Origin of the sequence: Burkholderia sp. R-40 (assembly GCF_049942845.1) — a bacterium.
Classification (GTDB): domain Bacteria; phylum Pseudomonadota; class Gammaproteobacteria; order Burkholderiales; family Burkholderiaceae; genus Burkholderia; species Burkholderia ambifaria.
This window is the reverse complement of record NZ_CP187967.1, coordinates 3,418,812-3,475,980: the sequence shown is the minus strand read 5'-3', so window position 1 is coordinate 3,475,980 and position 57,169 is coordinate 3,418,812. Positions and strand designations below refer to the sequence as shown.

Genomic DNA, 57,169 nt, shown 5'->3' with positions numbered 1-57,169 from the left:
GCAGGTCTTCGGATTCGCGACCGAGTGCTCGCACACATAGCTCATCCCGTGCTCGAACACGCGGCCGTTGCATTTCGGGCACGCGCCGACCGGTTCCTGCTCGGAGAAGTCGGGCGCCTCGCCTTCCTCGCCGCCCTGGTCCTGGCCGAAGTCGAACTCGAGCTTGTAGTTCTTCGTTTCGTCGTCGAACGAGAGCTTCAGGATCGCCGAGAACGGACGGCCCATCTTGCTGCGGAAACCGGACAGCGGACCGATGGTCTTCTGCTGCAGCAGTTCCTCGACTTCCGCGATCTCGAACTGCCGGCTGCCCGGAATCTTCGAGATCGAGAACTCGCACTTCGTGCACGCGAAGCGGCGGTAGTTTTCCTTCACCTGGCCGCCGCAGTTCGGGCACGGCGTCTGGAGCGTCGCGTAATCGCCGGGGATCGTGTCGGAATCGTATTCCTTTGCGCGCTTGACGATCTGCTGCGTCATGCGGGCGATTTCCTGCATGAACGCGTCGCGCCCGAGGTTGCCGCGCTCCATCTGCGACAGCTTGTATTCCCATTCGCCGGTGAGCTCGGGCGCGGTCAGTTCCTTCACGCCGAGCCCGCGCAGCAGCGTCATCAGCTGGAATGCCTTCGCGGTCGGGATCAACTCGCGGCCTTCACGGACGAGATACTTCTCGCCCAGCAGGCCTTCGATGATCGCCGCGCGCGTGGCCGGCGTGCCGAGGCCCTTCGCGGCCATCGCCTCGCGCAGCTCGTCGTCCTCGACGAGCTTGCCCGCGCCTTCCATCGCGGACAGCAGCGTCGCTTCCGAGTAGCGTGCGGGCGGCTTGGTCACGAGCGCGACGGCGGCGATCTCGTCCGTCTTCACCTTCTCGTCCTTCTGCACCGGCACGAGGTTCGCGTCCGCGCCTTCGGCGTCGCGGCCGTACACCTGCAGCCAGCCCGGCTCGACGAGCACCTTGCCTTCGGTCTTGAAGTGATGGCCGGCGACTTCGGTGATCCGCGTCGTGACACGGAATTCGGCCGCCGGGAAGAACACCGCGAGGAAGCGCTTCACGACCATGTCGTACAGCTTCTGCTCCGGCTCGGACAGCGACTTCGGCGCCTGCAGCGTCGGGATGATGGCGAAGTGGTCGCTGATCTTCGAATTGTCGAAGATCCGCTTGTTCGGCTTCACCCAGCCCTGGTCGAGCACCCGCTTCGCATGCGGCAGGTAGTTGTGGCTCTCCTTGAGCATCTCGAGCGTGGACTGCACCGTCGAAATGTAGTCTTCCGGCAGCGCGCGCGCGTCGGTACGCGGGTACGTCAGCACCTTGTGCTTTTCATACAGCGCCTGCGCGAGGCCGAGCGTGTTCTTCGCGGAGAAGCCGAAGCGGCTGTTCGCCTCGCGCTGCAGGCTCGTCAGGTCGAACAGCAGCGGCGACAGCTGGGTCGACGGCTTCGATTCCTCGGAGACCGTGCCGACCTGGTCGCGGCATGCGGCGACGATGGTTTCGGCGGCCGGCAGGCTCCACAGGCGCGAGTCGCGCCTTTCCGGATCGAACTCGTCCCGCTTGAATTTCGGGTCGTACCACTTGCCTTCGTAGAAGCCGTTCGCGCAGGCGAACGCGGCCTTCACTTCCCAGTAGTCGCGCGGGACGAAGCGGCGGATTTTCTCTTCACGTTCGACGACGATCGACAGCGTTGGCGTCTGAACGCGGCCAACGGTCGTCAGGAAGAAGCCGCCGCCCTTGCTGTTGAACGCCGTCATCGCACGGGTGCCGTTGATCCCGACGAGCCAGTCGGCTTCCGAGCGGCAGCGGGCGGCGTCGGCGAGCGGCTGCATGTCGGTGTCGCTGCGCAGGTGCGCGAAACCGTCGCGAATCGCCTGCGGCGTCATCGACTGCAGCCACAGGCGCTGGACCGGCTGCTTCGCCTTCGCGTGCTGCACGATCAGGCGGAAAATCAGTTCGCCCTCGCGCCCCGCGTCACATGCGTTGATCAGGCGATCGACGTCCTTGCGCTTCATCAGCTTGGTAAGGACCTTCAGGCGCGATTCGCTTTTTGCGATCGGGTTGAGGTCGAAATGCGGGGGGATGACGGGCAGATGAGCGAAGCTCCATTTGCCGCGCTTGACCTCGTACTCTTCCGGGGCGGCGATTTCCAGCAGGTGGCCGACCGCGGACGAAAGGACGAATTCGTCGCTTTCGAAGTATTCGTCATGCTTGGTAAAGCCGCCCAAAGCGCGCGCGATGTCGTTCGCGACAGAAGGCTTTTCCGCAATGATCAGAGCTTTGGACATGACAGGTGTGTGTTGGTAGACCGGGTTCGCCGGCGTGGGTCCCTTTTACGACGGCTTTATAGCACACGCGGCGACGACGGCGGCGCGGCGTGTAAAAAGCGGCTCATCATAGAGGGGGCCCGCAATGGCGGCAAGCGCCCGGCCCGGCGGCACGCGCAACGTCGCGCGAAGCCGCCTGGCCGGGGCGCGGTTTACGCCTCGACGTTCAGGATATTGCGCAATTTCGGTGCGTGCGGCGCGCCGGGTACCGCGCTCAGGTCGGACAGCATCCGTTCGACGATCGCCGCGTGCGGCAGCACCGTGCCGAAGAAGCGCGCGGTGTTCGCATCCTCGATCAGGATCGTCGGGAAATTCTCCACGTCGAGATCGTCGAGCCGGTCGGCATGGGTTTCGATGTCGATCCACGCGAAGCAGGCGTCGGGATGGGCGTCGGCGAGCTGGTCGAAGGCCGTCCGGTAGTCGCGGCAGGTGCCGCACCATTCGGCGCACAGGCAGGCGACCAGCAGCGTGTCGGGATCGGCGAGGCGCTCGGCGATCCGATCGGCATCGGTGTCGAGATTCAGCGCGGGCATGGAATTCCTTGGGTAACGTCGACGGCATGGCCGCCCCTATTCGGGGGAATGTAGCACGCCGGACCGGGGCGGGGTGGGCGCCGCGTCAAGCCGCGCGAAGCGTCCGCCGGGCACGCTGGCGACGCGGCCAGCCAGTTCGAGCGCGAGCAACGCGCTGTGCAGCACGTCGTCGGACAGGCCGCTGTGCTCGGCGAGCCACTCGTAGGTCACGGGGCCGTATCCCAGTGCGGCCAGCACGGATCGTTCGGCGGGGCTATCGGGTGGCGCGCCTTCGCTTGCGGCGGACGCGGCGGCCGCAACGGCGGAGCCGGCCTTCGCGGCAGACTCGTCCGTGCGTTGCCCTGCCGTGCCCGCTGTTTCGACGTTATCGGGGCTCAATCGCGAATGCTGCGCGATGTGAGCAGTCGCTTCGCCCAGCCCGTATTCCTCGAGCACGTCGAGCGGCGCAGCGGTGAGCTTCGCGCCTTCGCGGATCAGCGCGTGGCAGCCCTGCGCGAGCGGCGCGTGGATCGAGCCCGGCATCGCGAATACGTCGCGGCCTAGCTCGTTCGCGAGCCGCGCGGTGATCAGTGAGCCGGAGCGCGGCGCGGCTTCGACCACGAGCGCGCCCAGCGCGAGTGCGGCGATCAGCCGATTGCGCTGCGGGAAATGCGACGCTCGCGCGGGCGTGCCGAGCGGCCATTCGGACAGGATCGCGCCACGCGCGGCGATCTCGTGTGCGAGCGTGCGGTGCCGCGCCGGATAGACGAGGTCGGCGCCCGTCGCGATCACCGCGATCGTGCTGGCGCGGCCGGCGAGGCCGCCGCGATGCGCGGCGCCGTCGATGCCGAGCGCGAGGCCCGAGACGATCGCGAGCCCCGCCTCGGACAGCGCATGCGCGAAGCGCGTTGCGTCGGCGAGCCCTTGCGGCGTCGCGTGGCGGCTGCCGACGACGGCGAGCCCCCGTGCGTGCAGCAGGTCGAGCCGGCCCTTTACATATAGCAGCGGCGGCGGATCGTGCAGGTCGCGCAGCCGCGGCGGATAGACGGGATCGTTGAGCGTGACGATCGCGTTGCCCGGTGCATCGAGCCACGCGAGCGCGGCGTCGGTGCGCGCGTCGAGGTCGTGCCGCTCGCTGGCGCGCACCGCCCGCGCGGCGGCCGCGCTGCTCGCCGCGCAGATGGCCTCGTCGGATGCGCGCAGCAGCGCCGCCGGCGCGCCGAATGCGTCGAGCAGCGCGTGCAGCACGGCAGGCGGGAGGCCCGGCGCATGCGCGAGCTGCAGCCACGCGCGCAGCGCGGAAGGGGTCAGCGCTTGCGGCGACATGAGGTTCCCCTCGAATGCGACGGCCAGCGGACAGCGTGGCGCCATGATAAAATTTTCATCATCCGAAATACTCGACAGGGCCGCGCGCCACCGGCGTCCGGCCATTTGCAGGAGGCATGACCTGCGGCATTGATATGCCGCGCGTCCGCCTCATCTTCATTGCATCCCGGCAGTGGCGCCAGCCGGCCGGATGGCCGATGCGGCCCGCCGCTCCACCGAATACCGAACACCATGGCATTGCTGAACATTCTTCATTACCCCGACAAGCGGCTGCACAAGGTCGCCAAGCCCGTCGACAAGGTCGACGACCGGATCCGCAAGCTCGTCGCCGACATGGCCGAAACCATGTACGCAGCGCCGGGCATCGGCCTCGCGGCGACGCAGGTCGACGTGCACGAGCGCGTGATCGTGATCGACATCTCCGAGGAGAAGAACGAGCTGCGCGCGTTCATCAATCCCGAGATCATCTGGTCGAGCGACCAGAAGCAGATCTACGAGGAGGGTTGCCTGTCGGTACCCGGGATCTACGACGAGGTCGAGCGCCCGGACCACGTGCGCGTGCGGGCGCTCAACGAGCAGGGCGAGGCCTTCGAGCTCGACTGCGAGGGCCTGCTGGCCGTGTGCGTGCAGCACGAGATGGATCACCTGATGGGGCGCGTGTTCGTCGAATACCTGTCGCCGCTGAAGCAGACGCGCATCAAGACGAAGATGAAGAAACTCGAACGCGCGATGTGACGCGTATTCGCCAAGCCCGCTCCCGAACGCTTTCATGACCCATACGTTGCGCGTGATTTTTGCCGGCACGCCGGAATTCGCCGCGGCCGCACTCGCCGCGATCCACGAGGCCGGTTTTCCGGTGCCGCTCGTGCTCACCCAGCCCGATCGCCCTGCCGGACGCGGGATGAAACTGCAGGCGAGCGCCGTGAAGCGCTATGCCGTCGAGCACGGGATGCCCGTCGCGCAGCCGCCGTCGCTGCGCCGCGCGGGCAAGTACCCGGCGGAGGCAGCCGACGCGATCGAGCTGCTGCGCACGACCCCCCACGACGTGATGGTGGTCGCCGCATACGGCCTGCTGCTGCCGCAGGAGGTGCTCGACATTCCGCGCGCCGGCTGCATCAACATCCATGCGTCGCTGCTGCCGCGCTGGCGCGGCGCCGCGCCGATCCACCGCGCGATCGAGGCCGGTGACGCCGAGACGGGCGTCACGCTGATGCAGATGGACGTCGGCCTCGACACCGGCGCGATGATCGACGAAGCGCGCGTCGCGATCGCGCCCGACGATACGACCGCCACCCTGCACGACCGGCTGGCCGCCGACGGCGCGCGGCTGATCGTCGATGCGCTGGTGCGGCTCGAGCGCGACGGCGCATTGCCCGCCACCCCGCAGCCGGCCGACGGCGTGACCTATGCGGAAAAGATCGGCAAGCACGAGGCGGCGCTCGACTGGCGCCAGCCGGCCGACGTGCTCGCGCGCCAGGTGCGCGCGTTCGACCCGTTCCCGGGCGGCGTCGCGACGCTCGACGGCGCGGCCATCAAGCTGTGGGCGGCCGAGCCCGTGGCGGCGCGCGGCGACGCGGCGCCCGGCACGATCGTCGACGCAGCGCCGGAAGGCGTGATCGTCGCGTGCGGCAGCGGCGCGCTACGCGTCACGCAACTGCAGAAGCCGGGCGGCAAGCGGTTGCCCGCGCGTGAATTCCTGGCCGGCTCGCCGCTCGCCGCAGGCCAGCGTTTCGCGTTGCCCGACGGGGCCTGAGCGTCATTCGACCCGACCTGCCGGCCGCGCGCAATCGGCCGAATGGCCGAGTCGCACGGCGCGGCAGGCGCGCGTAGAATTTCCCTGCGCAGTTCGGTTTCGAGGTCTTCATGTTTGGCATCACCCATTTCGGCTTCTTCGTGTTCGCGGTGTTCCTGCTGAACATCACGCCCGGCCCCGACACGGCCTACATCGTCGGCCGCAGCGTCGCCCAGGGGCGCAGCGCGGGGCTGATGTCGGCGTTCGGCATTTCGGCCGGCTGCTGTGTTCACGCGCTCGCATGCGCATTCGGCCTGACCGCGTTGCTGGCGGCATCGGCCACCGCGTTCACGGTGATCAAGCTGGTCGGCGCCGCCTACCTGATCTACCTCGGCGTGCGGATGATCGTCGCGCGGCAGGCCGCCGAGCCGTCGGGCGCCGCAGCCGCGCAGGGCACGGCCGCAAAGCCGCTGCGCCAGCTCTTCATGCAGGGCTTCTGGACCAACGTGCTGAATCCGAAGGTCGTGCTGTTCTTCGTGTCGTTCTTCCCGCAGTTCGTGTCGGCCGACAGTCCGCACAAGGCTTGGGCGTTCCTGACCCTCGGCGCGGTATTCGTCGCGATGAGCACGGTGTGGACCAGCCTCGTCGCGTGGGTCGCGGGCAGCGTCACGCAGCGCGTTTCCGGCAAGCCGGGCGTGAAGAAGTGGCTCGACCGTACGGTCGGCAGCGCTTTCGTCGGCCTGGGCCTTCGTCTTGCAACATCGCAACGCTGAGATTGAATTTTTCGCGCAAGACCTTATCTAACAAATCGCTTACAATTTTCCGCCGCGCCCTTTGATGCGCGACGGGTCCCCTGACGGATAAGGAGTGGGTATGTTCAATTGGGTCAAAACGGCGATGCTGATGGCCGGGATCACGGCCCTGTTCATCGTGATCGGCGGCATGATCGGCGGCACCCGCGGCATGACGATCGCGCTGCTGTTCGCGCTCGCCATGAATTTCTTCTCGTACTGGTTCTCCGACAAGATGGTGCTGCGCATGTACAACGCGCAGGAAGTCGACGAGAACACGGCGCCGCAGTTCTACCGGATGGTGCGCGAGCTCGCCACGCGCGCGAACCTGCCGATGCCGCGCGTCTACCTGATCAACGAGGATGCGCCGAACGCGTTCGCCACGGGCCGCAACCCGGAGCACGCGGCGGTCGCCGCGACCACGGGCATCCTGCGCGTGCTGTCCGAGCGCGAGATGCGCGGCGTGATGGCGCACGAGCTCGCGCACGTGAAGCACCGCGACATCCTGATCTCGACGATCACCGCGACGATGGCAGGCGCGATTTCGGCGCTGGCCAACTTCGCGATGTTCTTCGGCGGCCGCGACGAAAACGGCCGTCCGGCCAACCCGATCGCGGGGATTGCGGTCGCGCTGCTCGCGCCGATCGCCGGCGCGCTGATCCAGATGGCGATCTCGCGGGCGCGCGAATTCGAGGCCGATCGCGGCGGCGCGCAGATCTCCGGCGATCCGCAGTCGCTCGCCACCGCGCTCGACAAGATCCATCGCTATGCGGCGGGCATCCCGTTCCAGGCGGCCGAAGCGCATCCGGCCACCGCGCAGATGATGATCATGAACCCGCTGCACGGCGGCGGCCTGCAGAACCTGTTCTCCACGCACCCGGCGACTGAGGAGCGCATCGCGCGCCTGATGGAGATGGCGCGCACCGGCCGCTTCGACTAACTCGCGTCGCATTCGCACCTCGCCCCGCACGCCTCGCGCTGCGGGGCATTTCATTTGTGCGTCCCGTAAAGGGGTCGCATGGCCTCACGCTACAATGCGCGGTTTGGAATCGCGGCGGCCGCGCACGGCCGCAGGGTTCCCGCCGCTCGCGGCGCCCGTTTGCCGATTTTGCTCCGATGACACGAACCCGTTCCTCCGCTCCGTCTTCCTCCGGCCGCCCCGCGCGCCTGTCCGCGCTGCGTCTCGCGCCCGATTCGCTGGGCTTCGCGCTCGACGCGGCCGCGCAGGCAGTCGATGCGGTGCGGCGCGGCACCGCGCTGCCGGCGGCACTGGCCGCGGTGTTCGCGCAGATGCCGGCCGACGCGCAGGCGCTGGCGCGCGGCGCGACGCAGGACGTCGCTTACCGGACGATGCGGCGCCTCGGCAGCGTGGACTGGCTGATCGGCCGGCTCGTCAGCAAGGCGCCGCCCGCGCACGTGCAGGCGGTACTCGCCGCTGCGCTCGCGCTGCTGCTCGATCCGGAGGAGACGGCCGCGTATCCGGCGTTCACGATCGTCGACCAGGCCGTGACCGTGATCGGCGCGCGGCGCGAATTCGCGTTCGCGAAGGGGCTGGTGAACGCGGTGCTGCGCCGTTTCCAGCGTGAGCGCGACGCGCTCGTCGCGGCGCTGCAGGACGATCCGGTCGCCCGCTGGAACTACCGTCCTTGGTGGATCGATGCGGTGAAGCGCGCGTGGCCGGACGCATGGCAGGCGATCCTCGCGGCCGGCGAGCGCCAGGGGCCGCTGACGCTGCGCGTGAATGCGCGCCGCGCGAGCGTCGATGCATATCTCGACACGCTGCGCGCGAACGGGATCGATGCGACCGCGATCGGCCGCCATGCGGTGCGGCTCGCATCGGCGCTGCCGGTCGATCGCATTCCGGGCTTCGCTGACGGCGTCGTGTCGGTGCAGGATGCCGGCGCGCAGCTCGCCGCCGAATGGCTCGGCGCGCGTGACGGCATGCGCGTGCTCGACGCATGCGCGGCACCGGGCGGCAAGACCGGCCATATCCTGGAGCTGGCCGGCGCTGAGGTCGTTGCGCTCGAAAGCGACGCGAGCCGCGCGGCGCGCATCGGCGAGAACCTCGCGCGCCTATCGCTCGCGGCGGACGTGCGCGTCGGCGATGCCGGCGCACCGGATGCGTGGTACGACGGCCAGCCGTTCGACCGCATCCTCGCCGACGTGCCGTGCTCGGCGTCGGGCATCGTGCGCCGTCATCCCGACATCCGCTGGCTGCGCCGCGAAGCCGACATCGCGGCACTCGTCGCGGAACAGCGCCGCATCCTGACGGCGTTGTGGCCGCTCGTGAAGCCGGGCGGCGAACTGCTTTACGTGACCTGTTCGATCTTCCCCGAGGAGGGCGAATTGCAGGCCCGCTGGTTTGAAGCGGCCTGTGAAGATGCGGTACGATTGGACGCGCCCGGCCAACTGCTGCCCGGCGGCGTGCCCGCCGGAGCGGCCGGCGCACTCGACCAGAACACCGATCACGACGGATTTTTCTACGCGCGGTTTCAGAAACGGTGACGATCAAACACCTTTTTCCACTTCGGCTTGCGGCCGTCCTGCTGGTCGCATTGGCGCTGTGCCTGACTGTCGTTCGGCCGGCGCGCGCCGCCGAGTCGATCGCCGTGCAGCGCGCATCGCTGCAGGCTGACGGAAGCGGCTGGAGCCTCGATGCCCGCTTCGAATTCGAGCTGAACCCGAACCTCGAGGATGCCGTCAACAAGGGCATCCCGCTCTACTTCACGACCGACTTCGAACTGAGCCGCGCGCGCTGGTACTGGTTCGACGAGCAGCCGGTGTCGGTGTCGCAGACGATCCGCCTGTCGTTCCAGCCGCTCACGCGCGAGTACCGCGTGTCGACGGGCGGGCTGCAACTCGGCTTCCCGTCGCTGAAGGACGCGCTCGCGGTCGTCCGCCACATCACGTCGTGGCACGTGATCGATCGCAACCAGGTGCGGGCCGGCGAAACCTACATGGCCTCGGTGCGCATGCAGCTCGACACGGCGCTGATGCCGAAGCCGTTCCAGGTCGACGCGGTGAACAACCGCGACTGGACGCTCGGCTCGGACTGGAAGCGCTTCAACTTCACGGTGACCGAACGTGCTAAATAAAGTGCGCCGCGCGGCCAGCGGGAAGAGCCTTCTCGTTCGCGTCATCGTAGCGACCGTCGCGCTCACCGCGCTGCTGCTGCTCGTGCTGCTCGCGGCCGCGAGCGCGAACACCGAGTTCTTCGATCGCTACTACTCGTGGTTGTACGCGATGAACATCATCGTCGCGCTCGTGTTCCTGCTGGTGGTGCTCGGGCTGATCGGGATGATCGTCGTGCGCCTGAGGAAGGGCAAGTTCGGCACGCGGCTGCTCGCGAAGCTCGCGGTGTTCTTCGCGCTCGTCGGCGTGGTGCCGGGCGGGATCATCTACATCGTGTCGTACCAGTTCGTGTCGCGCAGCATCGAGTCGTGGTTCGACGTGAACGTCGAAACCGCGCTGACGGCCGGCCTGAACCTCGGCCGCGGAATGCTCGACGCGTCGCTGTCCGACCTGCAGACGAAGGCGCGCCTGATGTCCGACCAGCTCGCGAGCGTCGATGCGAACACCAACGGCACGACGCTCACGCTCTTGCGCCTGCGCGACCAGTTCGGCGTGCAGGACGCGACGATCGTCGAGCCGAGCCGCGGCGGCTCGGGTGCGGCGCCCGACCTGCACATCGTTGCGCAGGCATCGGGCAATTTCGCCGTGCTGATTCCGGACGACCTGCCCACGCCGCTGATGCTGAGCCAGGCGCGCGAACATGGCGCCTACGCGGCGATCGAGGGCGAAGTCGACGGCGACCCGCGCGCGCACGGCGCGAAGGGCGCGTTGCGGCTGCGCGTCGTGCGGCCGATCCCCGACGCGACGACGTCGCTGCTGCAGCCGGCGGAGCGCTTCCTGCAGCTCACGCAGCCGGTGCCGCCCACGCTCGCGCACAACGCCGACGCGGTGCAGCGCGCGTATCGCGAGTACCAGGAAAAAGCGCTCGGCCGCACCGGGCTGCGCAAGATGTACATCGGCACGCTGACGCTCGCGCTGTTCCTTGCGACCTTCATCGCGATGATGCTCGCGCTCGCGCTCGGCCAGCAGCTCGCGCGGCCGCTGTTCCTGCTCGCGCAGGGCACGAAGGAGATCACCGAAGGCGACTACACGCCGAAGCGCGAGATCAAGTCGCGCGACGAGCTCGGCTTCCTCACGCAGTCGTTCAACGCGATGACGCGCCAGCTGTCCGAGGCGCGGCTCGCGGTCGAGAAGAACCGGATCGCGCTCGAGCATTCGAAAACATATCTCGAAAGCATCCTCGCGAACCTGACCGCCGGCGTGTTCGTGCTTGACCGCCAGTTCCGGCTGACGACGGCCAACCGCGGCGCCGAGCGGATCTTCCGGCAGCCGTTCGGCGCAATGATCGGCACGGCGCTCGACCGGATCGACGTCGTCGCGGAATTCGGCGCGATGGTGCGCAAGGCATTCGCCGATCGCGAGGCGGCTTCCGACGGCGCCAGCGGCGATCGCGGCCACTGGCAGCAGCAGTTCGCGGTCGAAGTGCCGGGCGAAGCCGATCCGCTGACCTTGCTCGTGCGCGGCACGCGCCTCGTGTCGACGGTCGAGGGAGAGGCCGACGATCCGCAGACGTCCGGCTACGTCGTCGTGTTCGACGACATCTCCGACGTGATTTCCGCGCAGCGTTCGGTCGCATGGGGCGAGGTCGCGCGGCGGCTCGCGCACGAGATCAAGAACCCGCTGACGCCGATCCAGCTGTCGGCCGAGCGGCTGCAGATGAAGCTGTCCGACAAGCTCGCGCCGCCCGATGCGGACGTGCTCAAGCGCGGCGCGACGATGATCGTCAACCAGGTGGCCGCGATGAAGCGGATGGTCGACGACTTCCGCGAATATGCGCGCACGCCGCCGGCGGTGCTCGGCAACCTGCAGTTGAACGAACTGGCGAGCGAGGTGCTCGGGCTGTATGGTGTCGGCGAAGGCAAGAGCGCGATCGTCGCCGAACTCGCGCCGTCGCTGCCGGTGATTCGCGGCGACGCGACGCAACTGCGCCAGGTGATCCACAACCTGCTGCAGAATGCGCAGGATTCGGTTGCGGAAGTCGCGCAACCGCGTGTGTTGATCGAAACCAAGACAGTAGAATATGGCGATCCCGACGCCGAGGGCAAAACGCGCGTCGCGGTACGTCTTACCGTGTCCGACAACGGGCCCGGTTTTCCGGCACGCATCCTGACCCGTGCGTTCGAGCCTTACGTGACGACGAAGGCGAAGGGCACGGGGCTCGGATTGGCCATGGTCAAGAAGATCGTCGATGAGCACGGCGCGCGGATCGATCTGCGCAATCGCATGCACGGCGAGACCGTCGAGGGTGCGCAGGTGTCGATCCTGTTCCTGCAGATGGCGAGCGATACGCCAGGCGCCGAACCCGGCGCGCAGGTCGGGACGGCCCCCGCTAAGACAAAAGCAAGTGTGCAGACAAAGGCAGCGTAAATGGCAACCATCCTGGTGGTAGATGATGAAATGGGCATCCGGGAATTGCTCTCGGAAATCCTCAGCGATGAAGGACATGTCGTCGAGGCGGCGGAGAACGCGCAGGCCGCGCGGGAATACCGTCTGAATCAGGCGCCCGATCTCGTGCTGCTCGATATCTGGATGCCCGATACCGACGGCGTCACGTTGCTCAAGGAATGGGCGGCGCAGGGCCTGTTGACGATGCCCGTGATCATGATGTCCGGGCACGCGACGATCGACACGGCCGTCGAGGCAACGAAGATCGGCGCGCTCGATTTCCTCGAGAAGCCGATCGCGCTGCAGAAGCTGCTGAAGTCGGTCGAGCATGGTCTCGTGCGCGGCGCGGCACCGGTGTCCGTCAACGCGGCGGCGAAGGCCGGCGTCGGCCAGGCTTCGGGCCCGGCGGCTGTCGCGTCCGCGGCCGCGCTGCCGACGCTCGGCGACGACATGGCCGCGGCCCTGGGCCTCGCGGGCCAGACGGCCGCGATTCCGTTCGACATCCCGTTGCGCGAAGCGCGCGATGCGTTCGAGCGCGCGTACTTCGAATATCACCTCGCGCGCGAGAACGGCAGCATGACGCGCGTCGCGGAGAAGACGGGCCTCGAGCGCACGCACCTGTATCGCAAGCTCAAGCAGCTGGGCGTCGAGCTCGGCAAGAAGCCGTCGGAAGGCGCCGCGTAAAATATTTTGCGAAAACCACTTGCGCAAAGTAACAGGGCTGGATATACTTTCTCTTCTTCGTTGGCCCGGTAGCTCAGTTGGTAGAGCAGCGGATTGAAAATCCGCGTGTCGATGGTTCGATTCCGTCCCAGGCCACCAGCAGTTCCAACCCCAAGAATCGGAAGGTTCTTGGGGTTTTTCGTTTGTGGTGGGTTTGCGCGGCATCGGTGGTGCGTCCGGCAGCATTCGCCGGAGCGTGATAAAATCCGTGCCCGCTCAATGACTTAGCGCATCGCTTCATGCGCACGGCAGGGCTGCCCGCAGGCGCCGCCGTGACGCGCGGCACCGATGCCGCGCGATGGGCGGTATAAGCGCTCCGCCGCGTTCGCGCACAACTGCGCTGCCTATACTGGTCGAGCCGGCGCAGGCCGGCACGTGTCGGGCCGCCCGGCGGCAGCCGGCCCCGGGGCGCAGCGCGACGCGAGCCTATACATTCACGGAGTATCACGGTGATTCGGACAGACGCTAAAGACGGCGCGCTCGTGCTGTTTTCCGGCGGGCAGGACTCGGCCACGTGCGTGGCCTGGGCCCTGGAACGCTATCAGACGGTCGAGACGCTCGGCTTCGATTACGGCCAGCGCCACCGCGTCGAACTCGAATGTCGCGAAGGCGTGCGCGACGCGCTGAAGCATCAGTTTCCCGCCTGGGCCGGCCGCCTCGGCGACGATCACATGATCGACCTGTCGGTGCTCGGCGCGATCAGCGATACCGCGATGACGCGCACGATCGAGATCGAGACCACGGCGAATGGCTTGCCGAACACGTTCGTGCCGGGCCGCAACCTGCTGTTCATGACGATCGCGGCCGCGATCGCCTATCGCCGCGGGCTGCGCGTGCTGGTCGGCGGGATGTGCGAGACCGATTTCTCGGGCTACCCGGACTGCCGCGACGACACGATGAAGGCGCTGCAGGTCGCGCTGAATCTCGGGATGGACACGCGCATCGTGCTCGAGACGCCGCTGATGTGGCTCGACAAGGCGCAGACCTGGCAGCTCGCCGAACAACTCGGCGGCGACGCGCTCGTCGAGCTGATCCGCGTCGAGACGCACACGTGCTACGTGGGCGAGCGCGCGGAACTGCACGACTGGGGTTTCGGCTGCGGCGAATGTCCGGCCTGCAAGCTGCGCAAGCGCGGCTACGAGGCCTACCTGAAGGGCGAGCGGGTGACCGAAGCGCCGCTGTGACGCGGTGCGCCGGCGGCGCTTGATGAATAACGGATTCTGATCGACAACGAGCGGCGCGAGCCGGACGAAGCACGATGACTTACGCGGTCAAGGAAATTTTCTACACGTTGCAGGGCGAGGGCGCGAACGCGGGCCGTCCGGCCGTGTTCTGCCGGTTCGCCGGCTGCAATCTGTGGTCGGGCCGCGAAGAGGATCGTGCGGAGGCCGTGTGCCGCTTCTGCGATACGGACTTCGTCGGCACCGACGGCGAGAACGGCGGCAAGTTCAAGGACGCCGAAGCCCTCGTCGCGACGATCGCCGGCCTGTGGCCCGACGGCGAAGCGCATCGCTTCGTCGTCTGCACGGGCGGCGAGCCGATGCTGCAGCTCGACCAGCCGCTCGTCGACGCGCTGCACGCGGCGGGCTTCGAAATCGCGATCGAGACCAATGGCTCGCTGCCGGTGCTCGAGACGATCGACTGGATCTGCGTGAGCCCGAAGGCCGACGCGCCGCTCGTCGTCACGAAGGGCAACGAGCTGAAGGTCGTGATCCCGCAGGACAACCAGCGGCTTGCCGACTACGCGAAGCTCGATTTCGAGTATTTTCTCGTGCAGCCGATGGACGGCCCGTCGCGCGATCTCAACACGAAGCTCGCGATCGACTGGTGCAAGCGGCATCCGCAGTGGCGGCTGTCGATGCAGACCCACAAATACCTGAACATTCCCTGAGCCACGGCCTTTGACATCGTGCTGATTACCCGAAAACTCGAATTCGACGCGGGCCACCGCATTCCCGATCACCGCAGCCAGTGCCGGAACCTGCACGGCCATCGCTACGTGCTCGAAGTCACGCTGCGCGGCGATCTCGTCGATACCGAGGGGGCGCCGGACCGCGGCATGGTGATGGATTTCGCCGACGTGAAGGCGCTCGCGGTCGAGCACCTCGTCAACAAGTGGGACCACGCGTTCCTGGTCTACGCGCGCGACGAAGTCGTGCGCTCGTTCCTCGAGCAGATGGCCGACCACAAGACGGTCGTGCTCGACCGGATCCCGACGGTCGAGAACCTCGCGGCGATCGCGTTCGACATTCTCGCGAACGTGTACGACGCGCACTACGGCGTGAACCTGCGGCTGGAGCGCGTGCGCCTGTACGAAACGCCGAACTGCTGGGCCGACGTCGAGCGCGATCCCGCCCGCTGACGCGTCATTGCCGGCCCGAGCGTGCGCTCGGCCGCCGGCCGCCGGTCGCCCGCAGCCGATCGCCTGAAGCCGGTCGCTTGCAGCCGGCCCCCCCACAGCCGGTCGCCCGCAGCCAGTCGCCCGCAGCCGGTCGCCCGCCACGCGGTGCCCGATCGGGCCCGCTTCGCTTGTCTCCCCACATTTCGCCCGACGGCGCGCTATGATCGTTGCGTGGCGCAGCCTGCGCGCCCGTGATCGGGCTGCTGCCGTCCGGCCGTCCCCCGTTGCCTGTTCCGTTCGATTGCCTGTCCGCCAGGAGGCCGTATCGATGAGCACGCTCACCAATTCCCTCAAACAACGTCTGCACGACGGCGACGAGCCGCTGTACGGCCTGTGGCTGTCGCTCGGCTGCGATTCGGCCGCGGAAGCGCTCGCGCACGCCGGCTACGACTGGCTCTGCATCGACATGGAGCATGCGCCGAACGACAGCCGGGACGTCGCGTCGCAACTGCGCGCGCTGGCCGCCGCGCACCTGCCGAGCGAGCCTGTCGTGCGCGTGCCGGGGCGTGAGCCGTGGCTCGTGAAGCGCGCGCTCGACGCCGGCGCGCGCACGCTGATGTTCCCGTGCATCGAGACGGCCGACGAGGCCGCGCACGCGGTGCGGCTCACGCGCTTCCCGTCGCCGGATTCCCCGGACGGGCTGCGCGGCGTGGCCGGCATGGTGCGCGCGGCGGCGTTCGGCATGCGCCGCGATTACCTGCAGACGGCCAACGCCCAGATTGCGGTGATCGTGCAGATCGAATCGGCGCGCGGCATCGACGAAGTCGAGCGGATCGCCGCGACGCCGGGCATCGACTGCCTGTTTGTCGGCCCGGCCGATCTGGCGGCGAGCCTCGGGCATCTCGGCGACAGCCGCCACCCGGATGTCGAGACCGCGATGGCGCGCGTGCTCGCGGCCGGCAAGCAGGCCGGCGTCGCGGTCGGCATCTTCGCGAGCGATACGGCCATCGCGCGCCAGTATCGCGAGGCCGGCTACCGGATGATCACGCTGTCGGCCGACGTGACCTGGCTGCTGCGCGCGACGCGGCAGGCGCTGCAGGAGGTGCGGTCATGAATGGCGGCGAGGAGGCGGGACGCGCGCGGCGCGCGACCGGTGCGTGCGGGCGGATCGGCGCGATGCTCGGGCTGTGGGTCGGGTGCGTCGCGGCGTCGGCGCAGAATGCGCCGCACGCGAAACCGGACCCGGCACACGAGACGCAAGCGGCGGTGGCCGCCTACAACGCCGGCGACTATCGCGCGGCGCTGGTGCAGTTCCACGACGCAGCCGAACGCGGCGACCGGCTCGCGCAGTTCAACTACGCGATGATGCTGCTCACCGGCGTCGGCGTGACCGCGAAAGTCGACGAAGGGCTGCGCTGGCTGAAGCGGGCGGCCGACGCGAACATGTCGCATGCGCAGTACGTGTACGGACGGATGTTCGACGACGGCGAATTCGTCGCGCGCAATCCGGCCGAAGCGCACCGCTGGTTCCTGCGCGCGGCGAAGCAGGGGCACGTGCAGGCCGCGCTGTCGCTCGCGAACCAGTTCCTCGACGGGCGCGGTACGCCGCGCGACAACCGGCAGGCGTTCGCGTGGTACAAGCAGGCGGCCGACGCGGGCGAGCCGACCGCGCAGTACGTGACCGCGTCGTTCTACGAGCGCGGCGGCGACGGCGTCACGCAGAACCTGAACATCGCGCGCGCGTACTATGCGGCCGCGGCCGCGCAGGGCGACGAGACGGCCGAGCTGAAATTCAAGGAACTGAGCGCGCGACTGAAGACGCAGGAGCCGGCATCGGGCGCCGGTGCGGACCACGCGAGCCCGCGCGCGACGCCGCAGTGACGGCGGCCGGCTGAACTCGGCCTGCCCAACGAAAAACGGCGCCCGCGGCGCCGTTTTCCTTTGCTGCGACTGCTTGCAGCCGCGTGCCGCGCCGCAGCGTCAGCTCTTCATCAACCGCCGCTGTCGCCCGACGCTCATGATCATCCCGATCGCGACGCCGAGCGTCGCCAGCGCGGTGCCGCCATAGCTCATGAACGGCAATGGCACGCCGACGACGGGCAGCACGCCGCTCACCATCCCGATGTTGACGAACGCGTAGACGAAGAACGCGAGCGTCAGCGAGCCCGCGAGCAGCCGGCCGAACAGCGTCGCGCCCTGCGCGGCGATGTAGAGCCCGCGCGCGATCAGCGCCATGTACAGCGTCAGCAGCACGAGGCCGCCGGCGAGCCCCCATTCTTCCGAGAACACCGCGAAGATGAAGTCGGTGTGCTTCTCCGGAATGAATTCGAGGTGGGCCTGCGTGCCCTTCAGGTAGCCCTTGCCGAGCGCGCCACCCGAGCCGATCGCGATCACGGCCTGGATCGTGTGGAAGCCCTTGCCGAGCGGGTCGGAGGTCGGGTCGAGCAGCGTGCACACGCGGTGCTTCTGGTAGTCGTGCATCAGCGGCCACTGCACTTCGGGCTGGCAGATGCGATCTTCGAACACGGCGATCGAGCCGACCGCGATCACGCCCGCGACCAGCACCGGCACGATCAGCTTGAACGACAGGCCGGCGAGGTAGATCACGAAGAGGCCGGCCGCGAACACGAGCAGGCCGGTGCCGAGGTCGGGCTGCTTCGCGATCAGGCCGACCGGCACGAGCAGGATCCCGAACGCGACGACGAAGTCGTACCAGCGCAGCCCGCCTTCGCGGCGCTGGTAGTACCACGCGAGCATCAGCGGTGTCGCGATCTTGAGGATTTCCGACGGCTGAATCACGACGCCGACGTTCAGCCAGCGCTTCGCGCCTTTCTTGGTCATCCCGAACAGCGCGACCGCGACCAGCAGCGCGACCCCGAATGTGTATAGCGGGACCGCGAAGCGCATCAGCGTCGTCGGCGGGATGTTGGCGATCACCCACATCAGCACGAACGTCAGCAGGATGTTGCGCAACTGGTCCTCGACGCGGCCCGGCATGTCGATCGCCGCGCTGTACAGCGTGACGATGCCGACGCACAGCAGCAGGAACACGATGAGGGCGAGCGGGCGGTCGAAACCCGCGAACATCTGCTTGATCTTGTCGAGCCAGGCGCGCTTGTCGAATTGCATGCCTTTCTCCGTTAATGAGCGGTGCCGGCGTTCACCGCTTTCGCGGTGGCCGACGCACGGAAGTTGTCGTCGCGCGGCCCGGTGGCGACCGGCTGGGCGCCGCTCGCGGGCCGGTGCGGCCGGTGCGGGCGCCGGATCGGCGGCAGGCTCGCGGCCATCGGCGCCGCGGCGCTCGCGCCGGACGGCTGCGCCGCGCTCGACGCGTCGGGTGCCGACGCGGCGTCCGCCGCACTCGCCGCGCTCGCCGCACTCGGCACGACCGGCTGCGGCAACGCGGTGAAGCCGGCCGCGACGGCGGCGGGCTTCGATGCGTCGCCGACCACGGGCGCGCTCACCGGCTCGGTCGCCGACGCGGCGGCGGCCACGGCCGCGGCCTCGTTGTTCGGGTTCTGACGTTCGACGAGGTAGTAGTCGAGCACGCGGCGCGCGATCGGGCCCGCGGCCTGCGCGCCCCAGCCGCCGTTCTCGACGACCAGCGCGACGGCGATCTGCGGATGGTCGACCGGCGCGTACGCGATGAACAGCGCGTGGTCGCGCAGGTGCTCGGCGAGCAGGTGGCCCTTGTAGTTCGAGCCCTGCAGCGAGAACACCTGCGCGGTACCGGTCTTGCCGGCCGCGAGGTACGGCGCGCCGCGGAACACCTTGTACGCGGTGCCGGACGGATTCTCGATCACGTTTTCCATCCCGCGCTTCACGACGTCGATGTCGCCCTGCTTGAGCGGAATCACTTCGCTTTCCTTCGGCACGGTCAGGTGGCGAGCGCGCGAGATCGGATCCTCGACTTCCTTCACGAGGTGAGGCTTCATCACGACGCCGTTGTTCGCGAGCGTCGCGGTGGCATGCGCGAGCTGCAGGATCGTGTACGAGTTGTAGCCCTGGCCGATCCCGAGGCTGATCGTCTCGCCGTCGAACCACTTCTGCTGCGCGGCCTTCTTGAACGCCTTCTTCTTCCAGTCGGTCGACGGCAGGATCCCGCGCGCCTCGCCCTGAATGTCGATGCCGGTGATCTGGCCGAAACCGAACGGCTTCATGAAGTTCGCGATCGCGTTCACGCCGAGGTCGCGCGCGAGCATGTAGAAGTAGGTGTCGTTCGACACCATGATCGCCTTGTTCATGTCGACCCAGCCCTGGCCCGAGCGCACGTCGTTGCGGAACGTGTGGCCGCCGAACGTGAAGTAGCCGGGATCCTGGAAGCCCCAGCCCGGCGTGCGCTTGCCGAGCGTCAGGCCGGCCAGCGCCATGAACGGCTTGTACGTCGAGCCGGGCGGGTAGGTGCCGTGCAGCGGCCGGTTCAGCAGCGGCTTGTCGGGCGAGTTGTTCAGCTCGTCCCAGGTCTGCTGGTCGATGCCGTCGACGAACGAGTTCGGGTCGAAGCTCGGCGACGACACGAACGCGAGCACGTCGCCCGTCTTCGGCTCGATCGCGACGAGCGCGCCGCGCTTGCCGGCGAACGCCTGCTCGGCGACCTGCTGCAGCCCGATGTCGAGCGACAGCACCAGGTTGTTGCCGGGCGTCGCCTGCGTGCGCGACAGCGTGCGCACGGGCCGGCCGCCGGCCGTCACCTCGACTTCCTCGAAGCCCGTGAGGCCATGCAGGTCGGCTTCGTAGCTCTGCTCGACGCCGATCTTGCCGATGTAGTCGGTGCCCTTGTAGTTGTTCGCGTCACGACGCGGATCGTAATGTTCCTGGTCGCTGTCGTTCTCGTCGCTCATCGCATCGATGCGATCCTGGTCGCGCTTCGAGATCCGGCCGATGTAGCCGATCACGTGCGCGGCCGTCATGCCGAGCGGGTACTGGCGGAACAGCCGCGCGCGCACGTCGACGCCGGGGAAGCGGAAGCGCTGCGCGGTGAAGCGCGCGACTTCCGCGTCGGTGAGGCGCGTGCGGATCGGCAGGCTCTCGAAGTTCTTCGAGTCTTCCTGCAGCTTCTTGAAGCGGCGGCGGTCGCGCGCGTCGATCGGGATGATCTCGGACAGCTTGTCGATCGTGTTGTCGAGCGTGTCGTCGAGCTTCGACGGCGTGATCTCGAGCGTGTACGCCGAATAGTTCTTCGCGAGGACCACGCCGTTGCGGTCGGTGATGATCCCGCGGTTCGGCACGATCGGCGCGACCGAGATGCGGTTTTCCTCGGCCTGCAGCGCGTATTTGCCGTGCTGCATCAGCTGCAGGTAGAAGAAGCGGCTCGCGAGCAGCCCGAAGCAGACGAACACGAACACGCCCGCCGCCGCGACGCGCAGGCGGAACTTCGAGAGCTGCTGTTGGGTGTCGTTGAATTCGGTCATGCGGTTACATTTGATCCGGCCCATGCGCGGCGAGCGCGCGCGGGCGAGGGGCCGCCCCGGAGCGCGGCGCGCGGCGGGCGTGGGGGCGGCGGGTGTTCAAGGTCGGTTCCGGTGCGGCTCAGATGGGGCGCGTATCGTCCGGGTCGACCGGGCGGCGTTGCGGCATCAGCAGCAGGTGGCTCGCGATCGGCCACAGCGCGGCCTCGACGAAGCCGTCCACCAGATAGCGCCAGCCGGGAAACGCGGCGCCCATCATCAGGCGGATCACGAACGGCACCAGCTGCGCGGCGACGAGCAGCGGCGTGACATACAGCACCTGCACGCCGATCGGCATCCACAGCACGCGGCGGTGGATCGTGATCGCGCCGTACGACAGCAGCGTATAGGCGAGCGCATGCTCGCCGAGCAGCCCCGCGTCGTGCACGTCCATCAGGATGCCGAGCACGAACGCGACGCCCATCCCGACCTTGCGCGGCTGGTGGATGTTCCAGAACAGCAGCACGAGCGCGACGAAATCGGGCACGCCGGGCAGGCGGCCCCACGGCATCAGGTTCAGCAGGAACGCGGCGGCGAGGCTGAAGACGATGAAGTACGGGTTGACCGGCTGCAGGATGTATTGCGGACGGTTCATCGCTGGGCTCCTGGTTGCCCGGCCGCGGGCTTCGCGGGCGCGGCAGCGGGCTGGGCCGGCGCGGCGGGCGCCGCCGGCGCGGGTTTCGCGCCGGGTGCGGCCGCGGCGGCCGGCTTCGCGTTCGCATCGGCCTTTTCGGCCTTCTCGGCTTTCTCCGCTTTCGCGGCGGCCTTCGCGCCCTTCTTGCCCTTCGCGTTCTTGTCGGCGGCCGGCTCGGGCTCGGCCGGACGCGGCGGGACGTCGTTCTGGTAATGCAGCACGAGCATCTGGCGCGCGCCGCGCACGGCGGCGACCGGTGCGCAGGTCACGCGGGCGAACGCGGTATCGGCGAGCTTGTCGACGTGCACGACCTTCGCGACCGGCAGGCCCGGCGGATAGACGCCGTCGAGGCCGCTCGTGACGAGCTCGTCGCCCGCGACGAGATCCGAGCTGGTCGGCACGAAGCGCAGGTCGAGCGAATCGCCCTTCGGCGTGCCGTAGATCACGCTGCGCAGGCCGGTGCGCAGCACCTGCACGGGAATCGCGAGATCGCGGTCGGTGATCAGCGTGACTTCGGCCTGCAGCGGGAACACGCGCGTGACCTGGCCGACCACGCCGTCTTCACTGACGACCGGCGAGCCGTCCTGGATGCCTTGCTGCGAACCCTGGCCGATCACGATCTTCTGCGTGAACGGGTCGCTCGTGTCGTACTGGATCTCGACCGGGGTCGACTGCGTCGCGATGTGCTGGCGCAGCTCGAGCACCGCGCGCAGATGCATGTTTTCCTGCGCGAGCACGGCGGCCTGATTGGCTTGCGTGGACAGTTGCAGGTTGCGCTTGCGCAGCGCGTCGTTGTCGTGGCGCAGCGACGCGCCCGTGACGGCGATGTCGGCCGCGCCCATGAACAGGTCGCGCGGCACGAGCGCCGCGCGCTGCAGCGGGTACAGCACGGTGCCGAGCACGCCGCGGACGATTTCGAGCGTGCTGAAGCGCGCGTCCGACACGAGGAGCGCGATGGCGAGGGCGACGAAGAAGATGAGCCGCGCGAGCGCGGGCGGACCTTGCTTGAAGAGGGGCGGCGGACTGTATTCCATGGTCGGCGCCGGGCGCGTGGTGATCGGTTAAATAATGCTCAGACGCGCAAACGGCGTGGCGGTTCGTTCTGAACGAGCGATCCGGCCACGCCGCGAGTGCGTCATATCAAACGGGACTGCTTAGGCGATCACTCGTACGAGAAGATGCTGCCCAGCTTGTCCATGCGCTCGAGCGCCATGCCCGAGCCGCGCACGACGCAGGTGAGCGGGTCTTCGGCGACGAGCACCGGCAGGCCGGTTTCTTCCGCGAGCAGGCGATCGAGGTCGCGCAGCAGCGCGCCGCCGCCCGTCAGCATCATCCCGCGCTCGGCGATGTCGGCGCCGAGTTCCGGCGGCGTCTGCTCGAGGGCGATCTTTACCGACGACACGATCTGGTTCAGCGGATCGGTCAGCGCTTCGAGGATTTCGTTGCTCGAGATCGTGAAGCTGCGCGGAATGCCTTCCGACAGGTTGCGGCCCTTCACTTCCATTTCCTTGACTTCGGAGCCCGGGAACGCGGAGCCGATTTCCTTCTTGATCGCCTCGGCGGTTTGCTCGCCGATCAGCATCCCGTAATTGCGGCGGATGTAGTTGACGATCGCTTCATCGAACTTGTCGCCGCCGACGCGCACCGAGCCCTTGTACACGATGCCGCCGAGCGAGATCACGCCGACTTCGGTCGTGCCGCCGCCGATGTCGACGACCATCGAGCCGGTGGCTTCCGACACCGGCAGGCCCGCGCCGATCGCGGCCGCCATCGGCTCCTCGATCAGGTAGACCTGCGATGCGCCGGCGCCGTGCGCCGCTTCCTTGATCGCGCGGCGCTCGACCTGGGTCGAGCCGCACGGCACGCAGATGATGATGCGCGGCGACGGCGAGAACATGCGCGACTCGTGCGCCGTCTTGATGAACTGCTTGATCATCTGCTCGGTGACGGTGAAGTCGGCGATCACGCCGTCCTTCATCGGGCGGATCGCCTCGATGTTGCCCGGCACCTTGCCGAGCATCTGCTTGGCTTCCTTGCCGACCGCCTGGATCGTCTTCTTGCCGTTGGGGCCGCCTTCCTGGCGAATCGACACGACGGAGGGCTCATCGAGCACGATGCCCTTGCCGCGCATGTAGATCAGGGTGTTTGCGGTGCCGAGGTCGATCGCGAGATCGTTGGAGAAGTAGCTGCGCAAAAAACCGAACATTCAGAATCCTGTTTCGCTCTGGGCCGGCCCTGCATAGCGAGCGCTGAGGGCGGCAGCGGAAAAAATAACAGCCTCGGGAAGCGTGGCGGAAGCGGCCGCCGCGGCGCACGAAGCTGCGAGTGATGTCTACCGGGGATCGCACGAAGCACGCACGGCTTGCCGAAACGAGGCGAAACGGTGCGGGAAAAGGCTGCCGGGTTTGGGTCGAACGCGTAATGATACCTTATAATTTCACGGTATTTGAATCGAAACGGGCGGTATTTTTGCCGCTTCGGCCCCGATTTTTGAGGGTGGGATCGCACCCTCCAACCCCCCGCCGCAGCGCTGCTTTCGCTGCGCCGCGCAGCCTTGTTTTTTCCGGTGATCGCATGGCCCTGACCCTGACCGATGTGAAACGCATCGCGCACCTGGCGCGACTCGAAATGGCCGACGCCGACGCCGAGCACATGCTCGGCCAGCTCAATGAATTCTTCGGCCTCGTCGAACAGATGCAGGCGGTCGACACCGCCGGCATCGCGCCGCTCGCCCACCCGATCGAACAGATCCAGGAAGTCGCGCAGCGCCTGCGCGACGACGCCGTGACGGAAGTCGTCAATCGCGACGACAACCAGCGTCCGGCGCCGGCCGTCCAGGACGGCCTTTACCTCGTGCCGAAGGTGATCGAGTAAGCATTCGATGACAAGCGCGCCGGCGCCGCGCCGCGCGCCACCCAGAATTCCCAGGAAAACCACTCAATGCACGCAAAAAGCCTGACCGAACTGCGCGCCGCGCTCGCCGCCAAGGAATGCTCGGCCGTCGAGCTCGCGCAGCTCTACCTGAAACGGATCGACGCGGCACGCGACCTGAACGCGTTTGTCCACGTCGACGCCGACCTCACCCTTGCGCAGGCGAAGGCCGCCGACGCCGAACTCGCGCGCGGCGCGGGCGGCGCGCTGACCGGCCTGCCGATCGCGCACAAGGACGTGTTCGTCACGCGCGGCTGGCGCTCGACCGCCGGCTCGAAGATGCTCGCGAACTACGAGAGCCCGTTCGACGCGACCGTCGTCGCCCGCCTGCAGGCGGCCGGCATGGTCACGCTCGGCAAGACCAACATGGACGAGTTCGCGATGGGCTCGTCGAACGAGAACTCCGCGTTCGGCGCGGTGAAGAACCCGTGGGATACCAACGCGGTGCCGGGCGGCAGCTCGGGCGGCAGCTCGGCCGCCGTCGCCGCGCGCCTCGCGCCGGCCGCGACCGGCACCGACACCGGTGGCTCGATCCGCCAGCCCGCGTCGTTCGCGGGCGTGACGGGCATCAAGCCGACCTACGGCCGCGTGTCGCGCTACGGGATGATCGCGTTCGCGTCGTCGCTTGACCAGGGCGGCCCGATGGCGCAGAGCGCGTCCGACTGCGCGCTGCTGCTGAACGCGATGTCCGGCTTCGACGAGCGCGACTCGACGAGCCTCGAGCGTGAAGACGAGGATTTCACGCGCCACCTCGGCCAGCCGTGGGCGGCCGGCAACGATGCGGGCAAGCCGCTTGCCGGGCTGCGCATCGGTCTGCCGAACGAGTATTTCGGTGACGGCCTCGCCGACGACGTGCGTGCGTCGATCGACGCGGCGCTCAAGCAGTACGAGGCGCTCGGCGCGACGCTCGTGCCCGTGTCGCTGCCGAAAACCGAACTGTCGATCCCCGTGTACTACGTGATCGCGCCGGCGGAAGCGTCGTCGAACCTGTCGCGTTTCGACGGCGTGCGCTTCGGCCACCGCGCCGCGCAGTACGGCGACCTGCTCGACATGTACAAGAAGTCGCGCGCGGAAGGCTTCGGCCCCGAGGTGAAGCGCCGGATTCTCGTCGGCGCTTACGTGCTGTCGCACGGCTACTACGACGCGTACTACCTGCAGGCGCAGAAGATCCGCCGCATCATCGCGCAGGATTTCCAGGAAGCGTTCAAGTCCTGCGACGTGATCATGGGCCCGGCCTCGCCGACGGTCGCATGGGATCTCGGCTCGAAGGGCGACGATCCGGTGCAGATGTATCTCGCCGATATCTACACGCTGTCGGTGAGCCTCGCGGGCCTGCCCGGCATGAGCGTGCCGTGCGGCTTCGGCGCGGGCGCGAACGCGAAGCGCCCGGTCGGTCTGCAGATCATCGGCAACTATTTCAACGAAGCCCGGATGCTGCAGGTCGCCGACGCGTTCCAGCGCGCGACCGACTGGCACAAGCAAGTTCCGGCAGGGGTGTAAGCATATGGCTACTCAATGGGAAGTCGTCATCGGTCTCGAGACGCACGCGCAACTGTCGACCGTCTCGAAGATTTTCTCCGGCGCACCGACGCAGTTCGGCGCCGAGCCGAACACGCAGGCATGCCCGGTGGACCTGGCGCTGCCGGGCGTGCTGCCGGTGCTGAACCGCGGCGCGGTCGAGCGGGCGATCCGCTTCGGCCTCGCGATCGGCTCGACCATCGCGCCGCGCAGCATCTTCGCGCGCAAGAATTATTTCTACCCCGATCTGCCGAAGGGCTATCAGATCAGCCAGTACGAGATTCCGGTCGTGCAGGGCGGCCAGATCACGATCCAGGTGCCGGCCAACGAAAAGGCCGGCAAGCCGGCGTACGAGAAGACGGTCAACCTGACCCGCGCGCACCTCGAGGAAGATGCGGGCAAGTCGCTGCATGAAGACTTCGCCGGCATGACCGGGATCGACCTGAACCGCGCGGGCACGCCGCTGCTCGAGATCGTCACCGAGCCGGAAATGCGCAGCGCGGCCGAGGCCGTGGCCTATGCGAAGTCGCTGCACGCGCTCGTCGTGTGGCTCGGCATCTGCGACGGCAACATGCAGGAAGGCTCGTTCCGCTGCGATGCAAACGTGTCGGTGCGGCCGGTCGGCCAGGAAAAGTTCGGCACGCGCGCGGAAATCAAGAACCTGAACTCGTTCCGGTTCCTTGAAGAAGCGATCAACTACGAAGTGCGCCGCCAGATCGAGCTGATCGAGGACGGCGGCGAAGTCGTGCAGGAAACGCGCCTCTACGATCCGGACAAGCGCGAGACGCGTTCGATGCGCAGCAAGGAAGACGCGCACGACTACCGCTACTTCCCCGACCCCGACCTGATGCCGCTCGTGATCGGCCAGGACTGGATCGATCGCGTGCAGGCCGGGATGCCCGAACTGCCGGCCGCGATGCAGCAGCGCTTCGTCGAGCAATATGGCGTGTCCGCGTACGACGCGGGCGTGCTGACGTCGAGCAAGGCGATGGCCGCGTACTTCGAGGCCGTGGTCGCGAAGGCCGGCGCGGCGAACGCGAAGATCGCCGCGAACTGGCTGATGGGCGACGTGTCGTCGCAGCTGAACCGCGACGGCATCGAGATCGACGCGATTCCGGTGTCGGCGGCGCAGCTCGCGCTGGTGCTGCAGCGCATCGCCGACGGCACGATCTCGAACAAGATCGCGAAGGAAATCTTCTCGGCGATCTGGGACGAGAAGGCGACCGACGAAGCCGCGGCCGACCGCATCATCGACGCGAAGGGCCTGAAGCAGATCTCCGACACCGGCGCGCTGGAAGCGATCATCGACGAGGTGCTCGCCGCGAACGCGAAGTCGGTCGAGGAATTCCGCGCGGGCAAGGAAAAGGCGTTCAACGCGCTGATCGGCCAGGCGATGAAGGCGACCAAGGGCAAGGCCAATCCGCAGCAGGTCAACGAACTGCTGAAGAAGAAGCTCGGCTGAACATGGCCGCGCGCCTGAACCGCGCCTGACGACGGGCCGCCGCCGAACCTGTTCGGGGCGGCCCGTCGCTTTGGTGCATGCGTTATCGTGTGCGCGTGTGCATCGCACCGTCCAACGGAGGAACGAATGGCGAAACAACCGTCGCTCGACGATTTCCGCGTGCCGTACAGCACGCGTGACAAGGAAGCTGCCGCATTCAGGCTCGATGCATTCGATCCGGCCGCGAAGCCGTTCTCGTCGGGCTCGAAGGATGCCGACCGCGAACGGCTCAGCGCCGTGTCGACCGAGCTCGACGTGCAGCAGGAGCGCCTGCACACGCAGCAGAAGAAGCGCGTGCTGCTCGTGCTGCAGGGGATGGACACCAGCGGCAAGGACGGCACCGTGCGCGCGGTGTTTCGCGACGTCGATCCGCTCGGCCTGCGCATCGTGCCGTTCAAGGCGCCGACGCCGATCGAGGCCGCGCACGACTTCCTGTGGCGCGTGCACGCGCAGGTGCCGGCCGCGGGCGAACTCGCGATCTTCAACCGCAGCCACTACGAGGACGTCCTCGTGCCGCGCGTGCTGGAGCTCATCAGCGACAAGGAATGCGAGCGCCGCTACCGGCAGATCCGCGATTTCGAGACGATGCTCGCGGAGAACGGCACGACGATCGTCAAGTGCTTCCTGCACATCTCGAAGGACGAGCAGCGCGAGCGGCTGCAGGCGCGCATTGACGATCCGACCAAGCACTGGAAGTTCGACATCGCCGATCTCGACGCGCGCAAGCACTGGGATGCATACCAGTCGGCGTACCGTGACGCGCTCGCCGCGACGTCGGCCGAGCATGCGCCGTGGTACGTGATCCCGGCGAACTCGAAAACCCATCGCAACGTGATGATCGCCGAGCTGCTGCTGCGCACGATGACCGACATGAAGCTCGAATTCCCGCCGCCGAAGCCGGAGCTCGAAGGCGTGAAGATCCGCTAGGCTGCGATCCTGTCAAACACATCGAACTGAACTGAACAACGGAACCCGACATGATGCGAGTGATTACCGCCAACCTGAACGGCATCCGCTCCGCCGCGAAGAAGGGCTTTTTCGAATGGCTCGGCGAACAGAACGCCGACTGCGTATGCGTGCAGGAAATCAAGGTATCGGCCGACGACCTGCCGGCCGACTTCGTCGAGCCGCATGGCTTCAGGAGCTATTTCCACCACGCCGAGAAGAAGGGCTACAGCGGCGCGGGCGTGTACAGCCGCCACGAGCCCGATGACGTGATCATCGGCTTCGGCAGCAGCGAATTCGATCCCGAGGGACGCTACGTCGAGGCGCGCTACGGCAAGCTGTCGGTCGTGTCGGTGTACGTGCCGTCCGGCTCGAGCGGCGAAGAGCGTCAGCAGGCGAAGTACCGCTTCATGGACGAGTTCATGCCGCATCTCGCCGAGCTGAAGAGCAAGCGAGAGGTGATCCTGTGCGGTGACGTGAATATCGTCCACAAGGAAATCGACATCAAGAACTGGAAGAGCAACCAGAAGAACTCGGGCTGCCTGCCGGAAGAGCGCGCGTGGCTCACGCAGCTGTTCGACGATGTCGGCTATGTCGACGTATTCCGCACGCTCGACCCGCGCCCCGAGCAGTACACGTGGTGGAGCAACCGCGGCCAAGCTTACGCGAAGAACGTCGGGTGGCGGATCGATTACCAGATCGCGACGCCGGGCGTGGCAGGCACCGCGAAGCGCACGTCGATCTTCAAGGACATCAAGTTCAGCGATCACGCGCCGCTGACGGTCGATTACGACTACAAGAAGTGATCGTCGGCGCGACGCGACGCGCATAGCTGCCGGGCCAACCGGTTGCCGGATGCGAAACGGGCCGCATGTCGAACATGCGGCCCGTTTCGCTTGGGGGCGGCGCTTGCTGCGTTACTGCTTGAGCGACGCCATGTCCACCACGAACCGATACTTCACGTCGCTCTTGAGCATGCGCTCGTAAGCGGCATTGATCTGCTGCATCGGAATCGTTTCGATGTCCGACGTGATGCCGTGCTCCGCGCAGAAATCGAGCATTTCCTGCGTTTCCGCGATCCCGCCGATCAGCGAGCCCGCGAGGCGGCGGCGCTTGAAGATCAGGTTGAACACCTGCGGCGACGGATGGTCGTGCTCCGGCGCGCCGACGAGCGTCATCGTGCCGTCGCGCTTCAGCAGGTGCAGGAACGGGTTCAGGTCGTGCTGCGCGGCCACCGTATTCAGGATGAAGTCGAAGCTGTTCAGGTGCGCGTTCATCTGCGCTTCGTCCTTCGAGATCACCACTTCGTGCGCGCCGAGCCGCTTGCCGTCCTCGATCTTCGACGGCGAGGTCGTGAACAGCACGACGTGCGCACCCATCGCGCGCGCGAGCTTCACGCCCATGTGGCCGAGCCCGCCGAGGCCGACGATCCCGACCTTCTTGCCGGGCCCGACGTTCCACTGGCGCAGCGGCGAGTAGGTCGTGATCCCCGCGCATAGCAGCGGCGCGGCGCCGGCCGGGTCCAGCGTCTCGGGTACGCGCAGCACGAACGCCTCGTCGACGACGAGCTGGGTCGAATAGCCGCCGTACGTGATGTCGCCCGTCACGCGGTCCTGGCCGTTGTAGGTGCCGACGAAGCCGTTCTCGCAATACTGTTCGAGGCCTTCCGCGCAGCTCGGGCAGGTGCGGCACGAATCGACGAGACAGCCGACGCCGACCAGCTCGCCGACCTTGAAGCGCGACACCTGCGGGCCGGTCGCGGTCACGCGGCCGACGATTTCATGGCCCGGCACGACCGGGTAGATCGTGTTGCGCCATTCGTTGCGGGCCTGGTGCAGGTCCGAGTGGCAGACGCCGCAGTAGAGCACCTCGATCTGGACGTCGAGGTCGCGCAGCGCGCGGCGCTGGAATTCGAACGGGGCGAGCGGCGATTGCGCATCGGTCGCCGCGTAAGCGTAGGTTGTGCTCATGCAGGGGGCTCCTTGTCCGGGAAAACATCCGGCGAAACAGACTGCCGCCGCGCCATGTGGCGACGCGGCGAGACAGGTGCCCATCGTACGGAGCGAGCCGCCGCGGCGAAATACACGAAGGTCTGGAAGGTTTGCCCATTCCTCTCGAATTGCGCGCGAACGGCCGTCAAAATGCTTTCAAAGTGCTACATTGCAAGCCAGATTCTCTTGCCGGACAGGACTACGCCGATGAGCTTCCAGCCCCTTTTCGACGATATGGGCGACCGTGTGCGGCGCCGCATGATCGAGCTGCATTCGAGCCTCGCGCCGAACGAGGGCGATACGCTGGCGGCGCTCGACGGCGTGCGCTTCTTCCGCGTGAGCCGGCCCGTGCCGCGCATGCCCGTGCTGTACGAGCCGAGCATCATCGTCGTGTGCCAGGGCCGCAAGCTCGGCTATCTCGGCGACCGCTCGTTCGTCTACGACGCGCAGCAGTATCTCGTGCTGTCGGTGCCGCTGCCGTTCGAATGCGAAACCTTCGCGAGCCCGGACGAGCCGTTTCTCGCGATCTCGATCCGCGTCGATCTCGCGGTGATCGCCGAACTCGCGATCCTGCTCGACGAGACGCTAGGTGCGGCGGTCAGCGAGCCGCACGGCGTCTATTCGACGCCGCTCGATGCGCCGCTCGCCGACGCAGTGGTGCGGCTGCTCGAAGCGCTCGCGTCGCCGCACGACACGTGCGTGCTCGGGCCGGCGATCATGCGCGAGATCGCATACCGCGTGCTGACGGGCGCACAGGGCGACGCGATTCGCGCGGCGCTCGCCCAGCAGCATCATTTCGGCCGCGTCGCGAAGGCGCTGCGGCGCATCCATGCGGACCTGAAGGCCGATCTCGATGTCGAGACGCTCGCGCGCGAGGCCGGGATGAGCCTCGCGGTGTTCCACGCGCAGTTCAAGCACGTGACGGCGACGTCGCCGATGCAGTATGTGAAGGCCGCGCGCCTGCATCAGGCGCGCTTGATGATGGTGCAGGACGGCGTCGGCGCGGGTGCCGCCGCCGCGCGGGTCGGCTATGCGAGCGCGTCGCAGTTCAGCCGCGAGTTCAAGCGGCTGTTCGGCCGCAGCCCCGGTGACGAAGTGCGCTGGATGCGCGAGAGCGGCAGCCGGCCGGTCGAATCGGACGTCGGTGCGTAGCGCCGCGTCACGTGCCGGCGATGCCCGACGGAAAGCCGCGGCCTGCGGCGATGCTCAGCGCCGCGCAACCTTGCGCCGCTGCGCGCTGATGCCCGCATAGTCGGGCAGCGTGTCGACGCGCTTGCCCGTCGCCTTCGCATACAGCGGCATCAGGTCCTGCAGCCGGTTCAGCAGATCCTGCCGCCGCGTCGCGCCGTACGGATGCGTGTAGATGAAGCCCGACGTCTTGTTCGCGCGGGTGGCCGCCGCGAGCTTGTCCCACAGCGTGATCGCCGCGCGCGGATCGAAGCCCGCGCGGGCGGCGATGTCGCCGCCGATCACGTCGGCTTCGGTCTCGTCGGTCGGGTCGTAGCGCAGCGTCTGCAGACGTGCGCCGAGGTTCAGCGCCTGCGGCAGCGGATCGCCGACGCCGAACAGCGGCGGCAGCGCGGCCGCGCGCAGCGACGTTTGCGACGCCGTGCCGAGATTGCTGCGTGCGTGTTCGCGCAGCGCATGGGCGATGCCGTGCGCGAGCAGCACGCCGAACTCGTCGTCGTTCAGGCGGACGCGATCGAGCATCCCGCCGTACACGAGCACCTTGCCGCCCGGCAGGCACGTGATGCGGATATCGCGCGAGCGGATCGCATTGACGTCCCACGCCCAGCTCTTCACGCGGTCGTTCCACTTCACCGAATACGGCGCAAGCTTCATGACGATCGCGCGCAGGCGTTTCACGCGCGGCTGGTTCGCGGGCAGCAGGCGGTCGCTGTCGGCGGCCGTTTGCACGATCTGCGCGTATTCGCTCGCGGTGAGCTGTTCGAGCAGCGGCGACGGGATCAGCGTGCGGAACGCGATCGCGTCGCCGTAGCGGACCTGCTGCGACGTCGGCGCATAGGCTTTCGACGGCACGGCCCCGCCGCTCGGCTGCGCGGCTTCGGCGGCAGACGGCGCGACGGTGGTCGCCGGCGTGGACGGCGCAGCCGCCGCGGAGCCGGCCGCGGCTGCACCGGCGTCGGTCGGATGCGTGCTTGCCGCCGCGCCGAGCGCCGCGACGCCGACGCTCAGTGCGGCGGCGACGCGTGCGGCGCGAAGCAGGCGGTCATTGCGCACGGCTCGCCTCGCCGTTGCGCGCGACACCGTTCCACGGCGCGATCTTGAACAGCAGCAGCATGCCGGGGATCGCGAGCGCCGTGCACACGATGAAATAGTCGAACCAGCCGATCTTCGCGACGATGAAGCCGCTCGCGGCCGACGCGAGCGTGCGCGGCACGGACGCGAGGCTCGTGAACAGCGCGAACTGCGTGGCCGTGTAGCGCGGGTCGGTCGTGCTCGCGATGTACGCGACGAACGCGGCCATCGTCAGGCCGGTGGTGAAGGTTTCGACGCCGTAGACGATTGCGAGCGCGACCGTCATCGGGCTGAACTGCGGCGTGACGACGACGCCGAACACCGACAGCGCCGACGCGATCGCGTGGCTCGTCGATACCGTGAAGTCGTACAGCACGGCCAGCACCGGCGAGCCGGGGCCGAGCTGCGCGAGCCACGCGAAGCCGAGGGTCGACACCATCTGCAGCGCGCCGAAGATCCACAGCCCGCGGCCGATCCCGATCTTCACGAGCCACACGCCGCCGATGATGCCGCCGGCGACGCTCGCGACCAGCGCGGTGGTTTTGGCGACGATGCCGATTTCGGTGCGCGTGAAGCCGATGTCGAGGAAGAACGACGTCGACAGCGTGGTCGCCATCGTGTCGCCGATCTTGAACAGGAAGATGAACGCGATGACCAGCAGCGCGCCGGCCCAGCCGTCGCGCTGGATGAATTCGCGGAACGGCAGCACGATCGCGTCGCGCAGGTTGCGCGGCGGCGTGCCGACCACTTCGGGCTCGCGCACGACGAGCGTCATCAGGATGCCTGGCAGCATGAACGCGCCGGTGATCGCGAACACGGCGTCCCACGGCAGGTGGTCGGACAGGATCAGCGCCAGCGAGCCGGGAATCAGCGCGGCGAGCTTGTAGGCGTTCACGTGCACCGCGTTGCCGAGGCCCTGCTCGGTGTCGCGCAGCAGTTCGCGGCGGTACGCGTCGATCACGATGTCGGCGCTCGCGCCGAAGAACGCGACGAGCGTGGTGAGCGCGGCGACCGTCCAGATCGAGTCGCGCGGCGACACGAAGCCGAGCGTCGCGATCGCGCCCGCGACCAGCAACTGCGTGAGCAGCAGCCAGCCGCGCCGGCGGCCCGGCCGCCAGCCGGGCAGGCGCGGGATGTAGCGGTCCATCAGCGGCGCCCACAGGAACTTCCACGTATACGGGAACTGGATCAGCGCGAACAGGCCGATTTCCTTCAGGTTCACGCCTTCGGAGCGCAGCCATGCCTGCACGAGGTAGACGAGCGTGAACAGGGGCAGACCGGACGTGAACCCGAGGAACACGCAGATCAGCATGTGCGTGTTCAGATAGGCTCGCCAGCCGGGGTGATCCTCGTGAGCGGTGAGCGCGGGCGCCTCGTGTGGCGTTTTCGACATGGAATGGAACTGGGTAGCGTTGACTGATTGCGGCGGCAGCGCAGGCAGCGCGAGCGGCGCAGAAGGGGGCGGCCGCACGCGCGTGCGGGCCGGATCATCCGTCAACGGCCCCCGGGCTCAGCTGCGCTTGACGCGATAGACAGCAAGACTACCACGCCAGTTCGCTCCCCAACGAATCGGCTGGCCTTCGTGCAGCACGACGCGGTCGAGAATCGTGACGCCGACTTCCGGCGCGAGCGCCTCGAAATCCTCGATCGTCAGCACCCGGACGTTCGGCGTGTTGTGCCATTGGTAAGGCAGCGCCTTCGACACCGGCATCCGGCCGTTCAGTACCGACAGCCGATGCGGCCAGTAGCCGAAATTCGGGAACGACACGATGCATTCGCGCCCGACCCGCGCGGTTTCGCGCAGGATCGCGGCCGTCTGGTGAATCGTCTGCAGCGTCTGCGACAGGATCGCGATGTCGAAGCTGTGGTCCTCGAACAGGCGCAGGCCGTCTTCCAGGTTCTGCTGGATCACATTGATGCCGTTCTTCGCGCTCGCGAGCACGCCCGCGTCGTTCAGCTCGATCCCGTAGCCGGTCACGTCCAGTTCTTCCATCAGCAGCGCGAGCAGCGAGCCGTCGCCGCAGCCGAGGTCGAGCACCGTCGAGCGCGGTTCGACCCAGCGCGCGATCGTGCGGAAGTCTGCGCGCGCGGACAGGGAGTTCAGGGCTTGCTGGTTCATGCGCCTACCTCGTTGGCGATTCGTTCGTAATACGCGCGCAGCAGGTTGTGATAGCGCGCGTCGTCGAGCAGGAACGCGTCGTGGCCGTGCGGCGCGTCGATCTCCGCGTAGCTGACCGTGCGCTTGTTGTCGAGCAGCGCCTTCACGATCTCGCGCGAGCGGGCCGGCGCGAAGCGCCAGTCGGTCGAGAAGCTCGCGATCAGGTATTTCGCCTGCGTGTGCGCGAGCGCGGCCGTCAGGTTTCCGTCGAACGCCTTGGCCGGATCGAAGTAGTCGAGCGCGCGCGTGATCAGCAGGTAGGTGTTCGCGTCGAAGTAGTCGGCAAACTTGTCGCCCTGGTAGCGCAAATACGACTCGACCTCGAACTCGACGTCGAAGCTGAAGTTGTACGCGTCGAGCGCGCCGTCCGCGCGGCGCAGCGCACGGCCGAATTTCTCGGCCATGTCGTCGTCGGACAGGTACGTGATGTGGCCGATCATCCGCGCGACGCGCAGGCCGCGCTTCGGCTTCACGCCGTGCGCGTAGTAGTCGCCGCCGTGGAAGTCGGGATCGGACAGGATCGCCGAGCGCGCGACTTCGTTGAACGCGATGTTCTGCGCGGACAGCTTCGGCGTCGACGCGATGTCGATGCAGTGTGCGACGCGCTCCGGATACATCAGGCTCCACGCGAGCGCCTGCATCCCGCCGAGGCTGCCGCCCATCACCGCGGCGAAGCGCTCGATGCCGAAGGCATCCGCGACGCGCGCCTGCGCGTGCACCCAGTCCTCGACGGTGACGACCGGAAAGCGCGCGCCGTACGGCTTGCCGCTCGACGGGTCGATGCTCATCGGGCCGGTCGAGCCGAAGCACGAGCCGAGGTTGTTCACGCCGATCACGAAGAAGCGGTTGGTGTCGAGCGGCTTGCCGGGGCCGACCATGTTGTCCCACCAGCCGGTGCTGCGCGGATCGTCCGCGTAGACGCCGGCGACGTGATGCGACGCATTGAGTGCGTGGCAGACGAGCACCGCGTTCGAACGCGCGGCGTTGAGCTCGCCGTACGTTTCGACGACGAGCTGATAGTTGCCGATCACGCTGCCGCTTTGCAAGCGCAGTGGTTCGGCGAAGTGCATGGTCTGTGGAGCGACGATGCCGATCGATTCCATTCGTTCCGCCTTATGACTGGGCGGCTAAACGGTGTCGGCGATGCGCGGAGTCGGAGATGCGCGGCTGACGACCTCTTTAGCCGCATTTGTAGTGAACCTGCCGGGACCAAGACGCATCAAGGCCCGGCCGGTTCGCGCGCCCGCAATCGAGTCAGCAAATCGGCGCGCTTCCGACCTGCCGCCAGGTGGCGGCAGTCGGCAAAGTATAGCGGAAATCGCGGAACGCGCGTTTCGACGCGCAACGCGCACGGGGTGCGGCGCGCCTGCCTGCCCGCCACGGCGCCGCACCCCGTTCCCTGCTACCAGCGGTACTTCGCCGTGAACTCGCCCTTGACCACCGCGTAGTCGGACATATTCGCTTCCACGCCGAGGCTGGCCGACACCGTGAAGCGTTTCGAGACCTGCCCGGTCGCGCCGATCCTGAACGCGGCGCGGTCGCGCGGCACGCTGAACGAGAACGCGTTGCCGTCGAGCGTCAGCGAGCGCGAGCCGGGGCCGTGCCACCAGTTCGCTTCGACGAACGGTCGCAGTTCGCGCCCGGGCGCGATCGCGGTGACGCCATGCACGCGTACGCCGACGCGGGTCAGCACGTCGGTGGAACCCTGCCCGTCGACGTAGCCGCCCGCGGCACGGTGAGCCGCCGCGCGGTAGTCGGAGACGACGAGCTGTACCTCGGGTTCGACGAAGAAGCGCGTGTCGCCGCGCTCGTAGACGTGGAACGAATGGCCGGCTTCGAGCGACCCGGTGACGGTGCGCGACCGGTACGAATCCCCGGCGAGACTGCCGCCGATGCGGTTCGCATATGCGCCGTACATGAACCACGCATCGACGTACGGGCCGGACAGGATGTCGCGATTGCCGTACCACGTGCCGTACAGCCCGGCGTTGTAGCCTTCGACGCTGCCGCGCGCGGTGGCATCGGCGGTGCGCTGCTCGGCCGCATTCCACAGCGGGCGGGTCGACCAGTTCGTCTGGCTGCCGTACATCCCCATCACGCCGGCCCGGATGCTGCCGCCGCGGCCGTCGTCGAAGCGGAGCAGGTCGGCGCCCGCATGCACCAGCCGGCCGTTGCCCGACACGCTGCGGCCCCCGCCCGACATCGACGTGAACTGGCCTTCGGTACGCAGCCACACGGCGCCGTCGAGCGGGCCCGCTGCGGTGCCGCCGGAGCGAAGCGAGCGATCCTCGCGCTGATGCAGCGAATGGATGGCCATCATCGCGGCGGCATCGGCGTTCTCCATGTAGGCGTCGGGCTCCGGCGCGACGGCGCGCGTCGGGGGCGGGGGTGTGGTTTCGGGGTGCACGGGCGGCTCGGGATCGACGGGCGCGGGCGGCTGGGGCGGCTGCGGTGGCTCGGGCTTCGCGGCGGAGACGAGGTACCAGTCGTCAGCCTTGCCGCCCTTGCCGCCCCGCGCGAGCATGTAGTCGTAGCCGCCGGCCGACAGCGTGCCGAAGCCTTGCCGGTAGCCGTCCGACGCCGCGTCGAGCGCGAACGCCGACGCGTCCGTCGTGCCGCCGTTGCGGGTTTCGACGATCGGGATGCCGACCGTGGTTTGCGCGCCGTCGCCGCCGGCGCGCTTCACGACGACGCCCGTGTTGCCCGATGCATGGCCGCCGTCGATCACGAGGCGATCGGTGGGCGATGCGTCGTCCCGCAGCGTCGTATGGAGGACGAGCTTGCCGTTGCGCGCCGCATAGTCGCCGGTCACGACGAGCGTGCGCGGCGTCGGCGGCACGCCGGCTGCGGGCGCGTCGAATGCGATCGTCGAATCGTTCAGCGCGACGGAACCGACCGTCGAATCGGCGGTGACGGTCCAGAGACTGTTCGTGTCCAGCGACAGCGCGCGGACCGCGTCGGTCGCGCCGGTCCACGCGGACCCGTTCGCGAGCTTGACGTCCGTCACGGCGTCGGTCGGACTGCCGTCGTCGGTGGGGTGGTTGACGATGTCGCCCTGGGCATAGGACCGGGAATCGAGCGTCAGACTCACGGGGGCGCCCGACTCGGCATGAACGGACAGCAGCTTGCCGTTGCCGCCGATGGCGCGTGCGCCGTTTCGCAGGCTGATCGTCGCATCGGACGCGTCGATCGCACCGTGGCGTTCGCTGACGAGCGAGCTGTCATCGACCGTCAGCGTTCCGCCATAGACGGCTGCGGCATAGGCGCCGGCGCCGGTCGTGCGTGCGTCGCTGCGCAGCAGGTCGACGGCGCCGCCGGCGCTCGCATAAAGTGCGGCGGCTTCGGCGCCGTGGGTTTCGACGGTCGTATCGGTGAGGGCGGCAACGGATTGCGCGCCGGCCGACAGCACCCCGCGCGCGCGCTCGCCGCTCGTCAGGATGCCGCCGCGCGTCATCGCGGCCTTGCCGCCAAGCCGCGCGACCACGCCGATCGCGCCCTTGCCGGTGGTGGTCACGTAGGTATCGGTTGCATCGACGACGGGTGTGTCGGTGTACTCCTTCGATGCATATAGCCCGTGTGAACTGACGCCATGCGTGACGACGCGCGTGCGGGCGAGTTCGACGCTGCCCTCGCGGGTGTCCACGCCGAGCGCCGCGTATCCGCTGGTTTCGAGATGCGAGTCGCTGAATGCAACCGTGGACGCGCTCGGCATGTACAGGACCGATGCATAGTCGCCGTCGGTGCGGATGTCGGTGCGCTTCAACGTGGCCCGGACGCCGCCGTAGCTGATGGACAGGCCGGTGCCGAACAGGCCGCTGGTCCGGATCAGCGTGTCGGCCACGTCGATGGTGCCGCCCGGGACCAGAACCGTCGCGATGCCGGACGCTTCCTTGCCGCGCGTCACGATCACGCTGCCGGAGAGCGACAGATGGCCGTTGGCGCCGTCGATGGATACGCCGTGCGCGTAGTCGCCGTCGGTATCGATGGAGATGTTTTCAGCGGAGGCGCTGCCGCCGTGACGAAGATCGATGCCCGCGCTCGAGTCGCCGCGCGTGCGGATTTCCGTGTCGCGCAGGACGACGCGCGAGCCGGTGCCCCACGCGGCAGCGCCCGCCGACACGTTGCCGGTCGAGAAGATGCGGGTTTTGCCGACGGTCGTCAGCACGCCGCCGTTGACCGCGGAAAGCACGGCCTTGCCGGAGAGGTTCGTCGAGTAGTCTCCGGGGGCGACTTCGAGCGTGATGCCGTCCGCGAGTTGCGGGCCGCCGCTGACTTGTGCCATTGACGTCCACGGAATGGCCGCACCGGCGAGCAGCGCGGAACGCAAGACTCGCCGGCCGATGCGCGTCTGGGAAAAGGGAAAATGACCGCGGTTCACTTGATCACCTTGATTTATTCTGAGTACACGAAGATGAGCCTGTTCGAGCGATTTTGAAATTGGACGAGTTCGAATTTGTTGCGGTGTCTGGCCACCGGCATGGCGTACGTGCGAAACGTGGAGATCATTGGACGCGCGTGATTTGCCCGGTCGGGACTGCTCGCGGAATGTGCGACGAGACCGAATGGCGCAGTGGGCGGAGGCGCGCGGTCGAGCGGGTCTGTTTCAAGCCGACTGGCGGGCGATGACGATCGAGCGGGCGCCCGGTCGGTCCGACATGGATAGGTGTTGGGTGTGGGGCGGCGCGGGTACGGCGCCCGTCGGGAAAGCCGGGGCACGCGTCCCGCCGTGCGCCCGGGCAACGAACCGACGCGCGCGGAGCGCGCGCCGGTTCGCCGTCTTTTACTGATACATGATCGAGTACATGACGGACGTATTCACCGTACCCTGGCCTGCGGGGCCGCCCGTTGCGACATATTGGGCGTAGTACGGCAGGTCCGCCGCGCCGTTCGACAGTGCGACCGACTTCGAGTTTTCATCGGCCTTGCCGACGCCGATGTTGGTCGAATCGCCGTTGAGCAGGCCGACTTCGACGTTCTTCGCGGTGCCGGTTGCATTGAGCAACTGGCCGGTCGTTGCGTTGACCGTGGTGCCCGGTTCGAAGTGCGTGTAGACGTTCCCGCTTGCCGGCGAGCAGTTTTTCAACCCGATCTTGAACGGCGTGCGGCCGGCCGTCGCGCCGCCGGTGGCGAGCGCCGTCGTCGACACCTTCGGCAGCGCGACCGTGAAGTCCTTGCCGCCCGTGCCGTTGCCGTCGATCGTGCAGGTCTGCGTACCGATGTTGCCGTTGATGGTGATCGTGCCATCGGTGGCGTGCGACACGGCCGGCAGGGTTGCTGCGGCAACGACGGTGAGTGCTGCGATGCTGGAGAGTGCGAACTTCATATCAATTCCTCTGGTACTGGTTGAGAAAAAAGGACTTCAGCGTCAGGTCGCCCGGCTGTCATGACAGGTCGTCCGGGCAACATTCGACTTCGTCCGAAAATCGACCTTCCAAAACAGTCTGATAGGACTGAAAAGTGAAAGGCCATTCAGCCATCGATCGGAAGATGGCCGTCAGTGCGTACCGGTCGCTCCGTGTGATCCGGCGACCGGTACTACCGAATTGCTGTGCTGGCTAACGCGCCGTTCCTACTGATAGCTCATCGTGAACGTCGCGACGCCTTTGACCGTCCCGGGGGAAACCTGGCCGGTTGCGATGTATTGCGCGCTGAGCGGAATACTGGTGGTCGTGGCCGACGGGCCCACATACCACTGATTCGGAGTGGTTGTTGCAGCCGAATCCGGTCCGTAGTTGACGGGATTGCCGTTCCGCAGAATTCGCAGCTTCACGCCTTTCGCAGATGAATCTTGGGTGAGTGTCAATTGGTTGGTCAGGTTTCCGGTGTCGGTTAAGTCGGTTAGCGTCACGTATACATTCGAGCCGGCCTTGCAAGACAGCGCGATATTGAAGTCTTTATCGCCGGCAGTTGTGCCGATCGCGCTCAATTTGCTCGCGCTGATCGGTTGCAAGGGGACGGGGACCGATGGCGTCAAAACATTGCAACTCTGGACCATCGGCACATATTTCCCGTATTGGACCCAGGAAAATGACCATATCAGGGCCTGTTCTCCGTTAGGTCTGTTATTGAACATGTATATGTAAAAGTTGTGCTCGGCTACACCGGTAGGTGCATTGGGGAAATTGTAAATAGCATCGCTTACCTTGATTACTTCTATCTTGATTCTCAATGCGCCTTGAATGGGGTAGGTATCGGTCATCGGAGGGCTCCACGCCTGACCCCTTACCGACATTACCTGGCCGGTGTCCGCATTGGTGACCCTGAAGCCAATGGTTCCCCATATAGTGGCTGTGCTTGTTCTCGGTTTGAATACGCCCGGAATATCCGTCGGATAATAATTCGTTGAAAACTCTAATCTCCATCCACTGGGGTTGGCTTGGCATTTGTATCCATACTCGAATATCTCGGAGGCGAGTACGGTTCCATTGGGAGCCCGGGGAGGGACGATGATGTCCGCTTTGGCAAACGCATAAAAGCGCTGATAGCTCGATCCGGTATTGGGAACATATTCACATCTCTGTGCGTGAGCAATTCCTCCGCCCAGTAATAATGGCGATAGCCAGGTGATTAATAATCCAAAAAAGTAAAACGTGAATCTTCGAGAGGCGAATTTCATGTTGTCTGACCGGTGTATTGAATATCCGAAGGGCGATGTCGTGCGTCGAGCGGCCTATGGGCGGCTCTTATTCAATGAATAGTCGCATTTCGATTCGATGCGCTCGTATGCGGCATGCTTGCTTCGCTCGATCGGCAAACTGTAGGAGAACGTACAAGCGTCGGCAGTGCGGTTACCCCACTTCGCCGTCAACACGCCTGAGTCCTTCAAGTCACGGGTGAACAGCGTGCCGCCCTGTCCGGACCAGCCGATCGCGTTGCCGTCGGCATCGGCCACGGTGCTGCCGAACGGTACGGGCGTGCCGTCCGGCTGGCGAATCGTGAGCAGCACGGCGCGGCCGGTTGTCGTCCCGAACTTGACCTTGACGACCGAATTCGCTCGCGGAGCGACCTGCTGGCTGGTCGACTGCATTTCGACGTCGATTGGAATGCCTTTCGGATCGAGTTCGATCGTGTTCATCTGATACGGCGTCAGATACGGGATCACCGCGAAGCCGCGACGATCGATCCGGACGTCCGTGCCGTTGGTGATGCTTGCTCCGACGGCATCCTTCGCTTCGACGATCGCGACCGTATCGCCGAGCTCGTTGGCGAGCGTGACGCCGCCCGCGTGACCGACGAGCGCGCCCGATACGCCGGCGGATACGCTCGAGTAGCCACTGCCACCGCTCGCGCTGCCGGAGAACGTTGCCCAGGGGCTCCGATATTGCACATTGCCGCCGCCGGAAGTCGCACCGCTGCTGGAATTGACGTTCACGCCATACGAGAGCGCGGCGGACTTGCCAACGGTACCGGTCAGCGCCATCTGCTCGGTCGTGCCGCCCTGGCTGTCGTGCGCGATGCTCGTGCTCAGCGTCGGCGCGTATGACCGTCGGCCGAGCGGAACCGTCAGGTTCGCGTACACCTGGTTGTTCAAGCGGCCCGAATAGCCGTCCCGCTGCCGCGAGACCGACAGGTTGTAGCTCAGGTTGACGCCGAGGAGCCGCAGGCTGTTGTTGTAGCCGAGCTGGAACTGCGTCGTCGTCCCCTGGCGGTTCCAGTAGTTGACCGACGAGCCCACCGCGAACAGACTGCCGCGTTTTTCGCCGAGCGACTGGTTCAGCGTCAGCTGGACCTGGTTCCGCTGCCGGTAAACGTTGTTCGGATCCATGCCGGCGGCTGACATCTCGCGCGCATACATCGCGTCGCGCATGCCCCAGTAACCGCGCGACGAGTAGCGGTACGCGGCGACCGCGATGTTCGTGCCCGTCGCGTCGACAGACTTGCTGTAGCTCACGCGCACACTTTGCCCGCTCGTTGCCGACACGCCCGGGATGCGAGCGCTGGCGTGCGTGACGTCGACGGCGAGCGCGCCGAGCGGTGTGTTGAACGCGGCGCCGACCAGTCCGGCCAGATAGTTCTCAGCGACGATTGCGCCGACATAACCCGTCATCAGGTTGCTGATGCCGCGCTGATAGGTCGCCTGAGCGAAATTCGGATGACGGTTGAGTTGCGGCTCGCGCAACTGCCCGAGCGCGATGCCGAACCGCGAGATGCCGGGGCGCAGCGATTGCACCACCGCCGCATACGGCACCGTGAAGCTGTGTTTTCTGCCGTCGGCTTCGGTGACCGTGACGAGCAGGTTGCCGCCGTAGCCGGTCGCGTACAGGTCGTCGATCTCGAACGGCCCCGGCGCCACGTTGGTTTCGTACAGCACGGCGCCGTTCTGCGATACGGAGACGTGCGCGTTGCTCGTCGCGACGCCGCGAATCATTGGCGCATAGCCGCGCATCGAATCGGGCAGCATCCGGTCGTCCGTCTCGAGGGTGGCGCCGCGCATGCCCACGCTGTCGAACAGCGTGCCGTCGGTGTAGGTTTCGCCGATCTTCAACTGGCTGCGCCACGCCGGCAGGTCGTGCTGAACGTACGTGTTGAGACTTTGATAACGGCTGTCCCCGCGCGTTTGCGCGCTATAAGTGCCGTTGTGCCGCAAATGCCAGGTCCCGATGTTGACGCCGGCATTCAGCCCGAGGTAGCCCTGCGTGCTTTCGTATCCCGACGACGTGTTGCGGAACACGTTGGCGTTGTACTTGAGCGTTGCACTCGGCACGCCACTGTCCCACAGCTCCGGGCTCACGTAACCCCGCGGATTGCGCAGCAGCGACGCCTGCGGAATGCTCACGTTCAGACGCAGATCCGACATGTCGAATACGACCGTCGCGTCGGCCACCAGTTTGTCGATGTCCGTGCACTCGCCGGCCTGTACACGGACCAGCTCGGTGCGCGCCGAGTCGGTCAGCGCCTCGTCGTTGAGGCCGAGCCGGCTCACGAGCGCGCGATCGAAGCACGGCGTCGCGTTGACCGCGCCTGCCGCTGCGTTGAAGCGCACCGTCGAGCGGCCGGTCCAGGTTTCGTTCACGTAGAGGTCGACGAGATAATCGCCGGCCGGGACAGGATTGCCTTTCGCGAAGCGATCGAGGTCGAGCCGCTGGCCGCGCGGCTTCATCATCAGCGTATCGTTGAACTGAACCTGCGCGACCTGGAAGCCTTCCGCCGATGCAGCCGGCGTTTCGTCGGCGCACGCGCCGGCAGCCCAACTGCCCAGCGCTGCCATGACGAACAGATAGCCCGGTTTAAGCGCGAAACGCGCGGGGGCCTCCGGGATGAAAATAAAATGATTCGCTCGCATGAATTCAATGTATTGATGCCGCATCGTCATATTGCGAGCGACGGTCTGCCAGCGCCGGTACGATTGCCGCACCGTCGATCAGCGACGGGTTAAGTCGGGAACGGTCGCGGCGTCAGTGCGATTTGTTCGGTGCGTAGCGGCCTTCGATGCCCGCCCCGTAGTCGTTGAGGAATGTGTAATCGACCTCGATGGGCGCGCCGGGCGCCGACTGCACGTTGCCAACGTCGAATTGTTCGGTGGCCCCCGGCTTGACCATGCCACCCTTGTCGTTGGTCCATGTGGCGTCGCCTGACTTGACGGTCAGCTTGGTGAACGTCACGTGATAGGGCGTCGGGTTTTTCGCTTGCAGCGCATAACCGCCGCCGGCCTTCGGTGCGAAGTTCCAGGTGACTTTTTCCGCGGATTCGTCGGCGACACCCTGTAGCGCGGCTGGCCGGAAGAACAGCTTGATGCGCGTACGGAACGCGAGCTGCAGCAGGTTCGGCGAGTTTGAATCGTCGGCTGCTTGAGGCGGGACGTCGAGCACGTTGAGCCAGTACAGCGTTTCCTTGTCCTGTGCGAGCGGTTCCTGCGTATAGATCAGGCGCAGGCTCTGGCCTTTCTTCGGATCGAGGCGGAACAGCGGCGGCGTCAGCATGAACGGTACCTTCGACTCGTCGGGCAGCGCGTTTGCATGACCGTCGTCGATCCATGCCTGCACCAGCGACGGCCTGTCGCCCTCGTTGGTCAGCTTGACCGTTACCTCGCGTTCCTTTTCCGGATAGACCACGCGCGTTCCGCCGATCACGACGCTTGCGTCCGCAGTACCCATGCCGGAAAGCGAGGCGACCAGCGCTGCGGCGCCCACGCTCGAGCGCCAGTTCATTGGCATCGTCATCGCCGATTTCTCCCTGTAGATGATCAGACTCGCTGTCGGTCGGCCCGCGCGCCGCTCCTGCTTTGCGCGCCCGGGCCGCCGGTCAGAAAACCGGGTTATTGGTACGAGACCGAGTACATGACCGACGTACCGACCTTGCCTGCCGTGGCAGCACCGCCGGTTGCAACGTATTGCGCGTAGTAGTTGAGCTCTGCCGAGCCGCCTGCGATCGCCACGGTCTGCGAGTTCTGCTGCGCTTGCGCTGCGCCGAGCTTGATGTTCGTACCGTCCTTGTTCAGCAGACCGACCTCGACGTTCTTCGCGTCACCCGTCGCGTTGAACAACTGGCCCGTCTGCGCGTTGACCGTCGTGCCCGGCTCGAAGTACACCGATGCGTTGCCGGAATTCGGCGAGCAGTTCGACAGGTTGATGCGGAACGGCTTGCGGCCGGCGGTCGAACCCGCCACGGAGAGTGCCGACGTCGACACATTGGGCAGCGTGACCGTGAAATCCTTGCCGCCGCCGTCACCCGAGATGTTGCAGGTCTGGGCAGTGATTTCGCCGGTGATCGTGATCGTGCCGTCGGCTGCCTGAGCCGACGAGGCCGCGGCGAGGAGACCTGCCGTCGCCATCAGAATGGGAAGTGCTTTTTTGGACATTTAAGTACCTGTTAGTAAGGGCCTCGCGTCGAAAGACGACGCACGGACGTTTCCATCGCGCTGTCGCGCGTCGCTGCCACGGGGCGGCAGCAGTGGCAGGAAACAGGCGCTATTTTTTCAAAGTAAGGCAACCGAAAGAATGGGACGAGTTCTAACTCGAGCCTTTATAATTCGCGTCAAGTACTAAATTTCTTTTAAGAATTGTCAGGGGGCCCAGTGCGAACGCACGGCACGTGCGATACGTGCAGCGTCTGGCGGCAAGCTGGAGACGTAATAGCGTCGCTCGGTGGCGACCGCATCGCCAATTTCCCGAGTCGACTCGACCATCGCGATGGTATTCAGGCCTGGCGGCGGTTCATTCAGGCGACGGTATATTCAGGATGGCGAATTAATATGGGCCGTGCGTCGGATACGACACCGGGTCCCGAGTCAGGCTGTCAATATAGCCGGCTGGGGGGGCAGGCAAGGTTGCGCCGGGCGTCCCGACGACCATGGAATGGGCGCTAGCACGTCGGTGATGTCATCACGCGCTTCCGCTGGATGAAAGCGCCCCGAGGCGCTTCCGTCGTCGCCTCGCGCTTTATTGCAGGATCAGCCGCAAATGCGCATCGGCCTGCTCGGCGGGCGGCTTCTGGAACCCGCCCTTCGCGAAGCGGTGCCACCGGCCGATCACGTAGCTGACGAGCAGGCTCGCGCGCGCGGCGGGATCGTAGTCGGCCGGCAACGCGAATGGTGCGGCGCCGTCCTGGGGTGCGTTGGCCTCCGTGCGCGCGACCCTCAGGCATTGCTTGACGGTCGCCTCGATCCGGTCGAGCAACTGATTCACGCGTTCGGTGAGGCGCTCGTCCTCTCCGACGAGTGCCTCGCCGGTCAGCACGCGCGTCATCCCCGGGTTCTTCGCGGTGAAATTGAGCATCGTCAGCGCGATCGTGCGTGCCTGCAGCACGCCGTTCGGCTCCTTCGCGACGATCTGGTTGACGAGTCCGAACAGCGCCTGCTCGATGAACTCGATCAGCCCTTCGTACATCTTCGCCTTGCTGGCGAAATGCCGGTAGAGCGCGGCTTCCGACACATCGAGCCTGGCCGCGAGCGCGGCGGTGGTGATTTTCTCGGGCTTCGGCGCCTCGAGCATCGCGGCGAGCGTCTGCAGGATCATCACGCGCCGCTCGCCCGGCTTCGGGCGCGGGCGGGACGGCGTGGCCTGGTCTTCCTTTACGGCTTGGTCCTGCGGGTAAGTCGGCTGCATTTCTGTCGCCCCGATCGTGTGCCCAGTCGGAGCGATTTTAACGAACGAATGCGCTGGTCGACATAATGTGGACGGCCGATGCTCGGCAGATGGCCCGGCAGGTGGCCGGTGATCCATACGGTACCGATGCCGAGCCGCTTGTAGCGTTTCAGATGGCTGCGGGTATCTTCGACGAGGATCGCGTCGGCCAGCCGCGCATGCGCGGCACGCAAAGCCCGGCGCAGCATCGTGTGGTCGGGCTTCGCGCGCCAGGTGCGCCGGTCGCGCATGTGCTCGATCGCGATCACGCGTTCGAACAGCCGCTCGATGCGCAACTCGCGCAGTACCGCACGCGCGTAGTTCTCCGGCGCGTTGGTCAGCACGAACTTGCGGCCCGGCAGCGCGGCGATGATGCGCGCGAGGCCGCGCTCGGCCCGCAGCATCGCGGGCAGGTCGGCAAACGTGTGGACGACCCGCAGGAAGTCGTGCGGATCGATCGGATGATGGCGCGTGAGGCCGAGGAGCGCGGCGCCGTAGCGCTGCGTGTAGCCGGTGCGCAGCCGGTCGGCCTCGACACGCCCGACGTGGAGCGTGTCGATGATGTACTGCGTCATCGCGCGGTTGATCTCCGGAAAGATCGCGTGCGATGCGTGGTGCAGCGTGTTGTCGAGATCGAACAGCCAGACGGGCGCGCCGGCACGCGGCCGGCTGCGAGAGATGCGCCGGCGTCGCAGCGACGCCGGCAGGTCGGAACGCTTGGGCAGGCGGCGTGCGCTCAATGCGAGCGGATCATCGTGCCGAACGGCTGCTCGGTCAGGATTTCCAGCAGGACCGAGTGCTCGATCCGGCCGTCGACGATGTGCACCGACTTCACGCCGCTCTTCGCGGCGTCGAGCGCCGACGAGATCTTCGGCAGCATGCCGCCCGAGATCGTGCCGTCCTCGAACAGCGCGTCGATCTCGCGTGCCGACAGGTCGGTCAGCAGGTTGCCGTCCTTGTCCATCACGCCGGGGATGTTGGTCATCATCAGCAGCTTCTCGGCGTTCAGCACGGTCGCGAGCTTGCCGGCGACGAGGTCGGCATTGATGTTGTACGACAGGCCGTCCTCACCGAAGCCGATCGGCGAGATCACCGGGATGAACGCGTCGTCCTGCAGCGCCTTCACGACGGCCGGATTGATCGCCTCGACTTCGCCGACCTGGCCGATGTCGATGTACTGGCCCGGGTTGTCGCGGTCCGGCATCAGCAGCTTGCGCGCGTGGATCAGGCCGCCGTCCTTGCCCGTCAGGCCCACCGCATGGCCGCCGAAGTGGTTGATCAGCGTCACGATGTCCTGCTGCACTTCGCCGCCCAGCACCCATTCGACGACTTCCATCGTCTCTTCGTCGGTGACGCGCATGCCCTGGATGAAGGTGCCGGCCTTGCCGATCTTCTTCAGTGCCTGATCGATCTGCGGACCGCCGCCGTGGACGATCACCGGATTGATGCCGACCAGTTTCAGCAGGATCACGTCGCGTGCGAAGCCTTGCTTGAGCCGCTCTTCCGTCATCGCATTGCCGCCGTATTTGATGACCACGGTCTTGCCGTGATAGCGACGGATGTACGGCAGCGCTTCCGCGAGGATTTCTGCTTTCAGCGTGGGGGCGATCTGCGAGAGGTCGATGGGCTCGGACATGGCGGCAGCTCTGGCTGGGAACGGTTGAAACAGGGCGAATTGTACAGGAGTGGCGCAGCGCAGCATCGGGTTTTTGGGCTGGCCGGACGGAGGGTGCCGCGGGCCGCGGCCCATACGCGGCGGCCCGCCGGCCGTGGCGCGGGGCCTCGCGACGGCGCCGCGGGCCGGGCGGGCGGCGCGTGTGCCCGGACGTGTTTTGCGGGACGCATCGGCCGATCGGCCGACGTGCAAAATCCGTTCGCCGCGCTATGCTTGTCGCGTAGGGTGACGTTCATGCCCGTTACCGCGCCTTCGCCATGACCGATTCCGCCGTCGACACTCGTTCGACCCCGCGCCGCGCGCGCTGCCCGCACTGCGGGCGCGGCTTCGACTGCGGCGCCGGTACCCAGCCGTTCGACTGCTGGTGTGCGTCGATGCCGGTCGTGCCCGGCGGCGCGCCGCCGGCGGCCGGCACGCGCTGCCGGTGCCCCGAGTGCCTCGCCGACGAGATCGCCCAGCGCATGGCCGGTGCGGCCGGCTGACGGTGCAGGCTCGTGCGACCGGCCGAGGCGCCGGCTCGTCCGGCCGTGCCTTGGTGCGTTCGTGGGTGCATTCGTCCGCCACGATCCGGCCCCCGGTAGAGGCGCCGCGCGCTAAACGGGTAAACTGCTCGGATGCAACGAATCACCACTACCGGGCGCGTCAACCTCAGTCACCTGTTCTGGCTGCGCAATCTCGCGATCATCGGCCAGCTCGTGACGATCGGCGTCGTGCAGACCTATTTCGGCGTGCATCTGCCGTTGCCGGCGATGCTGATGGTCATCGCGCTCGAAATCGTTTTCAACGCGCTGACCTGGGTGCGCGTGCTGCGCGCGCGGCCCGAGACCGATTTCGAGCTGCTCGGCCAGCTGTGGGTCGACCTCGGTGCGCTGTCGGCGCTGCTGTTCCTGTCGGGCGGCACGACCAACCCGTTCGTGTCGCTGTACCTGCCGTCGCTCGCGATCGCGGCGGCCGTGCTGCCGTGGCACCTGATGATCTGGCTCGCGGCGTTCGCGGTCGCGTGCTACGCGGCGCTCGGCTTCGATTCGGTGCCGCTCAACATGGATAACCCGGCGAACCTGTTCGACTACTACCGCACCGGGATGTGGGTGAACTTCATGGTCAGCGTCGGGCTGATCGCGTGGTTCGTCGCGCGCATGTCGAACGCGCTGCGCCAGCGCGATTCGGCGCTCGGCGAAGCGCAGGCGCACCTGCTGCGCGACGAGCGCGCGGTCGCGCTCGGCGTGCAGGCCGCTACCGTCGCCCACGAGATGGGTACGCCGCTGTCGACGATCGCGATGCTCGCGGAGGAACTGCGCGACGCGGCACGCGCCGATCCGGGGCTGGCGCGCTACGAGGCCGACCTGAAGGTGCTGGAAGAGCAGATGACGCTCTGCACGTCGGCACTCGCGCGCCTGCGCAGCCGCGCGAGCGCGCCGGCGAGCCGCCAGCCGGTGGACGACTGGCTCGATACCTTCGTCGAACACTGGCGCCTGCGGCATCCGCACGTGCAGTTCGAACTGCTCGGCGCGCGCCCGTCGGGCGTCGCGCTCGACGACACGGTCGCGGCCGGCCAGATCCTGACGATCCTGCTCGACAACGCCGCGCGGGCGAGCCCGCATCGCGTGACGCTGGCCGCGAAGCTCGCGCACAACGAGCGGGCGGCCGACCAGATCGAATTCGAAGTACGCGACGACGGCCCGGGCATTCCGGCCGCGTTGCGCGAATCGCTCGGCGCGATGCCGGTCGACAGCACGCAGGGCGGACACGGCGTCGGCCTGTACCTCGCGTTCAGCGCGGCCGTGCGCCTGGGCGGCGAGATCGAGCTGTCCGATGTCACGCCGCGCGCGGCGGGCGGCAACGGGCGCGCCGCAGGCGGCGCGAATGGTCACGCCGCTGCCGCGTCGGGCCAGCGCACGAACGAACGGGCGGCAGCCGCGCCGGACAGCCGGCCGGCCGGCTCGCCGGGCCGCGGCACGCGCGCGGTGCTGCGCCTGCCGGTGGCGCGCATCGCGGCGCCGGCCGCCTCAACCAACACGTAGACGGAGAAACCACATGAGCGAGAACAATTTCCTGGTGATCGACGACAACGAGGTGTTCGCGGGCACGCTCGCGCGCGGTCTCGAACGCCGCGGCTATGCGGTCCAGCAGGCGCACGACAAGGAGGCGGCGCTGCGGCTCGCGGCCGGCGGCAAGTTCCAGTTCATCACCGTCGACCTGCATCTCGGCGAGGATTCGGGGCTGAGCCTGATCGCGCCGCTGTGCGACCTGCAGCCCGACGCGCGGATCCTCGTGCTGACCGGCTATGCGAGCATCGCGACCGCCGTGCAGGCCGTGAAGGAGGGCGCCGACAACTATCTCGCGAAGCCCGCGAACATCGAGTCGATCCTGGCCGCGCTGCAGACCAATGCCAGCGAAGTGCAGGCCGACGAGGCGCTCGAGAATCCGGTCGTGCTGTCGGTCGACCGGCTCGAATGGGAGCACATCCAGCGCGTGCTCGCGGAGAACAACAACAACATCTCGGCCACCGCGCGCGCGCTGAACATGCACCGCCGCACGCTGCAGCGCAAGCTCGCGAAGAAGCCGGTGCGCCAGTAAGCGGCGCCGCGCCGTCGGCGTGCCGCACCAACGGCACCAACGGCACCAACGAAAACGGGCGGCCCGCCGGGCCGCCCGTTTCGCATTCGACGCCGCGCGCGTTACAGCACGTAGCGCGACAGGTCTTCGTCCTGCGACACTTCGCCGAGCGCATGCTCGACATATTTCGCGTCGATCGTCACGCGCTCGCCGGCGTGGTTGCCGGCCGAGAACGACACTTCCTCGAGCAGCTTCTCGATCACCGTGTACAGCCGGCGCGCACCGATGTTCTCGGTCTTCTCGTTGACCGCATACGCGATCTCGGCGAGGCGGCGGATGCCGTCCGCGGCGAACTCGAGCTGCACGTCTTCCGTGGCGAGCAGCGCCTGGTACTGCTTGACGAGGCTCGCGTCGGTCGCGTCGAGGATCGCCTCGAAATCCTCCACCGACAGCGAGTCGAGCTCGACGCGGATCGGAAAGCGCCCCTGCAGTTCGGGAATCAGGTCGCTCGGCTTCGCGAGGTGGAACGCGCCGCTCGCGATGAACAGGATGTGATCGGTCTTCACCATCCCGTACTTCGTGTTGACGGTCGTGCCCTCGACGAGCGGCAGCAGGTCGCGCTGCACGCCCTGGCGCGACACTTCGCCGCCGCTGCCTTCGTTGTTGCGCGACGTGATCTTGTCGATCTCGTCGAGGAACACGATGCCGTTCTGCTCGACGTTCTGCACGGCCTTCGTCTTCACTTCCTCGTCGTTGAGCATCTTCGCCGCTTCCTCGTCGGTCAGCAGCTTCAGCGCTTCCTTGATCTTGACCTTGCGGCGCTGCTTCTTGCCGCTGCCGAGGTTCGAGAACATCGAGCGGATCTGCTCGGTCATTTCTTCCATCCCCGGCGGCGCCATGATGTCCATGCCGGCCGACGGCTGCTCGAGGTCGAGCTCGACTTCCTTGTCGTCGAGCTGGCCTTCGCGCAGGCGCTTGCGGAAGGTCTGGCGCGTCGCGTTGTTGTCGTCGTTCGCGTGATCGGCGTTGCCGCCGAAGCCGACCGCGCGCGGTTGCGGCAGCAGGACGTCCAGGATGCGGTCTTCCGCCTGGTCGGTCGCCTTGCTGCGCACCTTGCGCATCTCGGCTTCACGCGTCTGCTTGACCGAGATCTCGATCAGGTCGCGCACGATGCTGTCGACGTCACGGCCGACGTAGCCGACTTCGGTGAACTTGGTTGCTTCGATCTTGACGAACGGCGCATCGGCGAGCTTCGCGAGGCGGCGCGCGATTTCGGTCTTGCCGACGCCCGTCGGTCCGATCATCAGGATGTTCTTCGGCGTGATTTCCTGGCGCAGCGGCTCGCCGACCTGCTGGCGGCGCCAGCGGTTGCGCAGTGCGACCGCGACGGCCTTCTTCGCCTTGGCCTGACCGATGATGTGCTTGTCGAGTTCCGAGACGATCTCGGCAGGGGTCATGGTGCTCATGGTGCGGTCCTTACTCGATCGTTTCGATGATGCGGTTGTGGTTCGTGTAGATGCACATGTCGCCGGCGATCTCGAGCGACTTCTCGACGATTTCGCGCGGGGACAGCTCGGTGTTCTCCGCGAGCGCGCGGGCCGCGGCCTGGGCGTACGCACCGCCCGAGCCGATCGCGCAGATGCCGCCTTCCGGGTCGAGCACGTCGCCGTTGCCGGTGATCACGAGCGTGGTGGTGGCATCGGCCGTGATCAGCATCGCCTCGAGGCGGCGCAGCATCCGGTCGGTGCGCCAGTCCTTCGCGAGCTCGACGGCCGCGCGGGTCAGGTTGCCCTGGTGCTTCTCGAGCTTCGCCTCGAAGCGATCGAGCAGCGAGAACGCATCGGCGGTGCCGCCCGCGAATCCGACCAGAACCTGGTTGTTGTAGATCCGCCGCACTTTCCGCGCGCCACCCTTCATGACGATGTTGCCGAGGGTTACCTGGCCGTCGCCGCCGAGCGCGACCTTGTCGCCGCGCCGGACCGAAACGATGGTCGTGCCGTGAAATTGCTCCATCTGCGTTCCTTGAGAAAAACGGGGAAGAGTCGGGCGGCGCGAGGCGCCGCCGCGTGAATCGCAGTGCGCCGGGGAGCGGCCCGGCGCGCGTCCGATTCATTTTAGGGCGGGCGCCGGGATATCAAGAGGAGGAAGGGGCAAATCGGCCGGCCGGGAACCGTGCCGGAAAAACAAAAAGCGCGCGGCAGGCCGCGCGCTTCCGGGAAGCAGCGTGTCAGAGCGGAACGCCGCTCGATCAGTCGCCGAACAGCTTCTGGCGCAGCTCGCGGCGCTCTTGCGCCTCGAGCGACAGCGTGGCCGTCGGGCGCGCGAGCAGGCGCGGGATGCCGATCGGTTCGCCGGTTTCCTCGCACCAGCCGTAATCGCCGGAATCGATGCGGGCGAGCGACTGCTGAACCTTCTTGAGGAGCTTGCGTTCGCGGTCGCGCGTACGCAGCTCGAGCGCGTGCTCTTCCTCGATCGTCGCGCGATCGGCGGGGTCGGGCACGATCACCGTCTCGCGCAGATTCTCGGTCGTCTGGCCGGCATTCTTGAGGATGTCCGCCTGCAACTGTTCGAGCCGATTTTTGAAGAAGGCGAGCTGATCCTCATTCATGTAATCCTTGTCGCTCATCTTCAGGATTTCGGCTTCGGTCAAGAGTTTCTTCGTCATCTGCTTGCTTCTTCAATGTGCGGCAAATCAGGAGATATTGCCTGCACTTTGGGATTACCCGCAACCGCGCTTGCAATCATTTGCGATCTGCCGCCGCGGGGCCGAAAGCCTCTGGAAAACCGGTTCTCAAATACCAGGACAGGCCTGGCGCTGATTTGCGCGCGGCGAACCGGTGCTGCGCGGCAAATCGCATCGGCCGCGGCCGGGTGGCGGATGGGCGATCCGGCGCGGTTGCGACGCCCGGTATTGGTTCAGCAAGAACCGGGCCTGTTATTGCCGTACTCCAGCGGGCACGTATTGTAACTGAATCGCAAGCGGGCGCCGTATCGGGTCGATCCCCGTCGGCTGCGCCAATATCTAGAAAATATAACGCGCAAATCGCGAAAAAGCGATGACGGTGAAACCCTTGCCGCGCAAGGCACCCGCCAAGCACCGCGGCCGCCCGTGAAGGCGGCCGCGTGGAAGGCCTGCGATGCCGGGGCCTGAACGCTCAGGCGAGGCAGGCGTCGAGGCCGTCGGTGATCAGGTCCTGCGGCAGATCGACGCCGATGAACACCATCTTGTTGGTCTTCTTCTCGACCGGCAGCCACTTCGCGGCAAGGTCGCTGCCCATCATCTGGTGCACGCCCTGGAACACGACCTTCCGATCGACGCCCTTCATGTACAGCACGCCCTTGTAGCGCAGCATCCGTTCGCCGTAGATCTGCAGAATCCCGCCGAGGAAGTCTTCCAGCTTGTTCGGGTCGAACGGGCGGTCGTTGCGATACACGAACGACTTGATCTTGTCGTCGTGGTGCGCGTGGTGGTGGTGATGATGGCCGTGGTCGTGATCGTGCGCGCATTGGCCGTGATCGTGGTCGCAATCGGCGTGATCGTGATCATGGCCGTGATCGTGGTGAGCGTGCGCATGGTCGTCCTCGGCGAGGAAATCCGGGTCGATCTCGAGCTTCGCGTTCAGGTTGAAGCCGCGCAGGTCGAAGATTTCCTTGATGTCGGCTTCGCCGAAGTTGACGATCTTGATCGTCGCCTTCGGGTTCATGTGCATCAGGCGGTGCTTGAGGCTGGCGACGGTCTGGTCGTCGACGAGATCCGACTTCGTGATGAACAGGCGATCGGCGAAGCCGACCTGGCGCTGCACGACTTCGTGTTCGTCGAGCTGCGCGTTCGCGTGCTTCGCGTCGACGAGCGTGATGACCGCGTCGAGCAGGAAGTCGTCGGCGATTTCGCTGTCGATGAAGAAGGTTTGCGCGACGGGGCCCGGATTCGCGAGGCCGGTGGTTTCGATCACGATGCGGTCGAAGTCGAGCTTGCCTTCGCGCTTCTTCGCGGCCAGATCGCCGAGCGCGCGGGCGAGGTCGCCGCGGATCGTGCAGCAGATGCAGCCGTTGCTCATCTGGATGATCTGCTCGTTCGAATCCTGCACGAGGATCTCGTTGTCGATGTTCTCTTCGCCGAACTCGTTCTCGATCACGGCGATCTTCATGCCGTGCTGTTCGTTCAGGATGCGCTTGAGCAGCGTCGTCTTGCCGCTGCCGAGGAAGCCGGTGAGGATGGTGACGGGAGTGGCCATGTCGGTCGCCTGTGGTTCGTGAATCGGGGTCAAAACCAGGATGTGCGTCGCGCCTCCCGCTACGAGCGGGGGCGCACAACCATCCATTGAAACATACCTGTCAAGCCCACGCCCGTCGTCCGGACGACAGGCGAAAGCGCTGGCCCGCCAGATCGGGCTGGCGCGCCGGGTTGTCGGCCAAGATCGGGGCGATCAGACGATTTGCAACAGCAGGCCCTTCAGATATTCGCCTTCCGGGAACGCGGCGAGCAGCGGGTGATCGACGCCCGCGCCGAGCCGCTTCAGGATGCGCGCGTCGACCTTCGCGTCGGCCGCCGCGCCCGCGACGATCTTCTGGAACAGGTCCATGTCGATCGCGCCCGAGCACGAGTACGTGAACAGCAGGCCGCCCGGGCGCAGCAGCTTGAAGCCGCTCAGGTTGATGTCCTTGTAGGCGCGCGCCGCGCGATCGACGCTGTCGCGGGTCGGCGCGAACTTCGGCGGATCGAGCACGATCAGGTCGAAACGCTCGCCTTCGTCGACGAGGCGGCGCAGCGTCTTGAATGCATCGGCGTCGAGCCAGGTCGCGCGGTCGGCGTCGAAGCCGTTGGCCACGACGTTCTGCTGCGCGAGCGCGAGCGCATCGCCCGACGAGTCGATCGACACGACGCGTTTCGCGCCGCCCTTGAGCGCCGCGAGCGAGAAGCCGCCCGTGTAGCAGAAGCAGTTCAGCACGTCGCGATCGGCCGAGTACTGCGCGACCAGCGCGCGGTTGTCGCGCTGGTCGACGTAGAAGCCCGTCTTGTGGCCGTTCGGCACGTCGACGTGATAGCGCACGCCGTTTTCGTTCGCGATCAGCGTCGCGGGCGGCGCATCGCCGGCCAGCACGCCGGTCGTCTGTTCGAGCCCTTCCTTGTCGCGGATCGACACGTCCGAGCGTTCGTACACGTTCGGGCAGCCGGTCGCGCCGGTGAGCGCCGCGACGATCGCCTCCTTCCATGCTTCGACGCCCGCGGCCATGAACTGGCAGACGAGCTGGCCGCGCGGCGTGGCGCCGGCTTCGGCCGTGTCCGCGACGTAGTAGTCGACGATCAGCCCCGGCAGCCCGTCGGCCTCGCCGAACACGAGCCGCACCGCGCCCGTGCCCGACACCATCGTCGTACGGTGCGCGACCGCGCGCTGCACGCGGCGCTTGAAGAACGCGTGATCGATCGGCTCGTTCTCGTCGAAGCTCCACACGCGCACGCGGATCTGCGACTGCGGGCTGTACGCGCCGCGCGCGAGGAAGCGGCCGTCGTGCGCACGCACGATGACGGTCGCGCCGGGCGCGGGCTTGCCGTCGACGCGGTCGATCGCATTGGCGTAGATCCACGGATGGCGGCGCAGCAGCGATTTTTCCTTGGACGGCTTGAGGGTGACGGTTTGCATGATGAGATCGAAATGGGCCGTGCGCGAAGCCGGCCGTGGCCGGCCGCCGCGCGCGGCGGGTAACACGGGACGCGCGTCAGTCGCGCTTCTTCGCGCGCGGATGCGCGCTGTCGTAAATCTTCGCGAGGTGCTGGAAGTCGAGCGACGTGTAGACCTGCGTCGCGGAGATGCTCGCGTGGCCCAGCAGTTCCTGCACCGCGCGCAGGTCGCCGCTCGACTGCAGCACGTGCGTCGCGAACGAATGGCGCAGCACGTGCGGGTGGACGTTGGCGGGGATGCCCGCGGCGAGCGCCGCGCGCTTCACGCGCTCGCGCACGACGCCCGGCGCCATCCGGTTGCCGCGCACGGACACGAACAGCGGATGCGGGTCGTGCTTCACGAATTCGCCGCGCACCGCGAGCCACGCGTTCAGCGCATCGATCGCCTTGCGGCCGACCGGCACCTTGCGTTCCTTGTTGCCCTTGCCGCGCACGGTGACTTCGGCTTCGGCGAGATCGAGCCAGCCGGCCGAGCGGTAGCCGTCGGCCTGTGTGTACCTGACGTCGAGCCCGACCAGTTCGGCGAGGCGCAGCCCCGATGAATAGAACAGCTCGAGGAT

The 57,169-nt window shown here is 66.9% G+C and carries 50 protein-coding genes, 1 tRNA gene and 1 pseudogene (2 of these 52 only partly in view); 23 read left to right on the top strand and 29 right to left on the bottom strand.

The annotated features are described in order from the left end of the window. The 3 genes from ACP26O_RS16070 to dprA form a co-directional block, all read right to left on the bottom strand. Nucleotides 1–2,271, bottom strand: the 5' portion of a protein-coding gene (locus tag ACP26O_RS16070) for a DNA topoisomerase III (RefSeq protein WP_011658238.1). The gene continues 327 nt to the left of window position 1, outside the view; only the first 2,271 of its 2,598 coding nucleotides appear in the window; its start codon is at nt 2,269–2,271; its stop codon lies off the left edge, out of view. 191 nt (nt 2,272–2,462) lie between these two features. After that, complete coding sequence (locus ACP26O_RS16065) at nt 2,463–2,843, bottom strand: thioredoxin family protein (RefSeq protein ID WP_006750078.1); 381 nt, start codon at nt 2,841–2,843, stop codon at nt 2,463–2,465. Nucleotides 2,844–2,879: 36 nt separating this feature from the next. Then, on the bottom strand, nt 2,880–4,193 hold the full coding sequence (gene dprA, locus ACP26O_RS16060) for a DNA-processing protein DprA (protein WP_175665889.1): 1,314 nt from the start codon (nt 4,191–4,193) through the stop codon (nt 2,880–2,882). A 186-nt stretch (nt 4,194–4,379) separates the two neighbouring features. On the opposite strand from dprA, the gene def reads away from it, so the two are divergent. From def to ACP26O_RS15990, 14 genes are all read left to right on the top strand, one after another. Continuing rightward, nucleotides 4,380–4,883 (top strand): peptide deformylase, encoded by a 504-nt coding sequence (def, locus tag ACP26O_RS16055; protein WP_175665890.1) that lies wholly within the window; start codon nt 4,380–4,382, stop codon nt 4,881–4,883. A 34-nt stretch (nt 4,884–4,917) separates the two neighbouring features. Continuing rightward, complete coding sequence (fmt, locus tag ACP26O_RS16050; protein WP_175701394.1) at nt 4,918–5,901, top strand: methionyl-tRNA formyltransferase; 984 nt, start codon at nt 4,918–4,920, stop codon at nt 5,899–5,901. A gap of 110 nt (nt 5,902–6,011) precedes the next feature. Beyond that, nucleotides 6,012–6,653, top strand: a complete 642-nt coding sequence (locus tag ACP26O_RS16045; RefSeq protein WP_175665892.1) for a LysE family translocator — start codon at nt 6,012–6,014, stop codon at nt 6,651–6,653. A gap of 100 nt (nt 6,654–6,753) precedes the next feature. Beyond that, entirely contained in the window at nt 6,754–7,611 is an 858-nt protein-coding gene (gene htpX / locus ACP26O_RS16040) for a zinc metalloprotease HtpX (RefSeq protein WP_006750073.1), read from the top strand. Nucleotides 7,612–7,787: 176 nt separating this feature from the next. Then, complete coding sequence (rsmB, locus tag ACP26O_RS16035; RefSeq protein WP_175665893.1) at nt 7,788–9,176, top strand: 16S rRNA (cytosine(967)-C(5))-methyltransferase RsmB; 1,389 nt, start codon at nt 7,788–7,790, stop codon at nt 9,174–9,176. After that, complete coding sequence (locus ACP26O_RS16030; protein ID WP_006750071.1) at nt 9,173–9,766, top strand: DUF4390 domain-containing protein; 594 nt, start codon at nt 9,173–9,175, stop codon at nt 9,764–9,766. Before rsmB ends, ACP26O_RS16030 begins: the two co-directional genes overlap by 4 nt. Then, complete coding sequence (gene esaS, locus ACP26O_RS16025) at nt 9,756–12,170, top strand: sensor histidine kinase EsaS (RefSeq protein ID WP_175665894.1); 2,415 nt, start codon at nt 9,756–9,758, stop codon at nt 12,168–12,170. Before ACP26O_RS16030 ends, esaS begins: the two co-directional genes overlap by 11 nt. Beyond that, on the top strand, nt 12,171–12,872 hold the full coding sequence (esaR, locus tag ACP26O_RS16020) for a response regulator transcription factor EsaR (RefSeq protein WP_011658230.1): 702 nt from the start codon (nt 12,171–12,173) through the stop codon (nt 12,870–12,872). It abuts the gene before it with no gap. 62 nt (nt 12,873–12,934) lie between these two features. After that, a tRNA-Phe gene (locus tag ACP26O_RS16015) sits at nt 12,935–13,010 on the top strand. Between the two features lie 350 nt (nt 13,011–13,360). Next, nucleotides 13,361–14,095 carry a 7-cyano-7-deazaguanine synthase QueC gene (queC, locus tag ACP26O_RS16010; RefSeq protein WP_105834806.1) on the top strand — a complete coding sequence of 245 codons (735 nt, stop codon included), beginning with the start codon at nt 13,361–13,363 and terminating at the stop codon, nt 14,093–14,095. A 74-nt stretch (nt 14,096–14,169) separates the two neighbouring features. After that, a complete protein-coding gene (gene queE / locus ACP26O_RS16005; protein ID WP_006755430.1) occupies nt 14,170–14,802 on the top strand; it encodes a 7-carboxy-7-deazaguanine synthase in 633 nt (210 codons plus the stop codon). Nucleotides 14,803–14,820: 18 nt separating this feature from the next. Next, nucleotides 14,821–15,273 (top strand): 6-carboxytetrahydropterin synthase QueD, encoded by a 453-nt coding sequence (queD, locus tag ACP26O_RS16000; RefSeq protein WP_006755431.1) that lies wholly within the window; start codon nt 14,821–14,823, stop codon nt 15,271–15,273. 307 nt (nt 15,274–15,580) lie between these two features. Next, a complete protein-coding gene (locus ACP26O_RS15995; protein ID WP_175665895.1) occupies nt 15,581–16,366 on the top strand; it encodes an HpcH/HpaI aldolase family protein in 786 nt (261 codons plus the stop codon). Then, nucleotides 16,363–17,133 carry a tetratricopeptide repeat protein gene (locus ACP26O_RS15990; RefSeq protein WP_175665896.1) on the top strand — a complete coding sequence of 257 codons (771 nt, stop codon included), beginning with the start codon at nt 16,363–16,365 and terminating at the stop codon, nt 17,131–17,133. Before ACP26O_RS15995 ends, ACP26O_RS15990 begins: the two co-directional genes overlap by 4 nt. A 99-nt stretch (nt 17,134–17,232) precedes the next feature. Here ACP26O_RS15990 and rodA read toward each other — a convergent pair whose 3' ends face one another. The 5 genes from rodA to ACP26O_RS15965 form a co-directional block, all read right to left on the bottom strand. Beyond that, nucleotides 17,233–18,381: a rod shape-determining protein RodA gene (gene rodA / locus ACP26O_RS15985; RefSeq protein WP_165752228.1), complete on the bottom strand. Its 1,149-nt coding sequence runs from the start codon at nt 18,379–18,381 to the stop codon at nt 17,233–17,235. 11 nt (nt 18,382–18,392) lie between these two features. Then, nucleotides 18,393–20,663 (bottom strand): penicillin-binding protein 2, encoded by a 2,271-nt coding sequence (mrdA, locus tag ACP26O_RS15980; RefSeq protein ID WP_175665897.1) that lies wholly within the window; start codon nt 20,661–20,663, stop codon nt 18,393–18,395. A 118-nt stretch (nt 20,664–20,781) separates the two neighbouring features. Then, nucleotides 20,782–21,294: a rod shape-determining protein MreD gene (gene mreD, locus ACP26O_RS15975; protein ID WP_011658224.1), complete on the bottom strand. Its 513-nt coding sequence runs from the start codon at nt 21,292–21,294 to the stop codon at nt 20,782–20,784. After that, complete coding sequence (gene mreC / locus ACP26O_RS15970; RefSeq protein ID WP_175665898.1) at nt 21,291–22,367, bottom strand: rod shape-determining protein MreC; 1,077 nt, start codon at nt 22,365–22,367, stop codon at nt 21,291–21,293. Before mreC ends, mreD begins: the two co-directional genes overlap by 4 nt. Nucleotides 22,368–22,495: 128 nt before the next feature. Continuing rightward, nucleotides 22,496–23,539, bottom strand: a complete 1,044-nt coding sequence (locus tag ACP26O_RS15965; protein WP_004189550.1) for a rod shape-determining protein — start codon at nt 23,537–23,539, stop codon at nt 22,496–22,498. 368 nt (nt 23,540–23,907) lie between these two features. Here ACP26O_RS15965 and gatC point away from each other — a divergent pair, with 368 nt between their 5' ends. The 5 genes from gatC to ACP26O_RS15940 all read left to right on the top strand — a co-directional run bounded on the left by gatC (nt 23,908) and on the right by ACP26O_RS15940 (nt 29,034). Further along, nucleotides 23,908–24,207, top strand: coding sequence for an Asp-tRNA(Asn)/Glu-tRNA(Gln) amidotransferase subunit GatC (gene gatC / locus ACP26O_RS15960; RefSeq protein WP_006477478.1), 300 nt, complete (start codon nt 23,908–23,910; stop codon nt 24,205–24,207). 66 nt (nt 24,208–24,273) lie between these two features. After that, the gene (gene gatA / locus ACP26O_RS15955; RefSeq protein ID WP_175665899.1) at nt 24,274–25,764 is read left to right on the top strand and encodes an Asp-tRNA(Asn)/Glu-tRNA(Gln) amidotransferase subunit GatA; all 1,491 of its coding nucleotides are present in this window, start codon (nt 24,274–24,276) and stop codon (nt 25,762–25,764) included. A gap of 4 nt (nt 25,765–25,768) precedes the next feature. Next, nucleotides 25,769–27,244 carry an Asp-tRNA(Asn)/Glu-tRNA(Gln) amidotransferase subunit GatB gene (gatB, locus tag ACP26O_RS15950; RefSeq protein ID WP_175665900.1) on the top strand — a complete coding sequence of 492 codons (1,476 nt, stop codon included), beginning with the start codon at nt 25,769–25,771 and terminating at the stop codon, nt 27,242–27,244. A gap of 126 nt (nt 27,245–27,370) precedes the next feature. Continuing rightward, nucleotides 27,371–28,210 (top strand): polyphosphate kinase 2 family protein, encoded by an 840-nt coding sequence (locus tag ACP26O_RS15945; RefSeq protein ID WP_175665901.1) that lies wholly within the window; start codon nt 27,371–27,373, stop codon nt 28,208–28,210. A gap of 50 nt (nt 28,211–28,260) precedes the next feature. Continuing rightward, a complete protein-coding gene (locus tag ACP26O_RS15940; protein WP_006755228.1) occupies nt 28,261–29,034 on the top strand; it encodes an exodeoxyribonuclease III in 774 nt (257 codons plus the stop codon). A gap of 111 nt (nt 29,035–29,145) precedes the next feature. On the opposite strand, the gene ACP26O_RS15935 is transcribed toward ACP26O_RS15940, so the two are convergent. Next, nucleotides 29,146–30,198: an NAD(P)-dependent alcohol dehydrogenase gene (locus ACP26O_RS15935; RefSeq protein WP_006755229.1), complete on the bottom strand. Its 1,053-nt coding sequence runs from the start codon at nt 30,196–30,198 to the stop codon at nt 29,146–29,148. Between the two features lie 228 nt (nt 30,199–30,426). On the opposite strand from ACP26O_RS15935, the gene ACP26O_RS15930 reads away from it, so the two are divergent. Beyond that, nucleotides 30,427–31,371, top strand: coding sequence for an AraC family transcriptional regulator (locus ACP26O_RS15930; protein ID WP_105834799.1), 945 nt, complete (start codon nt 30,427–30,429; stop codon nt 31,369–31,371). Nucleotides 31,372–31,425: 54 nt separating this feature from the next. Here the strand turns inward: ACP26O_RS15930 and ACP26O_RS15925 are convergent, their stop codons facing one another. From ACP26O_RS15925 to argB, 14 genes and pseudogenes are all read right to left on the bottom strand, one after another. Further along, nucleotides 31,426–32,460, bottom strand: a complete 1,035-nt coding sequence (locus ACP26O_RS15925) for a M48 family metallopeptidase (RefSeq protein WP_175701395.1) — start codon at nt 32,458–32,460, stop codon at nt 31,426–31,428. Next, a complete protein-coding gene (locus tag ACP26O_RS15920; RefSeq protein WP_165752222.1) occupies nt 32,450–33,871 on the bottom strand; it encodes an AmpG family muropeptide MFS transporter in 1,422 nt (473 codons plus the stop codon). Before ACP26O_RS15920 ends, ACP26O_RS15925 begins: the two co-directional genes overlap by 11 nt. Before the next feature lie 117 nt (nt 33,872–33,988). Then, a complete protein-coding gene (metW, locus tag ACP26O_RS15915; protein WP_011658215.1) occupies nt 33,989–34,597 on the bottom strand; it encodes a methionine biosynthesis protein MetW in 609 nt (202 codons plus the stop codon). Then, a complete protein-coding gene (metX, locus tag ACP26O_RS15910; protein ID WP_011658214.1) occupies nt 34,594–35,739 on the bottom strand; it encodes a homoserine O-succinyltransferase MetX in 1,146 nt (381 codons plus the stop codon). The genes metW and metX overlap by 4 nt, the downstream gene beginning before the upstream one ends. Before the next feature lie 299 nt (nt 35,740–36,038). Further along, complete coding sequence (locus ACP26O_RS15905) at nt 36,039–39,014, bottom strand: autotransporter outer membrane beta-barrel domain-containing protein (protein WP_175665903.1); 2,976 nt, start codon at nt 39,012–39,014, stop codon at nt 36,039–36,041. Nucleotides 39,015–39,416: 402 nt separating this feature from the next. Beyond that, nucleotides 39,417–39,959 (bottom strand): fimbrial protein, encoded by a 543-nt coding sequence (locus ACP26O_RS15900; protein ID WP_175665904.1) that lies wholly within the window; start codon nt 39,957–39,959, stop codon nt 39,417–39,419. Between the two features lie 246 nt (nt 39,960–40,205). After that, complete coding sequence (locus tag ACP26O_RS15895) at nt 40,206–40,835, bottom strand: fimbrial protein (protein WP_175665905.1); 630 nt, start codon at nt 40,833–40,835, stop codon at nt 40,206–40,208. Nucleotides 40,836–41,306: 471 nt separating this feature from the next. Beyond that, complete coding sequence (locus tag ACP26O_RS15890; RefSeq protein WP_244099051.1) at nt 41,307–43,844, bottom strand: fimbria/pilus outer membrane usher protein; 2,538 nt, start codon at nt 43,842–43,844, stop codon at nt 41,307–41,309. 187 nt (nt 43,845–44,031) lie between these two features. Beyond that, nucleotides 44,032–44,796 (bottom strand): fimbrial biogenesis chaperone, encoded by a 765-nt coding sequence (locus ACP26O_RS15885; RefSeq protein WP_175665907.1) that lies wholly within the window; start codon nt 44,794–44,796, stop codon nt 44,032–44,034. Nucleotides 44,797–44,891: 95 nt separating this feature from the next. Beyond that, a complete protein-coding gene (locus ACP26O_RS15880) occupies nt 44,892–45,434 on the bottom strand; it encodes a fimbrial protein (protein ID WP_175665908.1) in 543 nt (180 codons plus the stop codon). 213 nt (nt 45,435–45,647) lie between these two features. Continuing rightward, nucleotides 45,648–45,779 (bottom strand): annotated as a pseudogene (locus tag ACP26O_RS15875) (ISAs1 family transposase); the annotation flags it as partial. Nucleotides 45,780–46,014: 235 nt separating this feature from the next. Next, nucleotides 46,015–46,680, bottom strand: coding sequence for a nucleoid occlusion factor SlmA (slmA, locus tag ACP26O_RS15870; RefSeq protein WP_175665909.1), 666 nt, complete (start codon nt 46,678–46,680; stop codon nt 46,015–46,017). Next, the gene (locus tag ACP26O_RS15865; protein ID WP_175665910.1) at nt 46,647–47,438 is read right to left on the bottom strand and encodes a pyrimidine 5'-nucleotidase; all 792 of its coding nucleotides are present in this window, start codon (nt 47,436–47,438) and stop codon (nt 46,647–46,649) included. The genes slmA and ACP26O_RS15865 overlap by 34 nt, the downstream gene beginning before the upstream one ends. Continuing rightward, entirely contained in the window at nt 47,435–48,334 is a 900-nt protein-coding gene (gene argB / locus ACP26O_RS15860; protein ID WP_006754950.1) for an acetylglutamate kinase, read from the bottom strand. The genes ACP26O_RS15865 and argB overlap by 4 nt, the downstream gene beginning before the upstream one ends. A 296-nt stretch (nt 48,335–48,630) precedes the next feature. On the opposite strand from argB, the gene ACP26O_RS15855 reads away from it, so the two are divergent. The 3 genes from ACP26O_RS15855 (at nt 48,631) to ACP26O_RS15845 (ending at nt 50,950) form a co-directional block, all read left to right on the top strand. Then, nucleotides 48,631–48,855: a cysteine-rich CWC family protein gene (locus tag ACP26O_RS15855; protein WP_175665911.1), complete on the top strand. Its 225-nt coding sequence runs from the start codon at nt 48,631–48,633 to the stop codon at nt 48,853–48,855. 132 nt (nt 48,856–48,987) lie between these two features. Beyond that, entirely contained in the window at nt 48,988–50,394 is a 1,407-nt protein-coding gene (locus tag ACP26O_RS15850; protein WP_175665912.1) for an ATP-binding protein, read from the top strand. A gap of 13 nt (nt 50,395–50,407) precedes the next feature. Beyond that, a complete protein-coding gene (locus tag ACP26O_RS15845) occupies nt 50,408–50,950 on the top strand; it encodes a response regulator transcription factor (protein ID WP_011658200.1) in 543 nt (180 codons plus the stop codon). Between the two features lie 101 nt (nt 50,951–51,051). On the opposite strand, the gene hslU is transcribed toward ACP26O_RS15845, so the two are convergent. From hslU to xerC, 6 genes are all read right to left on the bottom strand, one after another. Continuing rightward, complete coding sequence (hslU, locus tag ACP26O_RS15840; protein WP_175665913.1) at nt 51,052–52,395, bottom strand: ATP-dependent protease ATPase subunit HslU; 1,344 nt, start codon at nt 52,393–52,395, stop codon at nt 51,052–51,054. Between the two features lie 10 nt (nt 52,396–52,405). Continuing rightward, on the bottom strand, nt 52,406–52,942 hold the full coding sequence (gene hslV / locus ACP26O_RS15835) for an ATP-dependent protease subunit HslV (RefSeq protein WP_006760749.1): 537 nt from the start codon (nt 52,940–52,942) through the stop codon (nt 52,406–52,408). 235 nt (nt 52,943–53,177) lie between these two features. Next, nucleotides 53,178–53,594, bottom strand: coding sequence for an RNA polymerase-binding protein DksA (gene dksA / locus ACP26O_RS15830; protein ID WP_006477498.1), 417 nt, complete (start codon nt 53,592–53,594; stop codon nt 53,178–53,180). A gap of 490 nt (nt 53,595–54,084) precedes the next feature. Beyond that, nucleotides 54,085–55,164, bottom strand: coding sequence for a CobW family GTP-binding protein (locus ACP26O_RS15825; protein ID WP_175665914.1), 1,080 nt, complete (start codon nt 55,162–55,164; stop codon nt 54,085–54,087). A gap of 192 nt (nt 55,165–55,356) precedes the next feature. Continuing rightward, a complete protein-coding gene (locus ACP26O_RS15820; protein WP_175665915.1) occupies nt 55,357–56,571 on the bottom strand; it encodes a class I SAM-dependent rRNA methyltransferase in 1,215 nt (404 codons plus the stop codon). Between the two features lie 76 nt (nt 56,572–56,647). Continuing rightward, nucleotides 56,648–57,169: the 3' portion of a tyrosine recombinase XerC gene (gene xerC, locus ACP26O_RS15815; RefSeq protein ID WP_012364947.1), read on the bottom strand. Its footprint extends 399 nt past the window's final position; only the last 522 of its 921 coding nucleotides appear in the window; its start codon lies off the right edge, out of view; its stop codon occupies nt 56,648–56,650.

Bases quoted from the DNA above. Each gene is read 5' to 3' on its own strand.
- gatC (WP_006477478.1), top strand. From the start codon at position 23,908: ATGGCCCTGACCCTGACCGATGTGAAACGCATCGCGCACCTGGCGCGA.
- ACP26O_RS15890 (WP_244099051.1), bottom strand. From the start codon at position 43,844: ATGGCAGCGCTGGGCAGTTGGGCTGCCGGCGCGTGCGCCGACGAAACG.
- mreD (WP_011658224.1), bottom strand. From the start codon at position 21,294: ATGAACCGTCCGCAATACATCCTGCAGCCGGTCAACCCGTACTTCATC.
- argB (WP_006754950.1), bottom strand. From the start codon at position 48,334: ATGTCCGAGCCCATCGACCTCTCGCAGATCGCCCCCACGCTGAAAGCA.
- ACP26O_RS15945 (WP_175665901.1), top strand. From the start codon at position 27,371: ATGGCGAAACAACCGTCGCTCGACGATTTCCGCGTGCCGTACAGCACG.
- ACP26O_RS15935 (WP_006755229.1), bottom strand. From the start codon at position 30,198: ATGAGCACAACCTACGCTTACGCGGCGACCGATGCGCAATCGCCGCTC.
- slmA (WP_175665909.1), bottom strand. From the start codon at position 46,680: ATGCAGCCGACTTACCCGCAGGACCAAGCCGTAAAGGAAGACCAGGCC.
- ACP26O_RS15820 (WP_175665915.1), bottom strand. From the start codon at position 56,571: ATGCAAACCGTCACCCTCAAGCCGTCCAAGGAAAAATCGCTGCTGCGC.
- gatB (WP_175665900.1), top strand. From the start codon at position 25,769: ATGGCTACTCAATGGGAAGTCGTCATCGGTCTCGAGACGCACGCGCAA.
- ACP26O_RS15825 (WP_175665914.1), bottom strand. From the start codon at position 55,164: ATGGCCACTCCCGTCACCATCCTCACCGGCTTCCTCGGCAGCGGCAAG.
- ACP26O_RS15965 (WP_004189550.1), bottom strand. From the start codon at position 23,539: ATGTTCGGTTTTTTGCGCAGCTACTTCTCCAACGATCTCGCGATCGAC.
- hslU (WP_175665913.1), bottom strand. From the start codon at position 52,395: ATGAGCACCATGACCCCTGCCGAGATCGTCTCGGAACTCGACAAGCAC.
- ACP26O_RS15930 (WP_105834799.1), top strand. From the start codon at position 30,427: ATGAGCTTCCAGCCCCTTTTCGACGATATGGGCGACCGTGTGCGGCGC.
- metX (WP_011658214.1), bottom strand. From the start codon at position 35,739: ATGGAATCGATCGGCATCGTCGCTCCACAGACCATGCACTTCGCCGAA.
- dprA (WP_175665889.1), bottom strand. From the start codon at position 4,193: ATGGCGCCACGCTGTCCGCTGGCCGTCGCATTCGAGGGGAACCTCATG.
- ACP26O_RS15900 (WP_175665904.1), bottom strand. From the start codon at position 39,959: ATGAAGTTCGCACTCTCCAGCATCGCAGCACTCACCGTCGTTGCCGCA.
- dksA (WP_006477498.1), bottom strand. From the start codon at position 53,594: ATGACGAAGAAACTCTTGACCGAAGCCGAAATCCTGAAGATGAGCGAC.
- ACP26O_RS15880 (WP_175665908.1), bottom strand. From the start codon at position 45,434: ATGTCCAAAAAAGCACTTCCCATTCTGATGGCGACGGCAGGTCTCCTC.
- mreC (WP_175665898.1), bottom strand. From the start codon at position 22,367: ATGGAATACAGTCCGCCGCCCCTCTTCAAGCAAGGTCCGCCCGCGCTC.
- mrdA (WP_175665897.1), bottom strand. From the start codon at position 20,663: ATGACCGAATTCAACGACACCCAACAGCAGCTCTCGAAGTTCCGCCTG.
- rodA (WP_165752228.1), bottom strand. From the start codon at position 18,381: ATGCAATTCGACAAGCGCGCCTGGCTCGACAAGATCAAGCAGATGTTC.
- esaR (WP_011658230.1), top strand. From the start codon at position 12,171: ATGGCAACCATCCTGGTGGTAGATGATGAAATGGGCATCCGGGAATTG.
- hslV (WP_006760749.1), bottom strand. From the start codon at position 52,942: ATGGAGCAATTTCACGGCACGACCATCGTTTCGGTCCGGCGCGGCGAC.
- ACP26O_RS15885 (WP_175665907.1), bottom strand. From the start codon at position 44,796: ATGACGATGCCAATGAACTGGCGCTCGAGCGTGGGCGCCGCAGCGCTG.
- gatA (WP_175665899.1), top strand. From the start codon at position 24,274: ATGCACGCAAAAAGCCTGACCGAACTGCGCGCCGCGCTCGCCGCCAAG.
- ACP26O_RS16045 (WP_175665892.1), top strand. From the start codon at position 6,012: ATGTTTGGCATCACCCATTTCGGCTTCTTCGTGTTCGCGGTGTTCCTG.
- ACP26O_RS15990 (WP_175665896.1), top strand. From the start codon at position 16,363: ATGAATGGCGGCGAGGAGGCGGGACGCGCGCGGCGCGCGACCGGTGCG.
- fmt (WP_175701394.1), top strand. From the start codon at position 4,918: ATGACCCATACGTTGCGCGTGATTTTTGCCGGCACGCCGGAATTCGCC.
- metW (WP_011658215.1), bottom strand. From the start codon at position 34,597: ATGAACCAGCAAGCCCTGAACTCCCTGTCCGCGCGCGCAGACTTCCGC.
- def (WP_175665890.1), top strand. From the start codon at position 4,380: ATGGCATTGCTGAACATTCTTCATTACCCCGACAAGCGGCTGCACAAG.
- queE (WP_006755430.1), top strand. From the start codon at position 14,170: ATGACTTACGCGGTCAAGGAAATTTTCTACACGTTGCAGGGCGAGGGC.
- ACP26O_RS15940 (WP_006755228.1), top strand. From the start codon at position 28,261: ATGATGCGAGTGATTACCGCCAACCTGAACGGCATCCGCTCCGCCGCG.
- ACP26O_RS16065 (WP_006750078.1), bottom strand. From the start codon at position 2,843: ATGCCCGCGCTGAATCTCGACACCGATGCCGATCGGATCGCCGAGCGC.
- ACP26O_RS15855 (WP_175665911.1), top strand. From the start codon at position 48,631: ATGACCGATTCCGCCGTCGACACTCGTTCGACCCCGCGCCGCGCGCGC.
- rsmB (WP_175665893.1), top strand. From the start codon at position 7,788: ATGACACGAACCCGTTCCTCCGCTCCGTCTTCCTCCGGCCGCCCCGCG.
- ACP26O_RS15845 (WP_011658200.1), top strand. From the start codon at position 50,408: ATGAGCGAGAACAATTTCCTGGTGATCGACGACAACGAGGTGTTCGCG.
- ACP26O_RS15850 (WP_175665912.1), top strand. From the start codon at position 48,988: ATGCAACGAATCACCACTACCGGGCGCGTCAACCTCAGTCACCTGTTC.
- ACP26O_RS15920 (WP_165752222.1), bottom strand. From the start codon at position 33,871: ATGTCGAAAACGCCACACGAGGCGCCCGCGCTCACCGCTCACGAGGAT.
- ACP26O_RS15995 (WP_175665895.1), top strand. From the start codon at position 15,581: ATGAGCACGCTCACCAATTCCCTCAAACAACGTCTGCACGACGGCGAC.
- ACP26O_RS15895 (WP_175665905.1), bottom strand. From the start codon at position 40,835: ATGACCGATACCTACCCCATTCAAGGCGCATTGAGAATCAAGATAGAA.
- htpX (WP_006750073.1), top strand. From the start codon at position 6,754: ATGTTCAATTGGGTCAAAACGGCGATGCTGATGGCCGGGATCACGGCC.